At 63.3% G+C, this 49,058-nt stretch carries 45 protein-coding genes and 1 pseudogene (1 of these 46 cut by a window edge); 21 read left to right on the forward strand and 25 right to left on the reverse strand.

Annotated features, from left to right (window positions below):
- Positions 1–1,285, forward strand: partial view of a type II secretion system ATPase GspE gene (gspE, locus tag D1Y85_RS13230; RefSeq protein ID WP_124151508.1) — the 3' portion only. Its footprint begins 212 nt before the window's first position; 1,285 of the gene's 1,497 nt are visible here — the last part of the coding sequence; its start codon lies beyond the left edge, outside the window; its stop codon occupies positions 1,283–1,285.
- Positions 1,286–1,317: 32 nt separating this feature from the next.
- Positions 1,318–2,535, forward strand: coding sequence for a type II secretion system inner membrane protein GspF (gspF, locus tag D1Y85_RS13235; protein WP_124151509.1), 1,218 nt, complete (start codon positions 1,318–1,320; stop codon positions 2,533–2,535).
- A gap of 27 nt (positions 2,536–2,562) precedes the next feature.
- Here the strand turns inward: gspF and D1Y85_RS13240 are convergent, their stop codons facing one another.
- Positions 2,563–2,976 (reverse strand): general secretion pathway protein GspC, encoded by a 414-nt coding sequence (locus D1Y85_RS13240; protein ID WP_124151510.1) that lies wholly within the window; start codon positions 2,974–2,976, stop codon positions 2,563–2,565.
- A 204-nt stretch (positions 2,977–3,180) separates the two neighbouring features.
- On the opposite strand from D1Y85_RS13240, the gene gspG reads away from it, so the two are divergent.
- The 8 genes from gspG to D1Y85_RS13280 all read left to right on the forward strand — a co-directional run bounded on the left by gspG (position 3,181) and on the right by D1Y85_RS13280 (position 9,255).
- The gene (gene gspG / locus D1Y85_RS13245) at positions 3,181–3,654 is read left to right on the forward strand and encodes a type II secretion system major pseudopilin GspG (RefSeq protein ID WP_425466930.1); all 474 of its coding nucleotides are present in this window, start codon (positions 3,181–3,183) and stop codon (positions 3,652–3,654) included.
- Between the two features lie 195 nt (positions 3,655–3,849).
- Entirely contained in the window at positions 3,850–4,278 is a 429-nt protein-coding gene (locus tag D1Y85_RS13250) for a GspH/FimT family pseudopilin (protein WP_124151511.1), read from the forward strand.
- Positions 4,279–4,280: 2 nt separating this feature from the next.
- Entirely contained in the window at positions 4,281–4,679 is a 399-nt protein-coding gene (gene gspI / locus D1Y85_RS13255) for a type II secretion system minor pseudopilin GspI (protein ID WP_124151512.1), read from the forward strand.
- The gene (locus D1Y85_RS13260; protein WP_124151513.1) at positions 4,657–5,382 is read left to right on the forward strand and encodes a PulJ/GspJ family protein; all 726 of its coding nucleotides are present in this window, start codon (positions 4,657–4,659) and stop codon (positions 5,380–5,382) included. Before gspI ends, D1Y85_RS13260 begins: the two co-directional genes overlap by 23 nt.
- 2 nt (positions 5,383–5,384) lie before the next feature.
- Positions 5,385–6,581, forward strand: a complete 1,197-nt coding sequence (gspK, locus tag D1Y85_RS13265; protein WP_124151514.1) for a type II secretion system minor pseudopilin GspK — start codon at positions 5,385–5,387, stop codon at positions 6,579–6,581.
- 34 nt (positions 6,582–6,615) lie between these two features.
- Positions 6,616–7,935 (forward strand): type II secretion system protein GspL, encoded by a 1,320-nt coding sequence (gspL, locus tag D1Y85_RS13270; RefSeq protein WP_124151515.1) that lies wholly within the window; start codon positions 6,616–6,618, stop codon positions 7,933–7,935.
- Positions 7,911–8,438, forward strand: coding sequence for a type II secretion system protein M (locus D1Y85_RS13275; RefSeq protein ID WP_124151516.1), 528 nt, complete (start codon positions 7,911–7,913; stop codon positions 8,436–8,438). Before gspL ends, D1Y85_RS13275 begins: the two co-directional genes overlap by 25 nt.
- 37 nt (positions 8,439–8,475) lie before the next feature.
- Complete coding sequence (locus D1Y85_RS13280; protein WP_124151517.1) at positions 8,476–9,255, forward strand: type II secretion system protein N; 780 nt, start codon at positions 8,476–8,478, stop codon at positions 9,253–9,255.
- Between the two features lie 60 nt (positions 9,256–9,315).
- On the opposite strand, the gene D1Y85_RS13285 is transcribed toward D1Y85_RS13280, so the two are convergent.
- Together D1Y85_RS13285 and D1Y85_RS13290 are read right to left on the reverse strand one after the other, a co-directional pair.
- Positions 9,316–10,944: an efflux transporter outer membrane subunit gene (locus D1Y85_RS13285; RefSeq protein WP_124151518.1), complete on the reverse strand. Its 1,629-nt coding sequence runs from the start codon at positions 10,942–10,944 to the stop codon at positions 9,316–9,318.
- A 190-nt stretch (positions 10,945–11,134) separates the two neighbouring features.
- Positions 11,135–11,491 (reverse strand): hypothetical protein, encoded by a 357-nt coding sequence (locus D1Y85_RS13290; protein WP_124151519.1) that lies wholly within the window; start codon positions 11,489–11,491, stop codon positions 11,135–11,137.
- A gap of 223 nt (positions 11,492–11,714) precedes the next feature.
- Here D1Y85_RS13290 and D1Y85_RS13295 point away from each other — a divergent pair, with 223 nt between their 5' ends.
- Entirely contained in the window at positions 11,715–12,239 is a 525-nt protein-coding gene (locus D1Y85_RS13295) for a MarR family winged helix-turn-helix transcriptional regulator (RefSeq protein WP_124151520.1), read from the forward strand.
- A gap of 138 nt (positions 12,240–12,377) precedes the next feature.
- Positions 12,378–13,934: a DHA2 family efflux MFS transporter permease subunit gene (locus D1Y85_RS13300; RefSeq protein WP_124151521.1), complete on the forward strand. Its 1,557-nt coding sequence runs from the start codon at positions 12,378–12,380 to the stop codon at positions 13,932–13,934.
- Between the two features lie 36 nt (positions 13,935–13,970).
- Here the strand turns inward: D1Y85_RS13300 and D1Y85_RS13305 are convergent, their stop codons facing one another.
- The 5 genes from D1Y85_RS13305 to ada all read right to left on the reverse strand — a co-directional run bounded on the left by D1Y85_RS13305 (position 13,971) and on the right by ada (position 19,475).
- Positions 13,971–14,681, reverse strand: a complete 711-nt coding sequence (locus D1Y85_RS13305; protein WP_124151522.1) for an OmpA family protein — start codon at positions 14,679–14,681, stop codon at positions 13,971–13,973.
- Between the two features lie 169 nt (positions 14,682–14,850).
- Positions 14,851–15,306 carry a hypothetical protein gene (locus tag D1Y85_RS13310; RefSeq protein ID WP_124151523.1) on the reverse strand — a complete coding sequence of 152 codons (456 nt, stop codon included), beginning with the start codon at positions 15,304–15,306 and terminating at the stop codon, positions 14,851–14,853.
- A gap of 162 nt (positions 15,307–15,468) precedes the next feature.
- Positions 15,469–17,100 (reverse strand): glutamate--cysteine ligase, encoded by a 1,632-nt coding sequence (gene gshA / locus D1Y85_RS13315; protein WP_124151524.1) that lies wholly within the window; start codon positions 17,098–17,100, stop codon positions 15,469–15,471.
- Positions 17,101–17,322: 222 nt separating this feature from the next.
- Positions 17,323–18,279: a DNA-3-methyladenine glycosylase family protein gene (locus D1Y85_RS13320; RefSeq protein ID WP_124151563.1), complete on the reverse strand. Its 957-nt coding sequence runs from the start codon at positions 18,277–18,279 to the stop codon at positions 17,323–17,325.
- Between the two features lie 35 nt (positions 18,280–18,314).
- On the reverse strand, positions 18,315–19,475 hold the full coding sequence (gene ada / locus D1Y85_RS13325; protein ID WP_124151525.1) for a bifunctional DNA-binding transcriptional regulator/O6-methylguanine-DNA methyltransferase Ada: 1,161 nt from the start codon (positions 19,473–19,475) through the stop codon (positions 18,315–18,317).
- Between the two features lie 563 nt (positions 19,476–20,038).
- Here ada and D1Y85_RS13330 point away from each other — a divergent pair.
- Positions 20,039–20,458, forward strand: a complete 420-nt coding sequence (locus D1Y85_RS13330; RefSeq protein WP_124151526.1) for a VOC family protein — start codon at positions 20,039–20,041, stop codon at positions 20,456–20,458.
- 23 nt (positions 20,459–20,481) lie between these two features.
- Here D1Y85_RS13330 and D1Y85_RS13335 read toward each other — a convergent pair whose 3' ends face one another.
- Complete coding sequence (locus D1Y85_RS13335) at positions 20,482–21,036, reverse strand: YaeQ family protein (protein WP_124151527.1); 555 nt, start codon at positions 21,034–21,036, stop codon at positions 20,482–20,484.
- A gap of 264 nt (positions 21,037–21,300) precedes the next feature.
- Complete coding sequence (gene sap1 / locus D1Y85_RS13340) at positions 21,301–21,642, reverse strand: surface attachment protein Sap1 (protein WP_185218973.1); 342 nt, start codon at positions 21,640–21,642, stop codon at positions 21,301–21,303.
- Positions 21,643–22,284: 642 nt separating this feature from the next.
- On the opposite strand from sap1, the gene D1Y85_RS27025 reads away from it, so the two are divergent.
- The 3 genes from D1Y85_RS27025 (at position 22,285) to D1Y85_RS13345 (ending at position 23,102) form a co-directional block, all read left to right on the forward strand.
- The gene (locus D1Y85_RS27025) at positions 22,285–22,446 is read left to right on the forward strand and encodes a hypothetical protein (protein WP_185218974.1); all 162 of its coding nucleotides are present in this window, start codon (positions 22,285–22,287) and stop codon (positions 22,444–22,446) included.
- Between the two features lie 61 nt (positions 22,447–22,507).
- Entirely contained in the window at positions 22,508–22,666 is a 159-nt protein-coding gene (locus D1Y85_RS27030) for a hypothetical protein (protein ID WP_185218975.1), read from the forward strand.
- A gap of 100 nt (positions 22,667–22,766) precedes the next feature.
- Complete coding sequence (locus D1Y85_RS13345) at positions 22,767–23,102, forward strand: ecotin precursor (protein ID WP_124151528.1); 336 nt, start codon at positions 22,767–22,769, stop codon at positions 23,100–23,102.
- Positions 23,103–23,208: 106 nt separating this feature from the next.
- Here the strand turns inward: D1Y85_RS13345 and D1Y85_RS13350 are convergent, their stop codons facing one another.
- Together D1Y85_RS13350 and D1Y85_RS27930 are read right to left on the reverse strand one after the other, a co-directional pair.
- Positions 23,209–24,228, reverse strand: coding sequence for a S1C family serine protease (locus D1Y85_RS13350; protein ID WP_124151529.1), 1,020 nt, complete (start codon positions 24,226–24,228; stop codon positions 23,209–23,211).
- 382 nt (positions 24,229–24,610) lie between these two features.
- The gene (locus tag D1Y85_RS27930) at positions 24,611–24,745 is read right to left on the reverse strand and encodes a hypothetical protein (protein WP_281278284.1); all 135 of its coding nucleotides are present in this window, start codon (positions 24,743–24,745) and stop codon (positions 24,611–24,613) included.
- 457 nt (positions 24,746–25,202) lie between these two features.
- Between D1Y85_RS27930 and D1Y85_RS13355 the strand changes: the two genes are divergently transcribed.
- Entirely contained in the window at positions 25,203–25,403 is a 201-nt protein-coding gene (locus tag D1Y85_RS13355) for a DUF3562 domain-containing protein (protein WP_124151530.1), read from the forward strand.
- A 243-nt stretch (positions 25,404–25,646) separates the two neighbouring features.
- Here the strand turns inward: D1Y85_RS13355 and mnmE are convergent, their stop codons facing one another.
- Entirely contained in the window at positions 25,647–27,047 is a 1,401-nt protein-coding gene (mnmE, locus tag D1Y85_RS13360; protein WP_124151531.1) for a tRNA uridine-5-carboxymethylaminomethyl(34) synthesis GTPase MnmE, read from the reverse strand.
- Positions 27,048–27,384: 337 nt separating this feature from the next.
- On the opposite strand from mnmE, the gene D1Y85_RS13365 reads away from it, so the two are divergent.
- The gene (locus D1Y85_RS13365) at positions 27,385–27,807 is read left to right on the forward strand and encodes a transcriptional regulator (RefSeq protein ID WP_124151532.1); all 423 of its coding nucleotides are present in this window, start codon (positions 27,385–27,387) and stop codon (positions 27,805–27,807) included.
- 130 nt (positions 27,808–27,937) lie between these two features.
- Here the strand turns inward: D1Y85_RS13365 and yidC are convergent, their stop codons facing one another.
- The 4 genes from yidC to rpmH form a co-directional block, all read right to left on the reverse strand.
- Positions 27,938–29,620, reverse strand: a complete 1,683-nt coding sequence (yidC, locus tag D1Y85_RS13370; protein ID WP_124151533.1) for a membrane protein insertase YidC — start codon at positions 29,618–29,620, stop codon at positions 27,938–27,940.
- A gap of 30 nt (positions 29,621–29,650) precedes the next feature.
- Positions 29,651–29,881, reverse strand: a complete 231-nt coding sequence (gene yidD, locus D1Y85_RS13375; RefSeq protein ID WP_124151565.1) for a membrane protein insertion efficiency factor YidD — start codon at positions 29,879–29,881, stop codon at positions 29,651–29,653.
- An 89-nt stretch (positions 29,882–29,970) separates the two neighbouring features.
- A complete protein-coding gene (gene rnpA / locus D1Y85_RS13380; protein WP_124151534.1) occupies positions 29,971–30,471 on the reverse strand; it encodes a ribonuclease P protein component in 501 nt (166 codons plus the stop codon).
- 151 nt (positions 30,472–30,622) lie between these two features.
- On the reverse strand, positions 30,623–30,757 hold the full coding sequence (gene rpmH / locus D1Y85_RS13385; RefSeq protein ID WP_026120950.1) for a 50S ribosomal protein L34: 135 nt from the start codon (positions 30,755–30,757) through the stop codon (positions 30,623–30,625).
- A gap of 433 nt (positions 30,758–31,190) precedes the next feature.
- Between rpmH and dnaA the strand changes: the two genes are divergently transcribed.
- The 3 genes from dnaA (at position 31,191) to gyrB (ending at position 36,768) form a co-directional block, all read left to right on the forward strand.
- The gene (gene dnaA, locus D1Y85_RS13390; protein ID WP_124151535.1) at positions 31,191–32,765 is read left to right on the forward strand and encodes a chromosomal replication initiator protein DnaA; all 1,575 of its coding nucleotides are present in this window, start codon (positions 31,191–31,193) and stop codon (positions 32,763–32,765) included.
- 310 nt (positions 32,766–33,075) lie between these two features.
- Entirely contained in the window at positions 33,076–34,179 is a 1,104-nt protein-coding gene (gene dnaN, locus D1Y85_RS13395; protein WP_124151536.1) for a DNA polymerase III subunit beta, read from the forward strand.
- 114 nt (positions 34,180–34,293) lie between these two features.
- Positions 34,294–36,768 carry a DNA topoisomerase (ATP-hydrolyzing) subunit B gene (gyrB, locus tag D1Y85_RS13400; protein WP_124151537.1) on the forward strand — a complete coding sequence of 825 codons (2,475 nt, stop codon included), beginning with the start codon at positions 34,294–34,296 and terminating at the stop codon, positions 36,766–36,768.
- Positions 36,769–36,979: 211 nt separating this feature from the next.
- Here the strand turns inward: gyrB and D1Y85_RS13405 are convergent.
- The 8 genes and pseudogenes from D1Y85_RS13405 to D1Y85_RS13440 all read right to left on the reverse strand — a co-directional run.
- Positions 36,980–37,627 (reverse strand): annotated as a pseudogene (locus D1Y85_RS13405) (transposase); the annotation flags it as partial.
- A gap of 227 nt (positions 37,628–37,854) precedes the next feature.
- Entirely contained in the window at positions 37,855–38,724 is an 870-nt protein-coding gene (locus tag D1Y85_RS13410) for a hypothetical protein (protein WP_124151538.1), read from the reverse strand.
- A gap of 103 nt (positions 38,725–38,827) precedes the next feature.
- Positions 38,828–40,129, reverse strand: coding sequence for a hypothetical protein (locus D1Y85_RS13415; protein ID WP_124151539.1), 1,302 nt, complete (start codon positions 40,127–40,129; stop codon positions 38,828–38,830).
- 565 nt (positions 40,130–40,694) lie between these two features.
- Positions 40,695–42,464: an anti-phage-associated helicase HerA gene (gene herA, locus D1Y85_RS13420; protein ID WP_124151540.1), complete on the reverse strand. Its 1,770-nt coding sequence runs from the start codon at positions 42,462–42,464 to the stop codon at positions 40,695–40,697.
- Entirely contained in the window at positions 42,461–43,696 is a 1,236-nt protein-coding gene (locus D1Y85_RS13425; RefSeq protein ID WP_124151541.1) for a DUF4297 family anti-phage-associated protein, read from the reverse strand. Before D1Y85_RS13425 ends, herA begins: the two co-directional genes overlap by 4 nt.
- A 37-nt stretch (positions 43,697–43,733) precedes the next feature.
- Complete coding sequence (locus D1Y85_RS13430; RefSeq protein ID WP_124151542.1) at positions 43,734–46,418, reverse strand: AAA family ATPase; 2,685 nt, start codon at positions 46,416–46,418, stop codon at positions 43,734–43,736.
- The gene (locus D1Y85_RS13435) at positions 46,415–47,539 is read right to left on the reverse strand and encodes a metallophosphoesterase family protein (protein WP_124151543.1); all 1,125 of its coding nucleotides are present in this window, start codon (positions 47,537–47,539) and stop codon (positions 46,415–46,417) included. The genes D1Y85_RS13430 and D1Y85_RS13435 overlap by 4 nt, the downstream gene beginning before the upstream one ends.
- A gap of 221 nt (positions 47,540–47,760) precedes the next feature.
- A partial coding sequence (locus tag D1Y85_RS13440) for a helix-turn-helix domain-containing protein (protein WP_185218976.1) occupies positions 47,761–49,058 on the reverse strand: 1,298 nt, incomplete at its 5' end.

Here is a 49,058-nt window from a genome sequence, read left to right on the forward strand (position 1 = left end):
TGTGCGGCTCGCCGCCGAGGAACTTGCCCACGCGATCAACCAGGCCTACGCGCGCCACGATGGCAGCGCGGCGCAGGTGGTCGGCGAGGTCGAGGGCGAAGTCGATCTGTCGCGCCTGATGCAGGACATTCCCGAAGTCGAAGACCTGCTGGAGTCGGAAGACGACGCGCCGATCATCCGCATGATCAACGCGCTTCTCACGCAAGCCGCGCGCGAGCAGGCGTCCGACATTCATATCGAGCCGTTTGAAAATGCGTCGGTGGTGCGCTTTCGCGTCGACGGAACGCTGCGCGACGTGGTGCGCCCGAAGAAGGCGCTGCACGGCGCACTGATCTCGCGTATCAAGATCATGGCGCAGCTCGACATCGCGGAAAAGCGTCTGCCGCAGGATGGCCGCATTACGTTGCGCGTGGGTGGCCGCCCTGTGGACGTGCGCGTTTCGACGCTGCCCACCGGTCACGGCGAGCGCGCGGTGCTGCGTCTTCTGGAAAAGGACGCGCAGCGTCTGAATCTCGAAGCGCTCGGCATGGCCGGCGACACGCTCAAGCGGTTCGACCAGCTCATTGCGAAGCCGCACGGCATCGTGCTGGTCACGGGGCCGACGGGCTCGGGCAAGACGACCACGCTTTACGCGTCGATGTCGCGGCTCGAGACGGCGACCACGAACATCATGACCGTCGAGGACCCGATCGAGTATGACCTCTCGGGCATTGGTCAAACGCAGGTGAACGAGCGCATCGGCATGACGTTCGCGCGCGCGCTGCGCTCGATCCTGCGTCAGGATCCGGACATCATCATGATCGGCGAAATCCGCGACCTCGAAACCGCGCAGATCGCCGTGCAGGCTTCGCTCACGGGTCACCTCGTGCTCGCGACGCTCCATACGAACGACGCCGCCTCGGCCGTCACGCGTCTTACCGACATGGGCGTCGAGCCGTATCTGCTCGCGTCATCGCTGCTCGGCGTGCTCGCGCAGCGGCTCGTGCGGCAACTGTGTCCTGTCTGCAAGGAAGAGCGCACCGAAGACGACGGTCGCAAGCGCTGGCATCCCGTCGGGTGCGATCGCTGTGGCCATTCGGGCTACGCGGGGCGCCGCGGCGTGTATGAACTGCTGCTCATCGACGAGCCGATCCGCGCACTGATCCACCGTAACGCAGCAGACGCCGAGATCCTCGCTGCTGGCCGCGCGCAAGGCATGCGCACGCTGCGCGAGGACGGTGAGCGCTGGCTCGACGCGGGTACGACTTCGCTCGAAGAAGTGCTGCGCGTCACGGGCGGCGCGTGATGGACTGCAGACAAGCGGGGGCGTAGACGACCATGCCGGCATTCCGTTTCGAAGCGATCGACGCGACGGGCAAGGGGCAAAAAGGCGTCCTCGACGCCGACAGCGCTCGCAGCGCCCGCTCGCAGTTGCGCGGCCAGGGGCTGACGCCGCTCGTCGTCGAGCCGGCTGCGACCCGCACGCGCGGCGCGCGCCAGCAACGGCTCGCGCTCGGGCGGCGTCTGTCGCAGCGCGAACAGGCGATCCTCACGCGTCAGCTCGCGAGTCTGCTCGTTGCGGGCCTGCCGCTTGGCGAAGCGCTCGCGGTGCTCACCGAACAGGCCGAGCGCGACTACATCCGCGAATTGATGGCCGCGATCCGCGCCGAGGTGCTCGGCGGTCATTCGCTCGCGAACGCGCTCGCCCAGCATCCGCGCGACTTCCCGGATATCTACCGGGCGCTCGTCGCGGCGGGCGAGCACACCGGCAAGCTCGGCATCGTGCTCTCGCGCCTCGCCGACTACATCGAGCAGCGCAACGCCCTCAAGCAGAAGATCGTGCTGGCGTTCACGTACCCGACGATTGTCACGATCATCGCATTCGGCATCGTCACGTTCCTGTTGAGCTATGTCGTTCCGCAGGTCGTCAATGTGTTCGCGAGCACGAAGCAGCAGTTGCCGATTCTCACCATCGTGATGATGGCGCTCTCGGAATTCGTGCGGCACTGGTGGTGGGCTGTGTTGATCGTCGTCGCGCTTGCAGCGTGGATCGTGCGCTCGATCCTGCGCCGGCCGGGCCCGCGTCTCGCTTTCGACCGCTGGGTGCTGACCGCGCCGCTCGCGGGCAAGCTCGTGCGCGGCTACAACACGGTGCGTTTCGCGAGCACGCTTGGCATTCTGAGCGCCGCGGGCGTGCCGATCTTGCGCGCGCTGCAGGCGGCCGGCGAGACGCTGTCGAACAACGCGATGCGCGCGAACATCGACGAGGCGATCGTGCGCGTGCGCGAAGGCACATCGCTATCGCGCGCGTTGGGCAATACGAAGACGTTTCCGCCGGTGCTCGTCCACCTGATCCGCGCGGGTGAGGCGACGGGCGATGTGACGACGATGCTCGACCGCGCGGCCGAAGGCGAGGCGCGCGAGCTCGAGCGCCGCACGATGTTCCTCACGAGTCTGCTCGAACCGCTCCTGATTCTGGCGATGGGCGGCGTGGTACTCGTGATCGTGCTCGCGGTGATGCTGCCGATCATCGAACTGAACAATCTCGTGCAATAGCGGCGCGCTGCCGTTGGCGATGCGGCGTCAGCGCACGTAGATGGTGGGGCCGGAGACGTTGGCCGGCAGGAAGATTTCGGAGTGCACACCGTGGCGGTCGATGACGATCGAGCGCGCGCGCACTTCGGCGAGCGTGGTGTCCTGGTTGAGCGGGCTGCCGAGTGAGATGGCTTTGGCGGCTTCGCTGCCGACGCTGACGATGGCAGCGGCGCCTTGCCGCAACGCCAGGATGCCGAAGAGGTGGATATCCTGGACGGGCTGCTTGTCGAGCTTTCCGCCGAAGAGCGTGGCGGCCTCGTCGATCGACACGGGCGGCCTGGCGGCGGCGGCCTCTACCGGAGCCGCGCGGCTCGTCGCGAGCGTGAGAGCCCACGACGTTGCCGTCGCGCAGAACACCGCGAACGCGGCTAGGGAAAGGAGGCGGATTTGCAGTGCGTTCATGCGCTCCATTGTACGAAGTATTGTGAAAATTTCGATGTTATATGCGTAAGTGCGCGGGTATGTCCGAAAGGCGTCATCGCGTGACATTACAATGACCCGCCACGCGCCTTACGGCACACGGGCGAATATGCGGCACGGGAATTCGGGCCGCCACGATTAACCGGCAAGGAAATGCCAGCAATACCGTCAGGAGGAAAGCAAGCCATGTCCATGTGGGCCAAACGCCGCAACGCTACCGAGGCAATCGACGGCCTGCGTGCGCGCCGCCAGCGCGGCTTTACGCTGATCGAAATCATGGTCGTGATCGCGATCCTCGGCATTCTCGCCGCGCTGATCGTGCCGAAGATCATGAGTCGTCCCGACGAAGCGCGTCGTGTCGCCGCGCGCCAGGACATCGGCACGATCATGCAGGCGCTCAAGCTGTACCGCCTCGATAACGGTCGCTATCCGACCCAGGAGCAAGGCCTCCAGTCATTGATCCAGAAGCCGGCCACCGATCCTGTTCCCAATAACTGGAAGGACGGCGGTTATCTCGAACGACTGCCGAACGATCCCTGGGGCAACACGTACCAGTATTTGAATCCGGGCGTGCACGGCGAGATCGACGTGTTCAGCTACGGCGCCGACGGCAAGCCAGGAGGCGAAGGCAACGACGCCGACGTCGGGTCCTGGCAGTAGCGGCGTTGCAGGCGAGGCGCGTTGGCAACACGACCGTGACCGCCCTGCGCGCCTGTCCTGCAGGACTCGTCCCCGCAGTTTTGAGCCAAGCATCATGCGTCAAAGCCAACCTCTTCGCCGTTACGTCCACGCCCGCTCACGCGCTTTGATGCGCGCGGGTGTCCGTGCGCGCGCCGGGGGTTCACGCTGATCGAAATGCTGGTCGTGCTGCTGATCGCCGGCATCCTGATCTCAATCGCGTCGCTGACGCTCTCGCGCAATCCGCGCACCGATCTCAACGAAGAGGCCCAGCGCGTCGCCCTCCTGTTCGAATCGGCGGGCGACGAAGCCCAGGTGCGCGCGCGACCCATCGCGTGGCAACCCGTCGAAGGCGGATTTCGCTTCGATGTGCGAACGGAGGACGGCTGGCGTCCGCTGCGCGACGATCTGCTCGGCCCGCGTCACTGGGAGGGCGGCGTGACGGGCGTGGAGATCGCCTATCCGGGCGGCGGCAACGACACCCAGGCCAACCGTATCGTGTTCGGCACCGAGGCCGTCGACGTGCCCGTGGAAGTCACGCTCTTTTCGAGCGTCGGGCGCGTAACCATCGTCGGCACCGGCAACGGCCGGTATGAGGTGCGCTAGCGATGCGGGCCACCCAATCCTCTCACCGCGCGGGGCGCGGCTTCACGATGATCGAAGTGCTAGTCGCGCTCGCTATCGTCGCGATTGCGCTCGCGGCGTCGCTGCGAGCCGTGGGCAGCCTCGCCGCGAGTGAGGCCGATCTCCACAACCGCCTGCTCGCGGGATGGAGCGCCGACAACGCGCTCGCCCAACTGCGTCTCACGCACGCGTGGCCCGAACTCGGTACGCGGAGCTTCGACTGCTCGCAGGCCAATCTGCCGCTCAGCTGCACGCAAACGGTGACGGCGACGCCCAATCCGGTTTTTCGTCGCGTGGAGGTGTCGGTGACGATGCCTGGCCGCGATGGCAACCTCGCGCAACTCGTCACGGTGCTCGGCAATGAGACAAACCGTTCGCTGTGACCGCGCGCGTGCCGAACGCGTCAAAGGCGCTGAAGGTGCCAAGCGCACGCTTCGCGCGAGACGTGCACGCGGCTTCACGCTGATCGAACTGCTCGTCGCCATCGCGATTCTCGCCGTCGTCGCGATCCTCTCGTGGCGCGGGCTCGACCAGATCATGCGCGGCCGCGAAACGATTTCGCGTTCGATGGCCGACGAACGCGTGTTCGCGCAGATGTTCGACCAGATGCGCATCGACTGCCGCCGCGCCGCGTCCGATGACGAAGCGGGCGCATCTGCGATCTCGCTCGATGGCGGCGCCCTGCAGATCGTGCGCGCGTTCGCCGTGCCGCCCGGCGCTGCACCGCGGCTGCAGGTCGTGCGCTATCGCGTGGTCGAGGGCCGCGTCGTGCGCTATGCGTCGCCGCCGCTCGCGAATCTCGGCGACTTGCGGCGCGCAATGCGCGGCGGCGAAAGTGGCGACTGGAGTGCGTTGCCGATGATGAGCGGCGTCGGCTCGATCAGCGCGCGGCTCTTTGTGCCGAAGATCGGCTGGACCTCGAACATGGCGGATGTGAGTTCGCAGCTCACCGCCAACGCCAACGGCCTCAGGGTGCCGCAGCTCGGCGTTGCGCCACTACCGCGCTCGGTGACGGGGCTCGAGGTGCGCGTGAGCGCGCAGTCGCTGCAATGGCCTGTCACCCGCGTGTTTCTCATGGGGGAATGACGATGCGCGTGCCGACTTCCCTCACCTCCCGCGTGCGCAAGCGCTGTGCCGTGACGCATGAAAGTGCTGCACGCGTTCGCGCCTGTAGCGTTGCCGGTCCGTGTGCGCCGCGTTGCTCGCGCCCTGCCCGCCGTGCATCGCAACGCGGTGCGGCGATCATCACCGCTCTGCTCGTCGTCGCCCTTTCGGCGATTCTCGTTTCGGGCATGCTCTGGCGTCAGCAGGTGCAGTTGCGGCGCATCGAGAACCAGCGGCTCGTCGCGCAGGCCCAGTGGATCTCGCGCGGCGCGCTCGACTGGACACGCCTCGTGCTGCGCTCGGAAGGCGATACGTCGGCGGGCGTCACCTGGCTCGGTGGCGCATGGGGCATGCCTGTCGCGAAGACGCGACTGTCCGACTTTCTCGGCCAGATCGGCGACGTGCGCGCCGAACAAGGCGCCGCCACGTATCTATCGGGTTCGATCGAGGACGCCCAGGCGCGCTTCAATCTGCGCAACCTCGTGGCGAGCTCCACGCCCGGCACATTGCAGATCAACGTCACGCAGATCGAGGCGTTCGCGCGACTTCTGCAGACGCTCGGCATCGATGGCCAGCTCGCGAAGAATACGGCCGTGTATATACGCTCGGGACTGGCGTATTCGATGACGCGCTTTCAGACGTCCTCCACGACGGCCACGTCGACAGCGACATCGACGCAGCAACTCGCGGCTGGCGCGACGGGCGGCGCGACCTACACCGACAACCCGGGCCTGAGCGACGCCGACAGCAATAGCGCGGTCGCCCCGCTGCTGATGACGAGCGTCGATTCGCTGCTCGACGTGCCGGGCTTCACGCCCGAAGCGCTCGCGCGGCTGCGGCCTTTCGTGACGGTGCTGCCGACCACGACGCCGGTGAACATGAACACGGCGAGCGCGGAGGTGGTCGCGGCGATCATCCCCGGCATGAACCTGTCGAGCGCGCAGGCGTTTGTGGCGCGGCGGCAGAATGTGTTTTTCCGCAATCTGAGCGACGTTCAACTGGCGCTTCAGGGCGCGGGCGTGCAGGCGTCGTCCGTCGATACAACGCTGTGTGACGTCAACACGAGTTATTTTCTCGTTCATGGCCGCGTGGACCACGAGCGCGCCGAGGTAGACCGCACGACGCTCGTCTGGCGCGATCCGCTCACCCACATGACGCGCATCGTGCGCGACGAACCATGAATCCGACTGAGTCCAACATCGAAAAGAGGTGCGTTTGAGCACGCTGATCGTCTTGATGCCGCCACGTGACCCGGCGGTCCACTCGCAGGAATGGCAGTTGCCGGAGCTGCCGTTCCTGCTGCTCGACAAGGCGGGCAATACACAGCGCTCGGGCTGCTCGGCGCTCGCGCTCCTGCCGCGCGCCACGTCGACCGTGCTCCTGATCGCCGCGCGTGATCTGCTGACGGTAGCGACCGCTGTGCCGCCGCTCAAGGGGCCGCGACTGCGCCAGGCACTGCCGAACGTCGTAGAGGATCAGTTGATCCAGGATCCGCAGACTTGCCACCTTGCGCTCGATCCGCAGGCGCTCTCCGATGGCCGGCACAAGGTCGTGGCGATCGATCGCGGCTGGTTCCGCTTTCTGATCGAGGGCTTTACGGCGGCCGGCCATCGTGGTCTGCGCGCCGTGCCCGTCGCGCGCTGCCTGCAGCTGCCTGAGGCACTCGAGCCGGATGAAGCGGCGCCCTCGCCGCACGAGCCAGTGATCGCCTGTGTGCTCGGCCCGGTTGTGTCGACCGCGCCGGCGCTGCTGGCCGGCATCGTGTCCGACCAGGCGTTCTCGGCGCCCGGTGAGGCGCTTGAACTTGCGATCGTGCGCGGCGCATTGGAGCAAGGTCTGGCGGTGCCCGCGCAGAGCGTGTCGGCCACGATCGCGGCGCTGGCCGGCGATGCGCCCGTCACGCTCTACAGGCTGACCGGTCTGCCCGGCGAACCGTCGGGCGCGGCGTCGAAGTCGCTCGCCGCGCAACTGTCCGGCGCACAGCCGCTCACGTTTGAAACCCTCGCGCGTCGTGCGCTTTCCTGTCGCTTCGACCTCTGCCAGTTCGAATTCGCCGCGCAGCCATGGCAGCTCGATCGCGCAACGCTGCGCCGCCTGCGCGTGCCGCTCGCGCTCGTGGCTGCGTCGCTCGTGGTGGCGATCGTCGGCGCGAACGTGCAGTGGCTGATGCTTGCGCGTCAGCGCGACGCCATCAACGCCGAGATGACCGAACTGCTGCTCAACGCGTTTCCGAAGACGACCATCGTGCTCGATCCGGCCGGCCAGATGGCGCGTCAGCTACAAATGCTGCGTCTGGCTGCGGGCCAGCCCTCGCCCGATGACTTCCTCGCGCTCGCAGACGGTCTCGCGCGCTCGCTCGGTCCCGTGCCCGCGAACGCCATCGCGGCGCTCGACTACCACGACCGCCGCCTGGAAGTGACCTTCAAGCAGGGCGTCAACGTCGATGCGGACCTCACGGCACGCCTTGCACGCAACGGTCTGACCGGCACGGCGGACAGCAGCACCGGCAAATGGACGATCAGGAGCGCATCGTGAAGACAACGGCTTTGAGCGGCGCATGGGCCGAATTCTGGGAAGCGCGAAACGAGCGTGAAAAATTGCTGCTGACGTGGGGTGGCGCGGTGCTGGCCGTGGCGATCGGCTGGTCGGTGCTATGGGCGCCGGCCTCTGACGGCCGCGCACAGTTGCGCGCGAGCCTGCCGGGCTTGCAGCGTCAGCTCGCGCAGATGACGGCGCAAGCCAATGAGGCGCGTGCCCTTACGGGTGCGGCGGCCAGCGTCGCGCCGGGCGGCCAGGCGCTCAAGGACGCGTTGACGGCGTCGCTGACCGACCACGGCCTCGCGGGCGGACAAGTGCAACTGATCGGCACGACGGTGCAGGTGCAGTTGAAGAACGCGTCGTTTCCGGCCTGGACGGGTTGGCTCGACGACGTGCGCAAGCAGTTCAAGGTGCAGGTGGTCGAGGCGCACGTAACGGCGCTGAAGGCCGATGGCCAGGTCGACCTGACCGCGTCGCTGCAGCCTGCGAACGCGCACTGAACGCCGTCGGGCTTTGCATGAGACCGGAGATCAACGCATGACGTACTGGATGCGGCGCGTGCGCGCCGTGTTGCCGTGGCTCGTGGTGGGCGTGCTGTCGAGCGCAGCGGTCCTGCTCGCGCGGATGCCCGCCGCCTGGATCGCGCCGCAGTTCGCGCGCATGACGCAAGGCCACGTGAATCTCGTCGATCCCGCGGGATCGCTTTGGCAGGGATCCGCGACGTTGATGCTTGCGGCCGGTCAAGACCCGAACGGCGCGACGGTGCTGCCGGGCCGCATCGAATGGCGGACGGCGTTCTGGCCGCTCTTCACGGGGCGTGTGCACATGCAGATGCGCCAGACGGAGGCGATGCCCGATCCGGTCACCGTCGAGGCGACGCCGCGCGGCGCCACGATGACGGCGGGCTCGATCGACGTGCCGGCGTCGCTGCTTGCGGGGCTCGGCGCGCCGTTCAATACGCTCGATTTCGACGGCAAGGTGCGGCTCGCGTGGAGCCCGTGGCGCACGTTCGGCACGGATGCGTTCGGACGCGTCAACATTTCGCTCACCGACATGAGCGCTCGCGTGTCGCTTGTGAAGCCGCTTGGATCGTATGAGGTGGTGGTGCAGGCGCAGGGCGCGTCGTCGACGATTGATCTCTCGACTCAGAAAGGGCCGCTGCAACTCGACGGACACGGGACGATGTCGCGCGCGTCGGCTTCGTTCGAGGGCACCGCGAGCGCGACGCCCGAGCAGCGCGAAAACCTGGCGGGTTTGCTCAATCTGCTGGGTCGCCCGTCCGGGCCGGGGACTGTCGCGCTGACTTTCACCCGCTGAACCAGCGAGATGCGCCGCCGCGCGAACCGTTCGCGGCTCATGCGGCGGTTGCGTTGTGCGTCACTCAGGCACAGCGGATTGTGCGCGAGCGGAACTCGTTGCGGCCGCATCCGACGTGAACGTCGACACCTTGCCCGTGGCACCCGCCCCACTCTGCCCCGTCTGCGTGCCCGGACGCTGCAAAGGCGCAGGCGCGGCCATGTCGCCGGTCTCGCGCCCCATCTGCGTGACATCCCAGCCGCCGCCGAGCGCCTTCACGAGTCCCACCGACGACACCATCCGCTGCCCGTCAATGCTCGCGAGCTTCTGCTCCGCGACGAACGCCGTGGTCTGTGCGACGAGCACGTTCAGGAAACTGATGGTGCCGGCCTTGTATTCGTTGGTGACGATTGCGAGCGCATGCTGCGCCGATTCCACGGCCTGCTGCTGCACGACGACTTCCTGCGCGAGGATGCGCTGCGACGCGAGGTTGTCCTCGACGTCCTGGAACGCAGCCAGCACCGACTGCCGGTAGGCGGCGACCTGCTGGTCATAGGCGGCGCGCGCGGCTTCGGTCTGTGCGCTGCGCAATCCGGCGTCGAAGATCGTGCCGGCGAGCGACGGACCGAGCGTCCAGAAGCGCGACGGCATCGACAGCAGTTGCGACAACACGGAACTCTCGAAGCCGCCCGAGGCGGAGATCGTCAGCGACGGAAAGAACGCCGACATGGCCACGCCGATCTGCTCGTTCGCGGCGGCTGCCTTGCGTTCCGCCGAGGCAATATCGGGGCGGCGTTCGAGCAGCGCCGAAGGCATCGACACCGGCACCACGGGCGGCGTGGCGGTCAGCGGCGAAGGCGGGATCGAGAACGTCGAGGCCGGCTGGCCGACCAGCACCGCGATGGCATGCTCGTCCTGGGCGCGCGCGACGCCGTTGTCGATCGCCGCCGCCTGCGCCGATTGCAGCTGCGTCTGCGCCTGGATCACGTCGGCGCGGCCCGCGACGCCTTGCGCGTACTGGTTCTGCGTGAGCTGCAGCGACCTCTGGTATGCGGCGACCGTGTCGTCGAGCAGCTTTTGCTGCGTGTCCAGCGAGCGCAGCGCGAAGTACGTCTGCGCAAGCGTGGCCTGTGCGGACAGGCGCGCATTGGCGAGATCGGCTGCGGCGCCCTGCTGCCCGGCTTCCTGCGCGCCTACTGTGCGACTTACCTTGCCCCACAGGTCCGGCTCCCAGGTCGCATCGAGGCCGAGATTGAAGTTATTTGAGATGGTGCCGTTCGCGAAGTTGCCGCTCGTATTGCTTACGCGCGTTGGCGTGCGCGAACGCGTGGCGCTCGCCGACGCACCGATCACCGGAAAGTACGCAGCCCGCGCCTCACCGACGAGTGCGCGCGCCTGCCGGTAGGCCGCGGCGAACTGGGCGACGGTCTGATTTTGCGCATTGAGCTGATCCTGGAGCGCGTTCAGTTGCGCGTCGTTGTAGATGGTCCACCAGGCGCCGCGATCGGTCTGATCGGACGGTTGCGCGACTTTCCAGCCTTCGGGCGCTTCCTTGAACGAAGCCGGAACGGCGGCGGACGGCCGCTGATAGTTCGGGCCGACGGCACAGCCGCTCAGCTGAAACGTCAGCGCGGCCGCGGCACACGCGAGCGTGAGCGCGCGGGCGCGGCGCGGGAAGACTTCGGGAAAACGGACGATACGGCGAGGCATGCAAGCAATCCTTCGATGCGGCGGGCGAGAAACTGCGCGGGCTTTATTACTAGACGCGCGGCGCGGCGCGATGATGCGCAGCGGGCTTGTCGTGTCGCGGCAATGGTAGCGCACGCACCGCGCGCCGCGCGGAATCTGCAAGAGTAATGCTCAGACGGTTTGCGGTGTGTTACGGCGGAAACCCGGCAGGTTACGCGTCGTTACGGCGCCAGCGTCGAAGCGCGCGAAGGGCGTGGGCACCTGCACGGGTGCGCGGCGCGTAGGTCTTGTGCTGCGGCGCACTAGCGGCGCGGCATGCGAGCGCGTTGCAGCAACAGGCGGCAGAGGCCGCGCCGGCATCTGCATCGCGCCGGGCGCGGCGGCGTTCCGCCCACATGTGCAGCAGAACCGCGAGCGAGCCGCCCGGCAACGCGAACACCGCTGCGTAGACCGCGAACTTTCGCCAGCCCGTCGCCCGACGGACGGAGTTGGCTCGTGCGAACGCGAGCCGGGCCGTGTCGGTGAAAGTGCGGCCAAGGCCGCCGAGCGTGTTTTTCAGATACGGCATGGCGCGGTCTGAAGGCGAAAGGGAAATGAAGTGATTGCCTGTCATAATATTGACTAAGCAAGTAAAAGTCCAAATCTATTTGCGCTGCACCAATGATGGTGTTGTTTTTTACCCCGACGATGAGGCTGCCGTCCCAACGGCACGCGTTTATTTATCTGCCTAAGCAGGCAAATAAACGGCTAGAATCTGCGTCCGTCCCGAAATAGTCGAATTTGTTCCCGTTATGAGCGAAGCGCCCGTCCCACCCGAAAGGAACAAGCTCGAGTCGAGTCTCGGCTATTTCCTTTCGACCGCGCGCAACGTGCTGGCCGCCCGGATGGACCGTGCCGTGGCGCCGCTAGGCCTCACATCGTCGCAGATCGGTGTGATTCTGCTGTTGTGGTACGAGCGTGCACGCACGCCAAACGAGATGTCGCGTGTGCTGTCGTACGACACCGGATCGATGACGCGCATGCTCGACCGGCTCGAAAAGAAAGGCTTCCTGGAGCGCCAACGAAGCCACGCCGACCGGCGCGTTGTGGAACTGGATCTGACGCCACTCGGGCGTGATGCAGCGCAGCAACTTCCGGATCTGATCGCGACCGTACTGAGCGAGCAACTGCGCGGCTTTTCCGCCGACGAGGTCGCGACGCTCCTGCAACTCCTGCAGCGCTTCATCGCCAACGACGCGGCGACCGAGGTCGTCTGTGGCGGCCAGGGCGGCTTTCCGGCCGGCCTCGACACGCGGGAGCCAGGCGGCAACCGGTAACAGGCGGCGCAACAAGCGCTTTTTTTTCAGCTTGATAACTGTCTGGGCAGAGAATGCCGAGGCACTGAAGTGCAGACCGGCGATGTCCCGCAGATTCACGTAGCGGGCCACGGTCTGATCTAAAAGGATTCAGGACCGATGAACGCTTCAATCGCGGCGCCCTCGGCCGCCGAGCCCAGGCAACTGGCCGGCGGCACACTCGCGCTTCTCACCGTAGGCCTCGCGCTCGGCACGTTCATGGAGGTGCTCGACACCTCGATCGCGAACGTTGCCGTGCCGACCATCTCCGGCAACCTCGGCGTCGCGACCACCGAAGGCACGTGGGTCATCTCGTCGTACTCGGTGGCGTCGGCGATCGCGGTGCCGCTTACCGGCTGGCTCGCACGGCGCGTGGGCGAAGTGCGGCTTTTCACGATATCGGTGCTGCTGTTCACGCTCGCCTCGGCGGCATGCGGGCTCGCGACGAACTTCGAAACACTGATCGCGTTCCGTCTCGTCCAGGGTCTCGTGTCCGGCCCGATGGTGCCGCTGTCACAAACGATCCTGATGCGCTCGTATCCAGTCGCCAAACGTGGCCTCGCGCTTGGCCTCTGGGCGATGACGGTGATCGTCGCACCGATTTTCGGGCCTGTGATGGGCGGCTGGATCACCGATAACTACACGTGGCCGTGGATCTTCTACATCAACGTGCCGATCGGGCTCTTTTCGGGCGCGTGCGCCTGGATGCTGTTGCGCGGTCGCGAGACGAAGACCACGAAGCAGCGCATCGACGCCGTGGGCCTCGCGCTACTCGTGATCGGCGTGTCGTGCCTGCAGATGATGCTCGACCTTGGCAAGGACCGCGACTGGTTCAACTCGGCGTTCATCGTCACGCTGGCGATCATCGCTACGGTGTCGCTCGCGTTCATGCTCGCGTGGGAGTCCACGGAAAAAGAGCCGGTCGTCGATCTTTCTCTGTTCCGTGACCGCAATTTCGCACTCGGCGCGCTGATCGTCTCATTCGGCTTTATGGCGTTTTTCGGCTCGGTGGTGATCTTCCCACTCTGGCTGCAGACCGTGATGGGCTACACCGCCGGCATCGCGGGCCTCGCGACGGCGCCCGTCGGCCTGCTGGCGCTTGTGCTTTCGCCACTGATCGGGCGCAACATGCACAAGCTCGACCTGCGCATGGTCGCAAGTTTCGCATTCCTTGTTTTTGCATTTGTCTCGATCTGGAATTCGACGTTCACGCTCGACGTCCCGTTCAATCACGTCATCCTGCCGCGTCTCGTGCAGGGTATCGGCGTGGCGTGCTTCTTCGTCCCGATGACGACCATCACGCTCTCGAGCATCCCGGACGAGCGTCTCGCCAGCGCATCGGGGCTGTCGAACTTTTTGCGCACGCTGTCGGGTGCGATCGGAACGGCAGTGAGCACGACGTTCTGGGAAAACGACGCGATCTTTCACCACGCCGTGCTCTCCGAATCGGTGAGCCGGTATTCGCAGAGCACGAACGCTTATAGCGACACGCTGTCGAGCCTTGGTGTTGCGGGGGAGGGCGTGACGGCGCAACTCAACCAGATCGTTACGCAGCAGGGCTACATGATGGCCACGAACGATTTCTTTCGAATTTCGGCTGTGCTGTTTATCGTACTGGCCGGGCTTGTATGGATTACGAAGCCGAGAAAAGGCGCGGGACCGTCAATGGGTCACTGACGGTCCCGCGGGTGACAGCTGATCGCCGGTGGGCGATCACTGCATCGTGACACCACTCGTCTGAACTTCGACGCGGCGGTTGCGCGCACGGCCTTCGGCCGTGGCATTCGAGTCGACTGGCTTCGAGAAGCCGTAGCCCTGGACGTCGAACTGGCTCGCGTGCAGGCCCTTCGACGCGAGATAGCTGCGCACGGTCTGCGCCCGGCGCAGCGAGAGGCGATCGTTATAAGCCTTGGAGCCCACCGAATCCGTATGGCCGCCGATAAGCACCGTGCCGATGTTTACACCGTCGCTTTCCTTGATGAACGCGTCAAGCTTCTGCTTGCCGACCGGAAGCAGATCGGCCTTGTCGAAGGCGAAATTCGTGTCGGCTTCGAGCGTAATGGTGCGCGGCGGTGGGGGCGCTTCTACGACAGGCGGCGGCGGGGGCGGAGCCTGGACGACCGGCTGCGGCGCCTGGCAGATAAAGACGATTTCGCGCGGATCGCCCTTCGGTGCGTAGTCGGCCACGGTGCGGTCCACCGAGGAGACACGCAGCGGCTGCTTGTCGCCGCAGATTTCGTTGACCTTCTTCATACAGGTCGCCGAACTTTCAAACAAGCCGTAGCACTGTACACGGTGGGCCTGGGTGCCGTTCGCAAGCGTCACGACGTCAAGATTGTGCAGGGGCCCCGACGCGGTCGTACAACCAGTGGCGACGACGGTGAGGGCGGCCAGCGCACTGGCCGACAGAACTCGCAGTTTCATTGTCGATTCGATTCAAAGATGAGGGGTTAGCTGTCCGGCACACGCCGAATCAGACCCACAATACGGGGCGCGCACTCATCTTCTCAATCGGAGAAAGCTTAAAACTGCGACTCAATGGATGGCAGCGGATGCCGGCGAGTCATTCGACGTCCGCATTTCGCTTGCGATGTCAGTGCGGGGCGGACGGCTCGGCGCCGCTCGCCGGAACTGTCGCTTCGTCTGCGCCGGCGACCGGCGCGTCGACGCCCGTGCGCACGAACTGCTTGAATGCCGCGCCCGCTGTCCACGGATCCGGCTTGCAGCCCAACGAACTGTCGCAGTGTGCCGCGAAGCCGATCGTTGCCGTGCCGTCGCTGTTGACCGCCTTCGTGATTTCATACGCGAGCAGGCGCTTGCCGCCGCCCGGGCCGGAGGTCTGGATCAGCGTATCGGTGACTGTCTGCACTTCGTACTTCGAATGATTGCGCACCCAGTCCTCTGCGCGTTGCCACCAAAGCGCGCATTGCGTCTTGTCCTGGCACGTGAGCGGAGCGGTCGCGGCCTGCATGACGTCCGGATTGACCTGCCCGCCCGTCGAGCAGGCCACAGCGGTTGCGCAGAGCAGGATTGGCAAAATTCGTTTCATCGTGTTATGTCCTCCCCGAACGCGCCGCGTATTACGCGCCGCGCGTTTGTCCGCCCACGCGGGAATGCGCGCGCAGGCATGTCGATTGATATTCATTGGACCGCGCGGGCGTGGCGTTCGTTTCGAGGTTTCGAGCAAGTGCAATGCCCGGCGGCGATCCGGTCAGGCACCGTAACGGTCGAGTGTGTAGGTGCTATAGGCGGCGATGAACGCATCGAACGAGCCAGCTTGCTCGCGTTCGAGCGTTGCCTGATCGTCGAGTGATTCGCGCGCGAGCCGTTCGAAATGCGCCGTCGACGCGGCGTCCAGCGGACGCGAGAGGAAGTGTGCCGCGTGCCGTTCGCTTTGCGCGAGCGCAAATTCCAGGAAGGTCTGCTTCTCGTCGAGCATGGTCTGAAGCACGCGTGCGGACGGCGTAAGCGATGCGTCCGCGAGCTTCGCGCGTTGTGCCGCTACGGCGCGCGCGTGTTCATCCGTGCCGCGCAGGGCGTCGAGCGTTGCCGCGGCGCGCTCGATCTGCACGAAGAGTTCGGCCGCCCAGTCCTGCATCGACACGGACGTGCCGTCGCGCTTGAGTTCGAGCCCCGGGCGGCGGCCTTCCTTCGTGACCAGGCCGAAGTTTTCGTTGGCCTCGGCGTACGCGGGGGCGGGCAGGAGCGGGCTGTCGTCGAGCGCGCACGCGAGCAGATAGGCGTCCAGAAAGCGTGCCGTCTCAAGCGTTATGCCGATGGGCTCGAACGGATCGATATCCATGCAGCGCACCTCGACGTACTGCACGCCGCGCTCAGCGAGGGCATGCAGCGGGCGCTCGCCCGAATACGTCACGCGCTTTGGACGGATCGTCGAGTAGAACTCGTTTTCGATCTGCAACACGTTCGTGTTGATCTGTACCCACTCGCCACCGCGCTGCGTGCCGATTGCCTCGTACGGCGGATACGGCTGGCTCACCGCCTGTGCGAGCGCTTCGAGATAGCCGGGCAGGGTGTCGTAGTCGGCGTGCAGCGCCGACTGGCCCGTTGTGTTCGAGTAGCCGAGGTCGCTCATGCGCAGGCTGGTCGCGTACGGAAGGTAGAGCGTCTCGTTGTCGAGCGCATCGAGCCCGTGCTTGCTGCCGCGCAGGAAGCCTGCGTCGAGTGCGGGCGACGCGCCGAACAGATACATCAGCAGCCAGTTCGTGCGACGGAAGTTGCGGATGAGCGCGAGATAGCGCGCCGACTGGTAATCCGTCAACGTATCCGCGGACTTCTCGTGCGCGTGGAGCGCCTCCCACACTTCTTCGTCAAGCGAATAGTTGTAGTGGATGCCCGCGATGCATTGCATCGTGCGACCGTAGCGCAGAGCGAGACCCATGCGATAGACGCGCTTCAACTGGCCGATGTTCGACGTGCCGTATTCGGCGATCGGGATGCCGTCGTCGGTGGCGGGCAGGAGGCCCGGCATCGATTCGTTCCAGAGGATCTCCCCGTCGCGCGCGAGCACCGCATAGACGTAGCGATGCAGTTCGTCGAGCTTTTCCAGGGTGACCGACGGATCGCGCTCGGCAGGCGTGATGATTTCGAGCAGCGCTTCCGAATAGTCCGTCGTCAGTGACGGATGCGTCAGCGCCGAACCCAGCGCCGCCGGATGCGGCGTCATCGCGAGCCGGCTGTCGCGCGTCACTCGCAGGCTCTCCTTTTCGATGCCGCGCAGACCGCGCGCGAGCGCATCGCGGTGAGGCCCGGCGCTCAGCACGGAAAGTCGCTGTGCGAGGACGTCGTTCGTGCCGCTGGTACGTGAGGAGGTTGTGTCTGGCATTGAGGCTGGTCGGGCGCGGGTCGGCAGCGTGAAATTTCCCGCACGCACGCCGACGTAAAGTTTTCGTTAGCGGGCACTTTAACATCTCGCCGGAAGACCTGCTCACGGCTGTCTTGCGCGCATCAGCCCCCCTTGCGCCGCGTCGATTTCACGCGATCGACGCGCTATTCGTCAGCATCTTTCATGTATCTGCGATGCGCCAGCCGCCTCGTTTCGCTCGCGTCAGCCACCGCGCGCGGCACTCGCGCGATCGGCAAGTTCATTCCACAGATGCATCGCGGCATAGGCGCGCCACGGCTGCCACGCGTCGCTGCGCGCGCGCTGCTGTGCCGGGCGTAAGAGCGCGGGGTCGCGCGCGGTGATCGCCTGCATCAGCACGAGATCGGTCGCGGGCCATGCGTTCTGGTCGCGCCACGCGCGCATCGCGACATATTCGACGGTCCACGGACCGATCCCCGGCAGCGCGAGCAGCGAAGCGCGCATGGCGTCGAGATCGCAGGCGGTATCCGCGGAAGCAGGACGGTCGCCGTGACTGTGGCGTTCTATCGCGACTGTGCCGCTCACCACCGCATCGGCGAAGCCCTGCAGCGCGGCGACGCGCTTGCCCGGCATGCCGATGCCGGCGAGGTCCGCGGCGGCAAGTGCGGCAGGCGTCGGAAAGCGCCAGGCAGTGTGCTCGTGCGGATGTGATTCGATGCGCTGGCCGACGCGCTGCACGAGGCGGCCGATGATCGTCGTCGCCGCTTTGACGCTGACCTGCTGGCCGACGATCGCGCGCACCACCAGCTCGAAGCCCGACCACGCGCCGGGAACGCGCAAACCGGGCGCGGCGGCCACGAGCGGCGCGAGCCACGGATCGTCGGCGAAATGCGCCGCGATGGCCGCCGGGTCCGCCTGCGTATCGAACATGCGGGCGAGCGGGGCGGCGAGGGCGGCCGCGTGCGCGCTCACCGGGCCGTCGATCTGCACGACGAGGCAGCGCTTGCGCACATGGCGGCGGACGGTGAGGGTGCCGCTTACGTCGCGGAAGTCGATGGCGCGCCGCCAGGCGCCGTCCTCGACGATCTCGACGCCCGGCGTTGCGCGGCCCGCGAAGAAGCGCAGCACGCGCGGCCAGTCGTACGGGGCGCGAAACGGTAACTCAAGCGTGGCGCTGCCGGTTGGCGCGGGCGCCTCGATCTGCGGATGAGGTTTCGATTCCGGCAACGTGGTGCTCAAGTTGCCGTCTCCGGCCGGGTCACGCGGACGTCAGCGTCGTTCCTGCGACGAGGCGCCGCGCCGGGCGCGTTCGCAGCGTGGCCTTTCGCTTCGGCATCGAGGAGCGCAGCCTTGCGCTCGAGCCCCCAACGGTAGCCCGCGAGCGAGCCGCTTTTCTGCACGACGCGGTGGCACGGAATCGCAAGCGCCACGGGATTCGACGCGCACGCGCTCGCCACGGCCCGCACAGCGCGCGGCGCGCCGAGCGTTTCGGCGATCTGCGTGTAGCTGCGGGTCTCGCCATAAGGAATCCGCTGCAGCGCCTCCCAGACACGCTGCTGGAACGCCGTCGGCGCAATGTCGAGTGGCAGGTCGAAACGCTCGCGCCGGCCGTGCAGATAGGCGTCGATCTGCGCGATGAACGGCGCAACCGCGCAGCTGTCTTCGACGCGGTCGGCATTCGCGAAATCGGCGTGAAGGAAGGCGGCGAGGGACGCTTCATCGTCGCCGAATGCGATCCGGCAGATGCCTTTGTCCGTGGCTGCGACAAGGACGAGGCCGAGCGGCGTCGGCGCGGTGCCGTAGCGGATCGTCAGGCCTGCGCCCTTGCGGCGATACGCGGACGGGGCCATGCCCAGCTCCGCCGGCACGCTTTCATAGAGCCGTGACGACGAGCCAAAGCCCGCATCGACGCTCGCTCGCGTCACGCCCGCGCCCTGCGTGAGCGCGTCGCGCAGTACGGCGCCACGGCGCGCTGCCTGATACTGGCGCGGCGAGACACCGAGCACGCGCTTGAACAGGCGTTGCAGGTGGAACGGGCTCAGATGCACGGCGTCGCTCAGTTCGGCGAGCGTCAGGCGTGCCTGCGGATCGGCGTCTAGCGCCGCGCATGCACGGCGCACGATTTCGAGTTCGCGCGGCAAGCCCCCTGGGCGGCAGCGCTTGCATTCGCGGAAACCTGCGGCGCGGGCGGCGTCGGCGTCATCGAAGAACGCGACGTTTTCGCGGCGCGGCAGCCGCGACGCGCACGACGGGCGGCAAAACACGCCGGTCGTGCGCACGCCGTAGAAGAAGGCGCCATCGGCGTGGGCGTCGCGCGTTGCGACGGCGTCCCAGCGGTCGGCGTCGGTGAGCCAGGCTTCAGGCCGGGCGGGCAGTGGGTTCGGAGTAGCGGTCATGGCGTGACTCCCGGGAAGAGCGGTTTCGACGATGCCCACTGTAGCCGCTTGCCAGCGCGTCGACGCGCCGGATCTTGCGCTGTTATCCGGACTTTCATCTGCTTTGCGATGCGATGATCTTGCGCTTTCACATGGCCTCGGGCGTCAGTGCGACAAAGCGGCCCGATTCCGGGTTTTCCCTTAAAAAGTTGTTGCGTCGCGCCAGGCGGCTGTGTATAGTTGTCCCTGTCTCCTCCATGTCTCCTCCTGATATGGATTAAGCCCGCTGCTTTGAGCGGGCTTTTTTTCGTCCAGCGCTTTTAAGCGCGATCTGCCGATGAGCGTGCGCCACAGCGGTGCCAACGACGGCGGTGCCCGCGACAGCGCGAACGCCCGTTCGTTTCCCGACGCTTCAATTTTCCGCTTCTTTCCCCGATTGTGCTGGCCGTGGCCGGGTCGGTTCGTGCGTGCCGATGATGGCAAGGACACCGATCGGCGCGGTGTGACGCATACGGCTGGTGTCGATGCGATGGCGTGCGATGTGGTCCAAGATGGGGGCTCGCGCGGCACATCGAGGACACGCCATGCAGATTCAGATCCGCGAAATCGATCACATTGTCATTCGCGCCGCCGATCCTGACGCGATGACGCGCTTTTATTGCGACGCATTGGGCTGTCATGTCGAACGCGAGCAGCGCGAGCTCGGGCTTATCCAGTTGCGGGCCGGGCGTTCGCTGATCGATCTGGTCGCGATCGGCGGTCCGCTCGACCGCAACGGCACGAACGGCGAACGCGGCAGTGCAGCCGGGCGGAACATGGATCACCTGTGTCTGCGCGTCGAGCCATTCGATGGCGACGCCCTCAAGGCGCATCTCGCGCCTTTCGGTGCGCAGCCCGGCGAAGTTGTGGTGCGCTACGGCGCCGAAGGATACGGCCCTTCGCTGTATCTGTTCGATCCCGAGGGAAACATGGTGGAACTAAAGGGGCCGCCGACCTCGAGCTGATGCCGTCGTGCTCGCAAGCGCGGTCAGACCTTCTCCGGCGCTTTAAGCACGGTCCACTCGACGGCTACGGGCTCGTCGTTCCCGTTGCCGATCCACGCTGCGCCGTCCTGAACCGTGCATTGCAGACGCATGGAGCGTTCGGTGAGCTTGCCGAGCGCCGCAGCGACGCCATCGGCGAGCGACCACACGGTCACGTTGCGCAGCCGTTCGACCTTGCCGCGCACGCCCTGCCACCAGATTTCCGAGGTGCGGCCGCCGTAGGCGATCACGATCACTTCTTCCGAACGCCCGCTCGCCTTGGCGATACGGCGCTCGTCCGGCTGACCGACTTCGATCCACGTCTCGATTGCATCCGTGTAGTCCTTGCGCCAGAGATCGGGTTCGTCGGTGTCGGAGAGGCCCTTGCAGAACTCGAGCCGCTCGCTCGCGAAAAGTGCGAATGCGGCGATGCGGACCATCATCCGGTCGTTCGTTTCGGATGGATGGCAGGCGATCGTCAGCGCATGGTCGGCGTAGTAGTGCCGGTCCATGTCAGCGATCTGAAGTTCTGCCTTGTAGATGGTCGATTTAAGTGCCATGCCAAATCCCGGGCCATACAAAGCCGCACATGATAGCGAAGTTTACTGCAAGTCACGTGCCACGCCTGTGCGAGCCACGTGTCGCGCAATGCGGATGGTCGGTCGGAAAAATGACGGTGGTTTGACAGTGCCGCATGCGCGCGCGAGGCGCGCACGGCCCTGGTTGCAGGATTGCGAGGCGTTGGCTGAACGCGCTTGCGAGCAGCCGCGTGGGTGACGTTGAGACCGGGCCGGCTCGGTCCGGGCGCCGGAACTTGCCCGGCGCTACTGCTTGATGAAGCGGTCGCTGGTCCAGAGACCTTCGTCGTCAGTGTTGGCGGCATTCACGAATTCCACGTCGTGACCGACTACGCGCACCACGCGGAACGACTGGTTGTCCGGCGTGGAAAGGCACTGGAAGGCCGTGAAATATTCCTCCATCTGCTGATGTTCGCCAGCCTGGTCGTGCATGGACACCGCGTCGAGTTTGTCTTTCGACACGCAGCCATATGCGCCCGGCTTGAGCTGGACCGTTTGCTGCGGTTTGACGACGACGTCCTGAGCGACGGCGGACGCGGCACAGACCAAACCGGCTACGACGACCGCCATTGCGGATAGCATTTTCATTTCTGCGCTCCTGCTGGTAATGACTCAGGTTAGCTATGCATTTAACTTCCCCTTCCGATCCAATTGCGCAATTTAGAGGACGCGGCACAGACTTCAAGCGCATCTTGTGTGCGCCTGCAGCAGAGGTGGACGCCCGCAGTGCGCGCGCGGTGTACCGTGGCATGGGATACGGGGCGCGAACAGGCGCATTTCGCCAGGATCGATAGCATTGCGAAGCAGTTGAACCGGCTCATCCGTCTTGTCGGGCAAGGCCGATGCGAACCATGCGGGTTGAACGGTCCGGTACGTTTTGCGGAACTAAGCGCCTCAATACATCGCCCACGAGATGTGACGCAGTGCACATAAGAATCGCGCGACAACCAATCCGCGAGCAATCGATTTATGAGGCGCTTTCAGAATGAAAGCGAAATCAGCCTCGCAACGTGCGAGCGACGCCGTTCTGCCTGAATTCACGGACAAACGCGGCTTCCCTTACAGATGAAAAAATCCGCGCCTTGAGTTTCCAGGCGTGCCGCCGCTTTGCAAGCTGCCTAAGCGAAGCGCCCGGATGTCTCACTAAGTGAGTAGGTGCTTCCCCAGCGTGCAATCTGTCGCGTGATGACTACAATAGAAACGCAACCGCTTGACAACCTGGAGTTTATCGTGATCGAACACGTAATACTGGGCGCGTTTCTGCTAATCCCTCTCGTCATAGTCGTGTTTCTGTTTTCAGACGAAATTCTCGAAGAGCACCGGCAGCGCGTAGAAGCGGGAGCGCATCATATCGACTGGCGTCATCCTCTGCGCAGCATCCTGCACCACTAAGCGGTGTGGCATCGCACGAACGCGACGCACCAGGGGGGCGCGATGATCAAAGGAGGCGCTCGTGGATATCGAGTTCTCCTGGATGACGTACTTCGTGTCGCTGTTCGTGCTGGTGGTGCTATCCATCGCATTGAGCCTGCTTTGCCCATCGGGCGGACGGCGTAGCCCTACCTTTCGCGACGGCGCCGAGCGGCGTCCCGACAGCGAGCGTCCACGCTGAGCGCGCTCGCGTAATCCGGCGTTACCTCGTGTAGCACCTGTATCGGGCGTTCAGGTCCACAATCTGCCGCATGTATTCAAACGTTCTCGGGGAGAGCGACATGCGAAAGATGGTGGCAGTACTGGCACTGACGGGTTCCCTGGCTGTGGCGGGGCCAGCAAGCGCGCACGGTCATGACGGTGGCGACGTGGTCGGTGCACTGATTGGCGGCGCGCTGATCGGAGCGGTGGTGGGCGCAGCGATCAACGGCGCGCCGACCGTGGCATACCAGGCGCCGCCGGTTTATGCAGCTGCACCGCCTGCCCCCGTCTATGCAGGTGCACCGGCGGGCGGCTACTGCTACGACCAGTATTCCCGCAACTACGTGCCTTGCGCACCTGCGCAGCCGGCGCCGCCGCCCCCGTACGGCGCGTATCCGCAGCAGCCAGCATGGTAATGCCGTTGATTCGCAATACGAATTAAAAAGGCCGTTTTCACGCCACGCGCGGCCGCTCGTCATCTGCGACCGTCGCGCGCCGCAATTCGAATAAACGGTCGTCGCGTCAGCCCATTTGCTCGACAGGCCGCACGCGCAGCGTGAGCTTGTGCGTCAGCCGGATGACCGTGATCTCCACTTCACGATCGATTCGCGAAAAGTCGAGCGCGCGCTGTAACGCATCGATGCCGTTGACCGGCAATCCGTCGATGGCGACGATCGTGTCGTCGACGCGCAGTCCGCCCAGCGCCGCCGGACTTTCTTTCGCGACTTCCATCACACGCACACCGCTCGTCGAAGTGAGTTCGAAATAGCGCTGCACCTTGCGCGCGATCGGCACATTGGTCCCTGCGATGCCGACGTGCGCGCGCCGCACGCGGCCGTGCGCAAAGAGCTGCGTAATGACCCACTTCGCCGTGTCGATGGCGGTTGCGAAACAGATCGCTTGCGCGCCGGGAATGATCGCCGTGTTCACGCCGATCACCTGTCCCGCCGAGTTGACGAGCGGTCCGCCCGAATTGCCGGGGTTAAGCGCCGCGTCGGTCTGGATCACGTCGTAGATCATGCGGCCGGAGTTGGAGCGCAAGGACCGCCCGAGTGCGGACACCACGCCCGTCGTCACCGTTTGCGCGAGTCCGAGCGGACTGCCCACCGCGATCGCGATCTGCCCCGCACGCAATCGCGCCGACTCACCGAGCTCGGCGTGCGGTAGCGCTTCCGCGGCGCCGATGCGCAGCACGGCGAGATCGGTGCTCGGGTCGTCGCCGACGAGGTCGGCTTCGTACGCGGCGCCATCAGCGAGCGTTACGCGCACGCTGGCCGCGCCGTGCACGACGTGGCTGTTCGTCAGAAGATAGCCATCCGGCGTGAAGAGAAAACCCGAACCGCTGCCGCCGCGCGCGGCGGCGCTGGCCTTCGCGCGGTGCTCGACGGCGATGAAAGCAACAGCGGGTTGAACGCGCTCGAGCGCGCCGATTACGGTGCGCGAGTAAGCGTCGAGCAAGGCGTCGTCGTCGCGGGCAGGCGGACGGGTGCCGTCGGCAGCGGCGCGAGCGAGGTCGTCGATGAATAAAGGACGGCTGCCCACGATGGAAGTGCTCCGATATAGCAAGGGCAGTACATGCAGGGGGCACGCGGTATTTTCAAGATGTCGCCGTGGCTGTGTGCCACCGGCGAACCGCGAATCGCCCAATGCTCCATTCAAAGTGCATTGCGCCGACAAATCGCGCGCATTTCAGCGGCCATAACATATGAGGAATACGAATCAACGGTCAACAATTGTCAAAAGGGCCGCCAAACCATTGATGCTCGCTAATCGAGCCGTGAGAATGAGATCGCGGCGCTGTCCCCTCACGCCGCAAAGTAGTGGCAAGCTCTTTTCGCCGCGGCACTGCCGCGGTTTTTTTTATGCTTCTGCGTGGTCGCACCATGCATTCTCGGCCCGTCCGTTCTCCTCCGCGCCGCCGGGCTCAACCAACGGTCGTCAAAGCTGGAACGCGCGAACGGCAGAACGGTTCGCCGCCGAATATGGGAAACAGGCCTTTCACCATCGACGCGCGGAGCACGCCGATCACCACGTGGCCAACGATGATGAAGCCCGCCAATAGCAGTTCGATACGCCGTCCGGTCAAGCGCGCATGTTCATACTCCGACCGTGCGCCGGCTAGCTCTCGTTTGCTTTACCGTTTCGGAAACCCCGTCGATTGCCTGGGTCTGAATGGAAATTGCTGCGCCGCGACAGAGCGCCTTTAGCGGCGGAATCGGCGAATCATTGAATGAATCTTTTGTGACAGGCTAGTCGGTCGTCACCTGCGCATGGCTCACCAACGCACCGGGCCGTCCCGCCGGAATACCAGGCGGAGCCGGCGTAAGCGCAAATCGCAAAGCTGTACGCCTAGGGGCTCAAGACTGGAGAGGTAACGTTGGTTCGTGCGGCAATTAGCGCTTTGTCGACCGGTTCGTGCGAGAAGATAGTGTTATTTAATTAGCGGGCGATCAGTGGATCTTGTGTAATGACTTCCCGCACGCGCAACTCGAAACTCCGACCGCCAGGAGTCCGGCATGAAAACGCCCAATGTTGATGATGCTATCGTCAAGTCGATTGCCAGCGACACCAATGTCCCTGTGGAAATGGTCTTAAGGATGTACGAAGAAACGTGGGCCGAGTACAGCGACGGCGCGCGAATCGTGGATTACCTGCCTGTGCTGGTGGCCCGTCGAGTACGGGACAATCTGCGGCACTGGGGTCAAGAAATACATTGACGCGTTTGACGCGGTGTATCGGAGCACTGGGTGCGCTTTTGTTAATCAGCAACTCGCGCATTTTTCCGTCGACGCGTTAAATAGCGCTGCGGGAACGACGTATGCGGATGTTTGACCGGCGCGCGTGCGAGCCTAAAGTGCCTGTTCAAATCGCCTTAACCAGCGTGCCGCTGATCGATAATCCAGTACGGGCGCGGGGTGATGGGTGTAGTTAGACGACCTCATAGAACCTTGGGCAGCCGGTTATTTTCCGATACAAAACCGGCTAAAAATCACCCCAAGCAAATCATCGGAGGTGAACTCGCCCGTGATTGAATTGAGCGCCTCCTGCGCAAGCCGCAACTCCTCGGCGAAAAGGTCGAGCGCTTGCGCGTTCTGATCGGCATGAGCCGCTGCCTGTGCGAGATGCTCTCCAGCTTCACGCAGCGCAATCAGATGGCGCTCGCGCGCCAGATAGACGCTTTGCGCGTCGGCCTGCCAGCCCGCGATGCGCAGCAGTTCGGCTCGAAGAATCCCGATGCCGTCCCCCTGTTTTGCCGAGAGCCGAACTTCGCACAACTCACCGCCACCGGGCAGCGCAAGCGTCGAGCTCGCGCTCGCCACGCCCGTCAAATCCGTCTTGTTGAGCACACGCACCACCGGCACACCGGCGGGAAAGCGCGCCGCGATCGCATCGTCCTCTGCGGTCATTCCTGTACGCGCGTCGAGCAGATGCAGCACCACATCGGCGCGACTGATCTCGTTCCATGTGCGTTCGATTCCGATCTTCTCGACCTCGTCTTCCGTGTCGCGCAGGCCCGCCGTGTCGATGACGTGCAGCGGAATGCCTTCGATCTGGATTGTCTGCGAGATCTTGTCGCGCGTCGTGCCCGCCACGGCCGTGACGATCGCGAGTTCGGCGCCTGCCAGTGCGTTCAGCAGCGACGACTTGCCGACATTCGGCTGCCCGGCGAGCACAACCGAGAGACCCTCGCGCAACAGCGCACCCTGTCTCGCCTCCGAAAGCACATGGTCGAGCTGTGCGCGAATGTGGGCGAGTTTGCCGCGCGCGTCGGCGGCTTCGAGAAAGTCGATTTCCTCTTCGGGAAAATCGAGCGTCGCCTCGACGAGCATGCGCAGCGTGACCACGTCGTCGACGAGTTCGTGAATGTCACGCGAGAACGCGCCCTCGAGCGAGCGCCCCGCCGAGCGGACGGCGGCTTCGGTACTGGCTTCGATCAGGTCGGCGACGGCCTCGGCCTGCGCGAGGTCGAGCTTGTCGTTGAGGAACGCGCGGCGCGTGAATTCGCCGGGCTCGGCGAGCCGCAGCCCGAACTCGCGGCCCGCGTCGATGCAGCGCTGCAGGACGAGCTGGAGCACGATCGGGCCGCCGTGGCCCTGCAGTTCGACGACGTGCTCGCCGGTGTACGAGTGCGGCGCTGGAAAGTAGAGCGCGATTCCGCGGTCGAGTGCCTCGCCGTTGCCGTCGAGGAACGGCACGTAGCTCGCGTGACGCGCCGCAAGCGTCTGGCCAGTGAGCGCGTGCATCAGCGCTTCGGCGACTGCCGGGCCGGCGCGGCCCGCCGACACACGGACGACGCCGATTCCGCCGCGTCCGGGCGCAGTGGCAATGGCGACGATGGGATCGGAATCGGTGGCGAGCATGGCGAACGGATGAGTCGATTGCGGGAGAAACGCGCTATGGCAGCGAGCGCGGAGTGCGTCGCATTGTAACGCGGCGCCGCACGCCTTTTTTCGCGCCGCGCGAGGTCTGGACGAATCTCGATTTATCTTGTATTAGATAAGACTAATCTCATCACTCGCAGCCCGATTTAGGAAATTCGCAGCACGGAATCTGTCAGAATGGCTATGCGTAAAGCATTTCCCTCCGAAGACGAGGTGTCGTCGCATCAGCTGGAATGAGCGATTTGCTGTGTTATTGGGCTAAATTTAACTTGATTGGTTGCCATCTTCGCTGAAATGGGGCGGCACAATCTGTGCCATGCCGACCATCGAAGAAAAAGCCGCTTTTTCCGAACGTCTGAAGTTCGCCATGAAGCGCGCGCCCGAAAAACTGCGTGGCAGCACTGACCTGGCATTGCACTTCAATTTGCGCCATCACGGCGAGCATCCGGTGTCCCCGCAGACTGCCCACAAGTGGCTGAGCGGCCGCACCATTCCCACCGACGACAAACTGCGCACCCTCGCCGACTGGTTCAAGGTAGATGTCCACTGGCTCCATTACGGTCCGTCGCCCGGTGGTGCAACTTCGGCGGTGCCAAAGCCCATTCGGCGCGACGAGAAGTATCCGCTTTCGCCGGAGACGGTCGAGCTCGCTTCGAAAATCGAGGCGTTGAGCCCGCATCACCGGTATCTGGTTCAGGAGCTGATCGCGGAGTTTTACGGCGACACCGAGCGCCGCTGACGCTTGACCGAATCGCCCCGCGCGCCACCCATAAAGAAAAAGCCGCCCGGTTCAAACCGGGCGGCTTCATTTTTTGCGGTTCAAGCGTCGAGCCTGTGCGGTCGGCGTTGCCGCCGGCCGCAGACAAGGATCAGCTGGCTTTAGCCTGCTTGTTCGCTTTGCCCATCATGCGAGTGATGTAGTACTGCTGTGCGATCGAAAGCACGTTGTTCACGACGTAGTACAGCACGAGGCCAGCCGGGAAGAAGAAGAACATGACCGAGAAAGCGATCGGCATGAACATCATCATCTTGGCCTGGACGGGGTCCGGCGGCGTCGGGTTCAGGCGGGTCTGCAGGAACATCGAGACGGCCATCAGCACCGGCAGGATGAAGAACGGATCCTGCTGCGAGAGGTCGTGAATCCAGAGAATCCACGGCGCACCGCGCATTTCCACCGACGAGAGCAGTACCCAGTACAGCGAGATGAACACCGGAATCTGGATCACGACCGGCAGACAGCCGCCGAACGGATTGACCTTCTCGGTCTTGTACAACTCCATGAGCGCGGCGTTCATCTTCTGCGGATCGCTCTTGAAGCGTTCACGCAGCGCCTGCATGCGCGGCGTGATCTCCTTCATGCGCGCCATCGACTTGTAGCTTGCCGCCGACAGCGGGAAGAACACGGCCTTGATGAGCACCGTGAGCAGCACGATCGACCAGCCCCAGTTGCCGACGTAGCTGTGGATCTTTTCGAGCAGCCAGAAGAGCGGCTTCGCGATGATCGTGACCCAGCCATAGTCCTTCACGAGTTCGAGGCCCGGCGCGACGCCTTCGAGCATGCGCTCTTCCGACGGACCGGCGAACAGGCGCGCCTCTACGTTGGTGGTCGCGCCCGGTGCGATCGTGCCGAGCGGTTGCTTCAGGCCCACGCGGTAGAGCGCGTTGTCGAACTTTTCGACGTAGATATTGCGCTTCACGCCCTGTTGCGGAATCCACGCAGTCGCGAAGTAGTGCTGCACCATTGCGATCCAGCCGTTGTCGACCTGGTTGACGAAGTCAGCCTTGTTTTTGTCGATATCGCTGAAGGTCATCTTCTGGAAGTGGTGCTCGTTCGAGTACACCGCCGGTCCGATGAACGTGTGCGAGAAGCGCGGCGTTTCCACGGGCTCGCTGTCACGCACGAGCTCCATGTACAGCGTGGGCGAGACCGCTGCCGTGCCGGTGTTCTGCACCTTCCAGTCGACGCCGATCACGTAGCTGCCGCGCGTGAACGTGTAGGTCTTCGTGACCTTCACGCCACCCCGTACCGGCGACTCGAAGCTGATCTGGAACGAGTTGGCGTCGCCCGTCAGTTCGCGCGGACCGGACACCGGCGTAAACACGTCGGTATGGTTCGGGAAGTCGCCGCCGAGCAGGCCCGTACGCGCGAGGTACGTGTGGTCGCCCGTGTGGTCGAACAGCGTCATGTACTGGTTCGGCTCGTTGCCGCTCGCTTCCTTCACGAGCGAAAGCTTCGTGAGGGTGCCGCCGCGCGTGTCGATGACACCGTCGTAGACGTCAGTGCGGAAATGCACGAGCTGCGCCGCGGCTTCAGCGGGCTGCGCCGAGGTGGCCGGGGCCGCCGGAGTCGCGCCGGCAGTGGTCGCCGACGGCAGGTCGGACGCGTTCGCCGGGGCGCCCGACTCAGGCTTCGCGCCGGTGGTGGCGGTCTGCGTCTGGGTGGCGCTCGGGAAGAACATCGACTGTCGTCCGTGGTCGCGCTGCCAGTTGTCGTACAGCATGACCGCTGACATGAAGAAGATGACCCATAGGACGGTGCGTTTAATATCCATGCGTTGTCTCAGTGTCGATGGAATGGCGCGTCAGCGCTTGTTCGGGGTGACAGGTGGAACCGGATCGTAGCCGCCCGCCGAAAACGGGTGGCAGCGGCACAGCCGCCGCGCAGCGAGATAAGTCCCATGCGCGGCGCCATGATACTGGATTGCCTCGCGTGCGTAATCCGAACAGGAAGGATAAAAACGGCACCGGCTGCCGAGAAGGGGACTCACGGCCAGCTTGTAGAAACGCAGTAATGCGATCAGTACCGTTTGCATGGCGTTGCGGCCGGACTGCGCCGCTCCGAAGAACGAATGTCGGTCCGCGCCTGCGGGCGCGTTGGGTGCGCCGGACTCGCGCGTGCGACTCATGATGCAGCCTTGGCTCCCGTCACGGACGGCGGGCCGCCATCCGGATCCGGTTTGACCGCATCGGTTGCCGTGGTAATCGACTGTGATGCGGCCGGTGATGCGGCACGACGGCGCGCGACTTCACGCGCGGCTTTGCCGAGCAGCATCGCGATCTCGTCGCGGCACAACGCCTTGAGCGGTGGCGATGATGCACCCGGCAGCGCCTTGCGGTCGAACTTCGTATGCAGGCGCAACAGCAGGTCGAAGCCGTCGAACTGCGCGCGGTTCGTGCGAAATGCCTCGCGCGCAATGCGGCGCACGAGATTGCGCGTGACCGCACGCGGCGCGTACTTCTTGCCGATCACCAGGCCAAGGCGCGCTGCGCCATCCGTCTGCCGCCCGTACACGACGAAGTGCGCGGAGCGGCGCCACGGGCGCAAACGAAAAACGGATGAGAACTCATCCGTTTTCAGTAGCCTTGCGGCTTTCGGGAAAGCGGTCTGCGTTCGTGACGGCATGATGTCCGCATCGTCCGCTATGTCTGCCTTCGCTGCGAGCGCTTGCGGTGCGCTACTACAGGTGGAATCGCCAGTGGCGACGCTGCCCGACGCAGTTTCGTGCACCGTTTTGTGCGTAGTTGCCTGCGCGGTTGTCAGCGCAGTTGCCCGCTTAGACGGCGAGACGCTTGCGACCCTTCGCACGGCGTGCGTTGATCACTTTGCGGCCACCTGCAGTCTTCATGCGGACGCGGAAGCCGTGGGTGCGCTTACGGCGCGTAACGGAAGGCTGGAAAGTACGTTTCATGTTGCTCTCACTTGTTGAGAATTGACCGCGGCGAGCATCGCGGAAAAAAGCAATGGCCGGTGGTACAGGGATTGGTTTTCGCGGAACCCGCTATTTAAGCCGGTTTTTTGTTAGCCGTCAATAGGTTAGGCTGTTGGCGTGTGGAGAATGCCGGGTGGACGCTGGGGTCAGGGTATCGCAAGGCGGTGACGCCGTGCGTTGATCGGTCCCTGTGGATAACTCCCTGGCCGAGGGATTTCGGCGTTAGAATCTCGCCTATCCCAAGAATCCTGCACGCCGCTCCGGCCTGCCTGCCAGCCGCAAATCCCTTGCCGCGCAGGCGTCCGGAGCAATTGCCGTCGCCCGTCAGGGCGTCGTCGCGAGAAGGGTTATCCCCATGCGGCGAGAACGGTGCGGTGGCAATGCGCGCAGACAAAACTAACTCAGCAACTCGATGAACGATTTCTGGCAACACTGTTCCGCACTGCTGGAGCGTGAGCTGACGCCCCAGCAGTACGTGACGTGGATTAAACCGTTGGCCCCGGTTGCCTTCGATGCTGCTGCGAACACGCTGCAGATCGCCGCTCCCAACCGTTTCAAACTTGACTGGGTCAAGAGCCAGTTTTCGGGCCGCATCGCCGATATGGCCCGAGATTTCTGGCAAACCCCGGTCGACGTTCAGTTCGTCCTCGATCCGAAAGCCGGCATGCGTACCCCGGTTGCGGCTGCGCCGCGCGCGCCGCTCGCAGGCGGCACGGGTGCATCCGCTGCGCCTGCGATGCAGGCTGGCGGCCTTGCGGCGAGCCTTTCCGCCGTGACGCATGCGACGCCGGCACCTGTCGCGCCGTCGGGCAGGGCCGCGCACACGGGTTTGGTGGCCGAAGACGCCGCCGATCTCGATCTGCCGAGCCTCGACGCGAACGAAGCCGCCGCTGGTCGCCGCACATGGCGTCCGGGCCAGGGCGCGGGCGCTGCCGCGTCGAACGGCGAAACCGATCCGAGCTACGAGCGCTCGAAGCTGAACCCGGTGCTCACGTTCGACAACTTCGTCACCGGCAAGGCGAACCAGCTTGCGCGCGCGGCGGCGATCCAGGTCGCCGACAATCCGGGGATCTCGTACAACCCGCTGTTCCTTTACGGCGGCGTGGGCCTCGGCAAGACCCACCTGATTCATGCGATCGGCAACCAGTTGCTGCTGGACAAGCCTGGCGCGCGGATCCGCTACATCCACGCCGAGCAGTACGTTTCGGATGTCGTGAAGGCGTACCAGCGCAAGGCGTTCGACGACTTCAAGCGCTATTACCATTCGCTGGACCTGCTGCTGATCGACGATATCCAGTTCTTCTCAGGCAAGTCGCGCACGCAGGAGGAATTCTTCTACGCGTTCGAGGCGCTGGTCGCGAACAAGGCGCAGGTCATCATCACGAGCGACACGTACCCGAAGGAGATCTCGGGTATCGACGATCGCCTGATCTCGCGTTTCGACTCCGGCCTGACCGTGGCGATCGAGCCGCCCGAGCTCGAAATGCGCGTCGCGATCCTGATGCGCAAGGCCCAGTCCGAAGGCGTGAGCCTGAACGAGGACGTCGCGTTCTTCGTCGCGAAGCACCTGCGCTCGAACGTCCGCGAACTGGAGGGCGCGCTGCGCAAGATCCTCGCGTACTCGAAGTTCCACGGCCGCGAGATCTCGATCGAGCTGACCAAGGAAGCGCTCAAGGATCTGCTGACGGTCCAGAACCGGCAGATTTCGGTCGAGAACATCCAGAAGACGGTCGCCGACTTCTACAGCATCAAGGTCGCCGACATGTATTCGAAGAAGCGTCCGGCGAACATCGCGCGGCCGCGGCAGATTGCCATGTATCTCGCGAAGGAGCTGACGCAGAAGAGCCTGCCGGAAATCGGCGAGCTGTTCGGCGGCCGCGACCACACGACGGTGCTGCATGCCGTGCGCAAGATCGCCGACGAGCGCAGCAAGGACGCGCAGCTCAATCACGAGCTGCACGTTCTGGAGCAGACGCTCAAGGGGTGATGCCGGCGACGGCGGGGCCGGTCCCGGCGGCGCGGCTGGAGCGTACGGCCCCGGGCACCCAGTGCGAAGTGGGCATCCCCTGGTGGTATCCCTGAATGGGCAGACCTGTTTATTGCGCGGATCAGCCCCAATTTAGGGAAGTGAGTCGTTTTCAGGCACAATATGCGTTTAACCGTCCGACGATGCCGGCTACGCTGGCGGACCGGACGGATGTCTCGCCGCGGCGCTGCAGCAAGGCGGCGCCAGCGCCCGGACCACGGTTTGGGTGCTGGACGGGGTGCGCAGGCCGTCACATCAACGAAGGAACTCTATGCAACTGGTCAAGACCGAACGCGATAACCTCCTCAGGCCGCTGCAAACGGTAAGCGGCATTGTCGAACGCCGCCACACGTTGCCGATCCTCGCCAATCTGCTGATCACCAAGAACGGTTCCGATGTTTCGTTCCTTTCGACGGACCTCGAACTGCAGATCACCACGCACGCCGACTTCGGCGTGGGCGGCGACCAGGTCGCCACGACCGTCGCCGCGCGCAAGCTGCTCGACATCCTGCGCGCGATGCCCGACGGCCAGGTGACGCTCACACTCGCCGACAAGCGCCTCACGGTGCAGTCCGGCAAGAGCCGTTTCGCGCTCCAGACGCTCGCCGCGGACGAGTTCCCCACGGTCGCGCAATCGAAGGAATTCGGCGCAAGCCTTGAAGTGCCGCAAAAGACCTTCCGGCAACTGCTCGGCATGGTCTACTTCGCGATGGCGCAGCAGGACATCCGCTATTACCTGAACGGCATGCTGCTCGTCGTCGACGGCGACCAGCTCATGGCCGTTGCGACCGATGGTCACCGCCTCGCGTTTTCGTCGATGAAGATCGAAGGCTCGTTCGCGCGCCAGGAAGTCATCATCCCGCGCAAGACGATCCTCGAACTCCAGCGCCTGCTCGAAGACATCGACGATGTGCTGAAGATCGACATCGGCTCGTCGCAGGTGAAGTTCACCTTCGGCCAGGTGGAACTCGTTTCGAAGCTCGTGGAAGGCAAGTTCCCCGACTTCCAGCGCGTGATCCCGAAGGCGCACAAGAACACCTTCCAGATCGGCCGCGAAGAACTGCAACGCTCGCTGCAGCGCGCGGCGATTCTCACGTCCGACAAGTTCAAGGGCGTGCGCTGCATCATCGAGCCGGGCCAGCTCAAGATCATGTCGACGAACGCGGATCAGGAAGAGGCCCAGGAAGAACTGGAAATCGCCTACCAGGGCGACACCATCGACATCGGGTTCAACGTCACGTATCTGCTCGACGTCCTTGCGAACCTGAAGATCGACATGCTGGAAGTCAGCCTCGGCGACGCCAGTTCCAGCGCACTCATCACGATTCCCGAGAACGAGGAATTCAAATACGTGGTGATGCCAATGCGCATTTAAAAAGCGCGACAGAAGAAGAACTCCAGGGGGCGCTGCGCCCCTTTGGCGTTTTTATGGCTTTTCGAAAAGCCCCGAGCAGTAACGCTGGCAGTACAGCAGAACCGGAACAAATCCATGACTGATACGAACAATTCGCAACCCGACAACAGCAGCTACGGCGCCTCGTCGATCCAGATCCTCGAAGGTCTGGAGGCCGTGCGCAAGCGTCCCGGGATGTATATCGGCGATACGTCGGACGGCACCGGTCTGCATCACCTGGTTTTCGAGGTGCTCGACAATTCCATCGACGAAGCGCTCGCAGGCTACTGCAACGACATCCACGTCGTGATCCACGCGGACAACTCGATCTCCATCACCGACAACGGCCGAGGCATTCCCACGGACGTCAAGATGGACGACAAGCACGACCCGAAGCGCAGCGCCGCCGAAATCGTGATGACCGAGCTGCACGCGGGTGGCAAGTTCGACCAGAACAGCTACAAGGTCTCGGGCGGCCTGCACGGCGTGGGCGTCTCGTGCGTGAATGCGCTCTCCAGCTGGCTGCGCCTAACGGTGCGCCGCGATGGCAAGAAGCGCTTCATGGAGTTTCACCGCGGCGTCGCTCAGAATCGCGAGATCGTGGAAGTGAACGGCACGCCGACCTCGCCGATGCACCTGGTCGGCGACACCGAACACCGCGGCACCGAAGTGCACTTCATGGCCGACGAGACGATCTTCGGCAGCGTCGAGTACCACTACGACATTCTTGCGAAGCGCATCCGCGAACTCTCGTTCCTGAATAACGGCGTGCGTATCCGTCTTACCGACCAGCGCACGGGCAAGGAGGACGACTTCGCGTTCGCGGGCGGCGTGAAGGGCTTCGTCGAGTACATCAACAAGCAAAAGAGCGTCCTGCACCCGACCATCTTCTACATTCAGAACGAGAAGGATGGCGTGGGCGTCGAAGTGGCGATGCAGTGGAACGACAGCTACAACGAAAGCGTGCTGTGCTTCACGAACAACATCCCGCAGCGCGACGGCGGCACGCACTTGACGGGCTTGCGTGCGGCGATGACGCGCGTGATCAACAAGTACATCGCCGACAACGAAATCGCCAAGAAGGCCAAGGTCGAAACGTCCGGCGACGACATGCGCGAAGGCCTCTCGTGCGTGCTCTCCGTGAAGGTGCCCGAGCCCAAGTTCAGCTCGCAGACGAAGGACAAGCTCGTCTCGTCGGAAGTGCGCGCGCCGGTTGAGGAAATCATTGCGAAGGCGCTTGAAGAGTTCCTGCTCGAAACGCCGAACGACGCGAAGATCATCTGCGGCAAGATCGTCGATGCCGCGCGTGCGCGCGACGCCGCGCGTAAAGCGCGTGAAATGACGCGCCGCAAGGGCGTGCTCGACGGCGTTGGCCTGCCCGGCAAGCTCGCGGACTGCCAGGAAAAGGATCCGGCGAAGTCGGAGATCTACATCGTCGAGGGTGACTCGGCAGGCGGGTCGGCCAAGCAGGGCCGCGACCGCAAGTTCCAGGCGATCCTGCCGCTGCGCGGCAAGGTGCTCAACGTCGAGAAGGCGCGCTACGACAAGCTGCTGTCGTCGGAGCAGATCGTCACGCTGATCACGGCGCTCGGCTGCGGCATCGGCAAGGACGACTACAACCTCGAGAAGCTGCGTTATCACCGCATCATCATCATGACCGACGCGGACGTGGACGGCGCGCACATCCGCACGCTGCTGCTCACGTTCTTCTATCGTCAGATGCCGGAGATGATCGAGCGCGGCTACGTGTATATCGCGCAGCCGCCGCTCTACAAGCTCAAGGCGGGCAAGGACGAGCGCTATCTCAAGGACGATGCCGACCTGAACGCGCACATGCTGCGCCTCGCGCTTCAGGGTTCTGAGCTGGTGCCGAACGAAGGGGCGACGCCGATCGCCGGTGACGCGCTTGGCGAACTCGCGCGCTCGTATCAACTGGCGCGTGGGGTAGTCGATCGTCTGAGCCGCCTCTACGACGAGCGCGCGCTCGAAGCGATCATGGACGGTGTTGCGATCGATCTGTCGAGCGAGGCTTCGACTGAGGCATCGGCGCGCGCGCTTGAAGCCGCGCTGCGCGATGATGCGCTCAAGCCTGAGGTCAGTGTTGTGCCGATGTACGACTCGGTGCGCGAACAGCGTTCGCTGCGCGTTGAGCGGCGTCATCACGGCAACTTGAAGATTTCGGTGATCGACGAGGAGTTCCAGCTCACCGCCGATTATCAGCAGCTCGTGAATACGGCCAACACGTTCAAGGGCCTGGTCGGCAAGGGCGCGATTATCCGCCGCGGCGAACGCAACATGGCCGTGAGCGACTTCAAGAGCGCCATGAAGTGGCTCATCGCCGATGCGGAACGCAATGTGTCGAAGCAGCGTTATAAAGGCCTCGGTGAAATGAATCCCGGGCAGCTTTGGGAAACGACGATGGACCCGGCTGTGCGGCGCTTGCTGCGCGTGCAGATCGAGGACGCGATTGCCGCCGATGGTATCTTCACCACGTTGATGGGCGATGATGTGGAGCCGCGTCGGGCGTTTATCGAGAACAATGCGCTTCGGGCGGGGAATATTGACGTTTGAGGTTTGTTGTTTCTCAGAATAGATGGCCGAATTCTCACAAAGTTGTCCATGAGAATGTTTGTGAGAACGACGGCTGTCCCCGATGCTGTCTCCTCTGTTGACGTGAAAGTTTCTACGAAGTAGCAGCCCAAGGGGGCGAGGGTAACGCGTTTATTCAGCCAGTATCTTCTGATGCGACTAGTACAAATGCCCGGCATAGCCGTAATGCCGTTCAGTTAAGGTCCTTTCTAAGGTAGCGAATTGAGTAACGTGAAGGGCGGGATTTGACGACCCGGTCGCATGTGCGACCGGGTCGCTTTGGATTGGGCAGAGATTTCAGCCGTTCACGCAAGCGCTGCAGGCAGGCGGGAAGTTTTGCGTAGGCGGGAGTGACGGCGGCCCACATCATCTCGTGCTGGATCACGTGGAAGGCTCGTAGGAAGCTGATGTCGGTCGGCGCGAGTTTCGCTTCGGCTGCTGCGCTGGCGATCTCGCGACGGATTAGGTTATTGGCAATCAGGGCACCCCAGATTTCCTGATACACGCCCTCCACAGTACGGCTGCGCAAGGTCAGTTCCATGCCCAGCATCGATTGCTTGAGTTCGCGGTAGCTGGTTTCGATCTGCCAGCGGCGCTCGTAGCAGGCGACGATGTCGGCGGGTTTGAAGCGCCGGCGCTCATTCAACGATGTGAGGAGCACGCGCTCGCGCCCGCGCGTGTCAATGGTCCGGATGGCCCGGGCTGTCCAGAATTCCGGCAGCGCGGGACACTTCTTGCGCGCCTGTGGCGAAACCCGCATGCGCACGTTCGCACCGTCCGGCGTGCCGCCGACGACTTCCCAGCAGGTATTGGATTTGGCCGGAACCAAGAAGTGACGGTTCCCGAAAAGGGTAACGGTCGGTCCAATGCCTAACTACGCGATATATCAAATGTCAGAAACCGGTCGGATGCCGACTCACGCGCTTCGTGTCGCTCGGCGCTGCCTCATGCCCGCCGCAACCGGCGGCATGCGACCCGCAACAGCCTTTCGCGGCTCCGAACAGCCTGTCCGAAACCGGTCTTTCGGAGCGCGTCTGAGCGACCTGCGACTTGCGCTGCAAAGTGGCCCTACCCAGGGGAGTCCGGATTGCAAATCGGACCAGCGTCATCCAGAAGCGAAATCGCGAACTGCACTTGAGTGCCCCGAACAAGTCCGGCGCTCGGCACCCAGCGGTTTTGAACTCCAATCAATTTAGATTCGCTCGGGTCCCAGAACACACCCTCCTGCGGTTCGGTAATGAGCCAAATGCCGCCGCCGCTGAGGCCCGGCGGATCCGGCGCTTCGACCGTTCCTTCTTGGGAGGGTGAGATGTTCGAGGTCTTGTTGTACTCGAGTGCGATGTCGTGCGACTGGTCGAGGTGCGAGGGAAACGGATCGCAAGAGATGGTCACGTAGCACATCGCCCCGGCGCAGAAAATTTTATCGTCCAACGATGCCCGCGACAACTTACTCGGTGCGCCATAGACGGCAAAAAGTCGCGATTCGTCTGCCGAAACTCCTTTGAGGACACGCGTCTCGGGCAGGAAATCTTTAGAGGTCGCGATCTCGTCGGCCCCTTCTGCACTTAATTCGAGCAGCGCAATGTCGAGAGAATCTAGAGGCCGTCCACCAATCGCCAGAATTCGCCGGACAAACGTATTATTCGTGCTGCCGTCCCTGCGAAATATTACGCCGATAGCGCGCGGGTCCCGCTGCTGCCCCTGACTGTTGCGTACCACATGGGCTGCAGTTACGAGGTAACGAACACCTCGCAGCTCGATGCATGTCGCGCTTCCCTGAATGACGGGCCTGTTGACATCGAGATCCCAAATCAGCAACGTCACTGAGTGCCGAGCCAAACTCTGCTGAACCGCAGCGACGGCCAGTCGAAATCGCGTCAACTTTTGATCATCGGCAGCATCTGTCATCTGCATCACCCCGTGAATGTGAAACATCATTTAGCGCTAGTGTGAAGCTGTTTCCGGGATTACAGGGGCAACTCCACCGCTTGCGCCAAATGTCTCCAATCCGATCGAGCTCCGATTCCTTCCCGCCTGCACGTTAGAAGTCGTAGAGCTGGTCAGGTAGCCAGCACAATCGCCATGGCTCAAGTTCGTCGAGAGGTTGCAGCGAGACACCCTCCGCGCCTTTGATGGTTATATCCGAGTATCGAAATTTAGGTATACAGACGATTGCCTGGAAAGGCTGATCTTTGATGACATTCAGCAGTAGTAGGAAGTTTGACTTGTCGAAGTTAGATATTGGATCTTCAACGATAAGTAGCGTGAGTCGCTCCTCACTAATTCGACGGGCCTTTGCGATGAGCAGGGCCACGATCAGTCTGCCTTTCTCGCTCGTCGAAAGCCCATTAAAGACTACCGAGTAGGTTTCGGTACCGAAGGATCTGCGGACGTACGCCTCAACATAGCGCTCCCCATCTGGTTTGTAACGAGTACGTGTTCTTTCCGGCTCTTCGTCGTCTGTCAGCACGCCCTCACGGAAATATAGGCGCTCAGGAGCAAGGCGCACGTCCATGGCCTCGGCGATAGCGAAAAGGGCGCTACGATCGACGCGTAGTAGACGTGTCAGAAAATCCAGATCATCTTCGTGATCAAGTGACTTCAGCTCGGAATCCTCCGCATAGACGACCTCGATATCGCCAGGTGGCAACAAACACTTGCGGTCCTTCTCCGTGCGGACAATGAGTGAGCCACGGGTTTCTACATCTACCCACTTGTCCACGGTGTCTACAGTGGAGTAAGTAACTCGAGCCGTGAAGCTCGGCTCCGCAGGCACCGTGTCGAACTTGGTCGTGGCAAAGCGCTGAACATACTCGCTGTGGGTTACGGCAGCCGCTGCTTGCATGAGAGAGGTCTGCCCGGTCAGGTGAACCCCAGCGACAAGGGTGTAGCGCCAAAGCTTTAACTCAGGAAGCCTCTTCGCGCCAGCGAGGCGGAGTAGCTCGACCGTGTCGACCCAGCCTAGAGGAGACGGCACGTCATTGATAAGCTTCGTAGCCCGTGCCTCGGCCAATGCCTTCCACGCAAAGAGAACTTCGACGGGATAGCCTTCACCTTCATTCTTGTCAATCACGGAGCCGTGTAGTTGACAGCACCACAGACCGTTCTCCGCGCTTCCGATGAAGTTTTCGTCCTTATCTCCCCATCCCCGCGGTCCGTCAGGAGAGGCGCTATAGATGTGACAGGCCATACCCAGATTGACCGAGCCGCTGCTGTTCGCGGCCGGACCTCGCGTAGGGTTCTTGCAGCGCGGAACTGAGCATTTTCCGTCCGCCCTGTCGCGGATGACTGAGGTAACTTTGGCCTTGAAGTTGATTCGCACCGTGGCCTTTTTTTTCTTCATAGAAGTGGTCAATTGATATCTCTAGGCTCTTGGTTGCACTAGTTGCATATGCGAGACTCGGTGCCGCAGAGCGGTCAGTCGAGTTGCCATGCCACGAGGGGGACTCCGTTCCTGTGTGCTAGCGACCTGACTCGCAACGACTAGAGGCGAGAGGCCGAAGTGCATCTTCTCGGGGCAGTTCTGCCGAAGCATCGCCCGCGAGTCCGTAAACCTCGATACCACTTAACAAACCCGCGCTTTCGAAAATAAATATCCCGGCCGGCGCACTGTCCGGACCGAAAATAAAGTCTCCGAGAATGTGTACGCCCGGTGGGGCAGGTTCGCGACCCTTGATCTGGAAATTGATGGATGATGGATCCACAGCCGCAGGGGCAGCGCCACGGCGTTACCTCTGCAACTGCGAGTTGTTCAAGAAATTCTCGCGCCGTCGGTTCTCCGTCACTCGCCGCACCGTCATGCCCCATGACACATTGTTGCCCCATAGCGAGCAGGTTGAATCTTGAAAGACCTGGATGTCCGCCTGCAATGGAGGCTAGGTACATGGAAATCCGGAAGGGCCTCACCCTCACTCCTTGAGCCAAGTCTTCTTGATCGCCTCGAAGTTGAGCTGCTTCCATTCTTCCTTCCAGAGCTGGTAGTACGGGATATCGGTCGACGAGGGCGGCGGGTCGCAACGCTGGACCTTGACTAACGACGGCATCACCACAGACTCACCGATCAGCAGTGCCTCTCCGGCGCTCAAGGTCGGTAGCTTGTCGCAAAGATTGCCAAGCGTGTCAGGCAGCAGGCGTGCGACGTAGCTCTGGTCACTCGGGTTGGTCAGCCGCATCGCAAGGAAATTGCTGCACTGGGAGAAGATCGTCTCGGAGATCTCCGACGGGCGCTGACTCGACAGGAGCAGCGTCACACCGTACTTGCGACCCTCCTTGGCTATGCGTTCGATCGAGAACTTGGACGCACGAAAGCGCGCCAGGTCGCTGTTGGGTACGTACTTGTGGGCCTCCTCGTACACGAGCAGGAGCGGCGTGTCGGTGTTGATCTTCTCCTTTGCCGCAGTCCGCATCACCTTGTAGTGGTACCCGTACTCGAACAGAATTCGCGAGATCAGCGACACGGTGATGCTGAGGACCTCGAAGGGGACGCCGCTCAAGTCGACGATCGTGACGTTTGACTTTTCGTCTCCGTAGCCGATCAGGCTCTTCAGGGTCCCCACCAGTGTGGCCGTGTCGGCGGACGGACCGAAGAGAAACTGCAGGCGGTCCTGCTCCACCTTGGCCTCGAAGCGCGCGAAGAACTTGTCCAGCGACTTGTCTGCGTAGCTGCCCGGGGTGATGCTCTGGCCTTTGGTCGGATGGAAATCGAGTCGCTTGGCAAAGTACAGATCGAGCCGCTCGTTCGCGGAGAGCTGCAGGCCGTGGCTGTTGTCGGTCTTGCCTTCGGGCAGTAGCGTGTAGCTGCCGTCCACCACCATGTACCGCGCCTCGTTCTTCGAGTTCACGGTCTCGCTCTTGATGTTGTACAGCGCGTTCAGCACCTCATGGATGTTGAACTTCAGCGGGCTGTCGTAAAAGACGTTCTTCGCGCTGGTGTTGTGGCGCTTCTTATTCTCCGTCACTAGCTGACGGAACACGGCCGACTGGTTGTAGTTGTCGCGCTCGCCCGTATCCAGCAGCACCTCCTCAAGTTCCTCGCTATTGAGCAGCCAATAGGGCAAGGTCAACGTACTGGCGTCGAGGAAGTTCGCATCAGGGAAAGCCGTTCGGTACTCGGAGTGGATGTCGAAGATGACGACGTGCGAGTTATTCAGCGAGTATTGGCCGTTCTTCGCGCTCACCGCCGTCTGGATGATCTTGGCTATCGTGTGGGATTTACCGGCACCGGTGGACCCCACTACGGCTAGGTGTTTGTTGAAAAACCGATCGCCGTCCACCGGCACGGTGATCTTGTCGTTGGACACCAGAGCGCTGAAAGCGAACTTCTTGGCCGGGTCGACCGAATCCTCGAAGATCTTCTTGATGTCGTCTTCAGTCGCCGGCGTCACGCCCGTTGGCGGAATGGTCAGCGTGTCGCCGCCGCGGATGAACTTGCCGTCGGCGATAATTCCCAGTGGGAGCGCCTCGATGATGTGGCGGCGCTCTGCCTTGTCGTTCACTTCAATGCAGAAGTTTTCGATGATGGCGATAAGCGCGCAGTCCTCGCTGTCGGTGACGCGCAAGTACGAGCCCACCTTGAGGCTCTTGTCGTTGGCGAACGCCGAGATGTTGCCAACCGAGATCTTCACCTTGTCTGGGAAGACCGCGATCACTTCGGCCTTGATGTCTTGAGAATCGCTCATGCCTGCATGATCTCCTGAAGTAGATAGGCACTGTCACTCTTGATCGAATGAAGCCCCCTGGCCTTTGGCACGAGGGTACTGTCGAGTGGCGTGGCCTTGTAGAAGTCGTAGACCTCGACGACCAATCCGGTGCAAGCAGCGATGGTCGGCGCCAGCTGCTGTTCACCGGGGACGAACTTGATCGTCCAAAGGTTGTCCTTGGTGGGGGCCGCCGTCAGCATGGCGGGCGAGAACTCGGCGCCTTGGAATGGATAGCCATCATTGAAGACCACGCCCTGCGTCCATAGGTTGGCCTTGAGCTCGATCAACTGCTCGGTCGTCACGCCCCGCAGCAGCACGTAGGGGCAAAACCGGTCGGTCGCAGGCGTTCGCTGGAGCTCCTTGTGCGAGAAGAACTGGCCGATTCGAACGAGCATGCGGGTGGCCTTGTCCACATCGTACTCATCGGCCATGTCGATCACGAAGAACCTGGCGGCCTTGGGTAACTTTGTCTTGCCGAAGTAGAAGTACCTGCGACGGACCATTCGCGCGAAATACTCGCGTCCCAGGTGCTCCCGCAGCCAAGCGCTGAAGACCACCTCCTTGCGGTTGATGGCCCTCAAGAACTGATCCTTGGTGATCTTTCGCTTGGCCTCGTCCGCCTCGATGGCCAGCCCCTGAACGACGTTTATCGCTACCGGGTAGAAGAAGCTCAGCGCGTCGCCGGTCGAGCAATCGGGGATCTCCGACTCTAGGAGCTTGAGCACGTTGGCCTGCTGATTGTCGTAGGACAGAGCGTTCACATCAATGTCCAGCAACGCGCGAAAGGCGGCAAGCTGGACATCGGTGATTGTCAGTTCCTCGTGCACCTTGTGGACCTGCTTGTCCTTCGTGTAGGTTAGGAAGTGCTCTTTCAGGAACTCGTCCGTCAGCGGGAGCGTGAGCTTGTGCTGACCGCCGCGGTAGTGGCCGTACAGCCGGTACCTGAACACCTGGTCGGTAGGGCAGCCCGCGGCATGGAAATGCCGCAGCATGTGGATTACCGCCTCTTTGATTACCGAATGGTTGTACTCCGTGCCTTCGTAGTACTTGCATTGCACGAAGGCACTCTTATCCCCATCGTCCAAATCGATGTCTTCCACCCCCTCGACCGTGATGCTCCCGTGCTTGGTCGCCTCGAGCAATCGCACGATCGTTTGGTCGAACTGGTAGAAGTAGCCTTTGATCGTCGCGGTTGCACTGCGGTCGGTCACGGTCGGTCCTCGGATTTGTCTCAACGGCAATTGGTCGTTACTGGGAGACGGCTCCGCCAACGGAGCCTGCGCCTGAATTGGCTTCCTGCGACAACTCGCGAGCAGCAACGCCTAGGTCCTGCCACGCCTGTGGATGGCAGCTGAAGACGAGTATCTGGTGCCTGCTCGCGGCGTCGTAGAGCACGCGCTTCATCTGGTCTAGGCGATCCTTGTCGGTGTGAACCAGCGCATCGTCGAGGATGAGCAAGGTGGGCTTGCCGGCCTCCTGCAGTAGATCCGCGTACGCAAGCCGTGCGACGACGCCCATCTGCTCGCGAGCTCCGACGCTGAGCTCTTCGAACTCGCCGGTCTCAGCGCCATTGGTGCCGACGCGGGTGATGCGCCCCGGCGAAAGGTCTTCGCCCACCTCAATGCTCGAGCCCGGGAACAGGATCTGGAGGTAGTGGCTCAGGTGCCGTTGAAGCGGCGCACGCAGGCGCCGCGCCAGCGCGGAGCGCTTCTCGGTGAGCAGCTTCAACAGGTAGCTCAGCGCATTGGCCCGGCGCTCCAGCTCGGAGCACCGTCGCCCCACCTGGTCGAGCTCGCGCTGCTTGTCGGCGGCCACTTCTTCCAGCCCCAAAGCACCTTTGGCCTCCAGGTCGGCCTCAAGCCGGATGATCTCGCCCGCGCGCTGGGCATGCGCGGCCTCCAACTGCTTGGCGCTTCGTTCGAACCGCTCGACATCCTGCTGCAGGACCGACATATTGAGCGAGCGCAGCTGCTCGGCGAGCGCGTCCACGCCGGCCTGGGCCGTGGTCTCGCGCGCGAGCGCATCGGTCAGTGCGTGGCTAGCGGCCGCCTTCTTGTCCGCACGCAGCGGGTCGCTGAGCGTGGCCCTGGCCGCGGCCAGCTCATCTCGCGCGGCACTGACTAGGGCATTCGCTTCGCTGACGGCGAGTTTGGCCTCGTTCAGCTGGGCCGACGCATCGTCCAGGGCCGTCCTTGCCGAGGATTCGTCCGATTCCGCTTGCGATACGGGGACGCTGGCGGTCTCAGCCCCCACCGCCAGCGCCAAGGCCTCCAGCGTCTGCTTGGCTGCGGTTAGCTTGGTCGATAGCGCAGCCACGTCCGCTTCCAACGCTGCAAGCCCGTTCGGGGCATGCGCCGCGAGCACGGATGTGGCCGCCTTGCCCTCGGCCACTCGCTGCGCGTGCAGCCGCTCACGCGACTCCGCTTCAGCCAGGTTAGCAACGCCCAGGCTCCGCTGGAGCACGGTCAACTCATCGCGCTGACGATCGCGGTCCCCAATCAGGCTCTGTAGATCTTCGCCGCCCGGCAGCACCGTGATGCGGCCCACCCCCTCGATGTCGATGCCCGTGCGCACCACCACGGTCAGGCGTTTGGTGCCCATCACTTCGGCACCAGCCACCCGCACCTTCGCGCTAGGCTCGAGCTCGAAGTCTAGCGCGGTGGACACCGCGTCCAGCTTCGCCTGCGCGGTGCGAAGGCGGTCGGAGCCCTCGCGCAGCCGCTTGAGCTCGACGCTGGGCAACGCGAGCGACAACGCTTCGGCCGTCAACAGAGTCAGATCTTCCTGCTTGAGCTGCGCCTCGTGCAAGCTCCGCTGCAAAGCCTGCGCCTGAGTCGTGAGGTCGATGACAGACTTCTCCTGGGCTTGCCATGCGGCAACTTGGCGTGCCACCACCAACCGCTCGCGCGCCTTCGTGCTCGCAAGCGCGGCCTCCGCATGGCGGGGCTCCCAGGCCTGAAGCAGTCCCTGTGCCTTGATTAGCTTGCTCTGAGCCGCGTCCAGGTTCACTTCGCGCAGGGTTAGCGCCTCCTCGTCGCGCTCCATGAGCTGAAGCTGCTGGCGTACGGCAACGACCTGCGCCATGACCTGTTTGAGCAGCACCTCCTGCGCGGCCCGCCTGTCGGCCAGCCCTGTGGCGTCGTTCAGCTTGGCCTGAGCCTGTGCGAGCTGCTCGCGCACGGCCAGCCATGGCCTCGCTTCGTCATCTCGCCCATGATCGCGGCGCAAGGTTGCCAGGCGGTCGACGTCGATCCGGTACGCGTCAATTTCCGCGCGCAAGACCTCGAGCGTCTCCTCCAGCGCTGAACGGCGCTTGAGCGCCTCCGCGTACACACCGCGGGGTGCCTCGGTGGATGGAGTCAGGAGCTGGTTGCGCTCGGACTCCACGGCCTTGATTACATCGTCGCCACTGGTGGAGGCCAACTCGCCCAGAGAATCCCCCAGTGCGTTGCGCAGATGATCACTGGCAAAGTCGACGGCCCTGGCGAGCTCGTGCGAGGTGCCCTGCTTGATCCAGAGCAGACCAGGAATGCCCATGTGCTCAGGCGAGCTGCCGCCCCTGCCAGCGAAACTGAAACCCAGCATTTCCCCCAGGTGATCCTCGGCCTCGGTCCCGTCTAGGACCTTGCCGTCGATGCTCAACTGGCATCGCTTCTTGCCTAGGAACGACTTGCTGAGTCGCGCGGGCTTGCCGCCGAGTTCGAACTCGATCTCCACCGAGGGCGTCGCGGAGCTATCACTCCACGGGCGCAAACCACTGACCGAGTTGGACTTGTACCGCTCGAAGAAAGCCGCTCGAATGGCTTCGGCTACGGTGGACTTGCCCGCCTCGTTCGGGGCGACAAACAGGTTCAGTCCGTCGGCGAAGTTGCCCAGCTCCAGGGGCGCCCGAAAGCGTTTGAAGTTCTCGATTCGCAATCGCTTGAGTTTCATGCACCAGCTCCCAGCCCGGAGCCATGGTCATCCAGGATTCGAGCCAACGCCAAGAGCGCGTCCCGCGCCAACTCGGGCTCGATGCCGGCTTGCTGCTCGCGCAGCTCCTGCAGCGCTTCGCCCACGAAGCCATCGGCCTGCAGCGCTTGGATGTCCTCCTCGGTGGGCTCCAGCCTCAACATCGCTGCATCCCATAGGACAGCCCGGGCCTTGGCCCGGGCAGTACCAAGCGAGGCCGACAGCTTGCGGTGTCCCGCCAAGTTGCAGGTCCCGAACACGCGCACGTGAAGAACATCGCCGCCGCCTACCGCATCGAGTATCCGCACAACCTCGTCAACGTCCGAATCGACGGCCATCTGCTTCTCGATCTGACGCCAGTTGAACTTGCCCGTGGGGACCGCAGTGATAACTGGCTCGAGCGCCGTAGCCTCGATGGAGACGAGCAGCGCCTGGCCCGAGTCATTGGCCTTAAATCGATCCGACTCTGGCGTGCCGGCGTACCAGGTCTTGCCATCAACCCGCTTGGTGCCATGCCAGTCCCCCAGCGCCAGGTAGGTCAGCCCCGCGCCTTGTGCCCGGCCTGCAGCGATCGGATTTGCCGAGTCCACGTCCTCGGGAAGGATTCCTTGCACGCTACCGTGAGCCAGACCGATCCGCGGCAAATCGTCGGTTGAAACGTACGCCGCGAACCACTCGGTTAGGTCGATATAGGTGTGGCGCTGGGTCAGGGGTGCCGGCAACAAGGTGAACTTGCCGGCCACCACAAGGGGCTTCGGTTCCAGGCATACGATAACGTTGTCCGGGATCACTCCAAGGCGCCGCGCCCGGCTCCACACCGACTCGGCCAGCGCAGCGTCGTGGTTGCCCGGCATGAGGACCCAAGTCCCAGTGAAGCCTTGCATCGCGTTGAAGAGCCGACGGATCGTCTTGTCAGCCACCGTTTGGGCGTCAAACACGTCGCCTGCGACCAAGATGGCATCGACACTGCGATCGGTCGCGATACCAGCCAATCGCTCTACCACGGCAAAGCGGGCCTCGAACAGCGCAGCCGCGTCGTCAGGCTCAAACTGCGCGAACACTCGGCCGATCTGCCAGTCGGCTGTATGCAAAATTGAGATCAAGTCGACCCTCCCCGATCGCTATGTTTTGCAGGAGTTCTCCTGCCGCGGGAATTTAGTGCGCCGCTCATGACTAGTTTAACGCGTTGAAACACCGCTCAAGCGCTGGGCTGCCTCACCGTATCTTGCGCTCAGTGACCTTGGGTCCGAGGCCGGCAGCGACCACTGCGGCCAGTCCCGTGGAGTGACTGCGGCAAATGAATCTGATCATGTAGGGCCGTCGACTACGATGTCTGACCGCGAGCAGACGATTTTGACTGGCTCTGGTACGAAAGTATTTGCGAGAGCCGTTGTGCTTGTCCGCGGGTGCGCCAACTTCCTATAGTTGCCGTCGAACAGCCTAGTGCTTTCGCAATCTGCCCAATCGACATACCCCTGGAAGCAAGCCGTTCAGCTCGCTGAATTTTTGCACTTAAGGCCCGTGATCGGCCTCGCATGCCGGGTGCTTGGCGTAACTCGCACGAAAGCCAGCGTTCTGCCAGTGCAACCTTCTCGGGCCACGCTTGTGGCAACAACTCTAGGGGATCGAGTTTGTCGCGAAGCAGGGCATCAAGGGCCACGTTTCCTCGCGGAATCGGCCCATTAAGCAACTGTCGAACATTCGGCGAGCCGGCGAGTTGCTTTCGGATACGTTTGAACAGGTCCGCCTCTCCGCGTGGCAAAGTCCCCCAAAGATGCCGCGCGATGAGATTCGGTATTTCGAACTCGGCGTGAGCCTGGATGACAGGCCTTCTTCGGTCCCAGCCAAGCTCTCGCGCCGTTTTTCTGCCGAGGTAGTATCGCCGCGCCTTTTGTGCCTTTGTCCCCTGGAATGCTCTCGCCTGTGAGTGCGCGAAGCAGTACTGGTGGCCGTGTGGCGCATGCCTGAAGCAAAGCTTGCAGTCGGGATATGGTAAGCGATCAACTGCGCAGCCGATCAAAACCAACCAGAATGCTGCCAGCCGAAAACCATCGTCAGATTGTCTGGGTAACGTCAGTAACTGCGCGTAGGCGAGCTTTAACAGCTTCACTGGGCTTCGGATCGCTTCGTCGGATTCCGCCTGTTCAAGTGCGATGGAATCAAGAAGAAATTGGACGCCGCTACGAAATGCCTCGCTTCCTATCGTGTCCACGAGCGAAGCCCGCAGCCACGTGGCGGCAAGCCTATCTATCTGGTTTGCCGTAACCGGCCACCGACGGCTGTACGACACGGCGATCTCATCTACAGCCAACGGGACGAAAGGAAGGCGCGCCACATAGTGATTCCAGCGAATGCGCGCCTGTAATCCGTCTCGGGTTATCCAACCTTTGCTCAGTCCGTCATCGCCCAGCAGAACTGCATCTTCAAGGTCTTTCCAGCCAGATATAGCAGCCTGAAAAGGAGAGTCCCATCTCGGCCAAAGCCAGGCCCACTTTGGCTCTGCGCGTTTCTGCAGCGTTGCATTTGCTGTTTTCTGAGGTTCCCCCGGTTTTTCGCCTTCCAGAGGCCCCGGGTTATGCAGCCGCATCTCTTGTCCGCTGAGCCACAAGCCAGTCTTGTATG

The sequence above is a fragment of the Paraburkholderia dinghuensis genome (assembly GCF_003837865.1).
Taxonomy (GTDB): Bacteria; Pseudomonadota; Gammaproteobacteria; order Burkholderiales; family Burkholderiaceae; genus Paraburkholderia; species Paraburkholderia dinghuensis.

Bases quoted from the DNA above. Each gene is read 5' to 3' on its own strand.
- gspF (WP_124151509.1), top strand. From the start codon at position 1,318: ATGCCGGCATTCCGTTTCGAAGCGATCGACGCGACGGGCAAGGGGCAA.
- D1Y85_RS13240 (WP_124151510.1), bottom strand. From the start codon at position 2,976: ATGAACGCACTGCAAATCCGCCTCCTTTCCCTAGCCGCGTTCGCGGTG.
- gspG (WP_425466930.1), top strand. From the start codon at position 3,181: ATGTCCATGTGGGCCAAACGCCGCAACGCTACCGAGGCAATCGACGGC.
- D1Y85_RS13250 (WP_124151511.1), top strand. From the start codon at position 3,850: ATGCTGGTCGTGCTGCTGATCGCCGGCATCCTGATCTCAATCGCGTCG.
- gspI (WP_124151512.1), top strand. From the start codon at position 4,281: ATGCGGGCCACCCAATCCTCTCACCGCGCGGGGCGCGGCTTCACGATG.
- D1Y85_RS13260 (WP_124151513.1), top strand. From the start codon at position 4,657: ATGAGACAAACCGTTCGCTGTGACCGCGCGCGTGCCGAACGCGTCAAA.
- gspK (WP_124151514.1), top strand. From the start codon at position 5,385: ATGCGCGTGCCGACTTCCCTCACCTCCCGCGTGCGCAAGCGCTGTGCC.
- D1Y85_RS13275 (WP_124151516.1), top strand. From the start codon at position 7,911: ATGGACGATCAGGAGCGCATCGTGAAGACAACGGCTTTGAGCGGCGCA.
- D1Y85_RS13280 (WP_124151517.1), top strand. From the start codon at position 8,476: ATGACGTACTGGATGCGGCGCGTGCGCGCCGTGTTGCCGTGGCTCGTG.
- D1Y85_RS13285 (WP_124151518.1), bottom strand. From the start codon at position 10,944: ATGCCTCGCCGTATCGTCCGTTTTCCCGAAGTCTTCCCGCGCCGCGCC.
- D1Y85_RS13290 (WP_124151519.1), bottom strand. From the start codon at position 11,491: ATGCCGTATCTGAAAAACACGCTCGGCGGCCTTGGCCGCACTTTCACC.
- D1Y85_RS13295 (WP_124151520.1), top strand. From the start codon at position 11,715: ATGAGCGAAGCGCCCGTCCCACCCGAAAGGAACAAGCTCGAGTCGAGT.
- D1Y85_RS13300 (WP_124151521.1), top strand. From the start codon at position 12,378: ATGAACGCTTCAATCGCGGCGCCCTCGGCCGCCGAGCCCAGGCAACTG.
- D1Y85_RS13305 (WP_124151522.1), bottom strand. From the start codon at position 14,681: ATGAAACTGCGAGTTCTGTCGGCCAGTGCGCTGGCCGCCCTCACCGTC.
- D1Y85_RS13310 (WP_124151523.1), bottom strand. From the start codon at position 15,306: ATGAAACGAATTTTGCCAATCCTGCTCTGCGCAACCGCTGTGGCCTGC.
- gshA (WP_124151524.1), bottom strand. From the start codon at position 17,100: ATGCCAGACACAACCTCCTCACGTACCAGCGGCACGAACGACGTCCTC.
- ada (WP_124151525.1), bottom strand. From the start codon at position 19,475: ATGACCGCTACTCCGAACCCACTGCCCGCCCGGCCTGAAGCCTGGCTC.
- D1Y85_RS13330 (WP_124151526.1), top strand. From the start codon at position 20,039: ATGCAGATTCAGATCCGCGAAATCGATCACATTGTCATTCGCGCCGCC.
- D1Y85_RS13335 (WP_124151527.1), bottom strand. From the start codon at position 21,036: ATGGCACTTAAATCGACCATCTACAAGGCAGAACTTCAGATCGCTGAC.
- sap1 (WP_185218973.1), bottom strand. From the start codon at position 21,642: ATGAAAATGCTATCCGCAATGGCGGTCGTCGTAGCCGGTTTGGTCTGT.
- D1Y85_RS13345 (WP_124151528.1), top strand. From the start codon at position 22,767: ATGCGAAAGATGGTGGCAGTACTGGCACTGACGGGTTCCCTGGCTGTG.
- D1Y85_RS13355 (WP_124151530.1), top strand. From the start codon at position 25,203: ATGAAAACGCCCAATGTTGATGATGCTATCGTCAAGTCGATTGCCAGC.
- mnmE (WP_124151531.1), bottom strand. From the start codon at position 27,047: ATGCTCGCCACCGATTCCGATCCCATCGTCGCCATTGCCACTGCGCCC.
- D1Y85_RS13365 (WP_124151532.1), top strand. From the start codon at position 27,385: ATGCCGACCATCGAAGAAAAAGCCGCTTTTTCCGAACGTCTGAAGTTC.
- yidC (WP_124151533.1), bottom strand. From the start codon at position 29,620: ATGGATATTAAACGCACCGTCCTATGGGTCATCTTCTTCATGTCAGCG.
- yidD (WP_124151565.1), bottom strand. From the start codon at position 29,881: ATGCAAACGGTACTGATCGCATTACTGCGTTTCTACAAGCTGGCCGTG.
- rnpA (WP_124151534.1), bottom strand. From the start codon at position 30,471: ATGCCGTCACGAACGCAGACCGCTTTCCCGAAAGCCGCAAGGCTACTG.
- rpmH (WP_026120950.1), bottom strand. From the start codon at position 30,757: ATGAAACGTACTTTCCAGCCTTCCGTTACGCGCCGTAAGCGCACCCAC.
- dnaA (WP_124151535.1), top strand. From the start codon at position 31,191: ATGAACGATTTCTGGCAACACTGTTCCGCACTGCTGGAGCGTGAGCTG.
- dnaN (WP_124151536.1), top strand. From the start codon at position 33,076: ATGCAACTGGTCAAGACCGAACGCGATAACCTCCTCAGGCCGCTGCAA.
- gyrB (WP_124151537.1), top strand. From the start codon at position 34,294: ATGACTGATACGAACAATTCGCAACCCGACAACAGCAGCTACGGCGCC.
- D1Y85_RS13410 (WP_124151538.1), bottom strand. From the start codon at position 38,724: ATGATGTTTCACATTCACGGGGTGATGCAGATGACAGATGCTGCCGAT.
- D1Y85_RS13415 (WP_124151539.1), bottom strand. From the start codon at position 40,129: ATGAAGAAAAAAAAGGCCACGGTGCGAATCAACTTCAAGGCCAAAGTT.
- herA (WP_124151540.1), bottom strand. From the start codon at position 42,464: ATGAGCGATTCTCAAGACATCAAGGCCGAAGTGATCGCGGTCTTCCCA.
- D1Y85_RS13430 (WP_124151542.1), bottom strand. From the start codon at position 46,418: ATGAAACTCAAGCGATTGCGAATCGAGAACTTCAAACGCTTTCGGGCG.